The organism is Enterobacter soli, assembly GCF_964208575.1.
GTDB lineage: Bacteria > Pseudomonadota > Gammaproteobacteria > Enterobacterales > Enterobacteriaceae > Enterobacter > Enterobacter soli_A.
In genome coordinates, this window is sequence record NZ_CAXOFU010000001.1 from 283,709 (window position 1) to 339,900 (window position 56,192).

Here is a 56,192-nt window from a genome sequence, read left to right on the forward strand (position 1 = left end):
CTCTTCCAGGCCGGCTCCAGCCAGCGCACGCCGGCGTCTTCCAGCTTGGTCGAGAACACCTCGCGCAGCATGTATTCCCACGGATAGAGCTTGAACAGGTTGCTGATCACCTGATCCTGCATATCGGTGAACTGGCCTTTTTCGCCCAGGCCAATGTCCTCGATGTAGAGGAACTCGGTGGCGACCTCGGCTTCCGCTGCGCAGTCCTGCAAATACTGCACGGTGCCACGGTCTTCTTCCGTGTCGCGGCAGCAGGCGAGGTGCAGCAGGTTAAAGCCGTGCTGTTCACGCAGTTCGCCGAAGCGCTCAATCAGCTTTTCCTGCAGGCTGTTGAACTGGTCGCTGCCTTCCGGCAGGTTTCCGGCGTTGGCCTGATCTTCCAGCCAGATCCACTGAAAGAATGCCGCTTCGTACAGAGAGGTTGGCGTATCGGCGTTGTTTTCGAGAAGCTTAGGTTCACCCACGCCGTCCCACGCCAGATCGAGGCGCGAATAAAGCGAAGGCTGGCTGGTCTTCCAGGACTGGCGAACAAAGCTCCAGGTGTGCTTAGGAATGCGGAATTTCGCCATCAGCTCGTCGCTGTCGATGACCTTTTCCACCACCTTCAGGCACATCTGGTGCAGCTCAGCGGTGACCTCTTCCAGCTTTTCAACCTGGGCGAGAGTGAGCTTGTAATAGGCGTCTTCACACCAGTACGGCTCGCCGTACATGGTGTGGAAGTTAAAGCCGTATTCGGTCGCTTTTTCGCGCCAGTCCGGGCGCTCGATAATACTGACTCGTTCCATGATCAGCCGCCCATTGAGCGAGTGGAGGAACCGGTCGCGCTGCGCTGCATAGAGGTTTGTTTAGCAACGGAATCGCCAAAGCCACCGCGGGTGATGGTGCTGGTGGTGGCAGGCTTCGGCGCCATCGCCGTTTTCGGCACGGTCATGGTACGGCCCGGCGTAGCTGCGCCGTAGCCTTTGCCGCTGGCATCGGTGTATTTACCGTAAGCCGGGCTGTTCGGATTTTTAGAGCTGAACAGCGGCTGCTGCTGATAGCCCGCACCGCCGCCCATCATCCGGCCCATCATGTAACCGGCCATCAGAGGCATCCAGAAGCTGCCGCTGGACTGCGCCTGCGCCTGGTTTTCCGGCGCCATACCCGCCTGGGCAGGCGCCTGCTGGCACTGGCCTTCGCCGAACTCAGCGATACAGTCTTCGCGGGAAGCGTACTTCGGCGCGGTGCGCTCTGCTTCTTTCAGCGCGGTGTTGTACGCGGTGGTACATTCCGCGGTTTTACCGGTGGCAGCAGAACAGTCGTCCGCGTTTTGATACAGAGATACCGTTTCATCGCTCTGTTCGCAGCCCGCAAGCATAAAGACCGCGGTGATCGCGAAGGCGACGGGAGTGAGGTGACGCGCGTTCCAGCTTTTGCGGAACGAAGCGTGATTAATCGTTTTTGTCCGTTTCATTTTTGTCTTCCAGGACCCAGTGGTAGAACGTGATAAATAAGGCTCAGAATAGAGGATGAGTGGTCGAAAATGAAGCTAAGAGGGGATGAAACAGGGGGATCTTTACGTTGGCTTACGTTCGGATGTGATTTCACGCCGGGTGGCGCTGCGCTTACCGGGCCTACGGTGAAGTAGGCCCGATAAGCAAAGCGCCATCGGGCAAGACTTAATTACGGAACGGGTTGCTGCCGCTGCTGGCTGGCGTAGCGGTACGTGCAGTCGCTGGCTGTGCCGCCGGGGCGCTGCTGTCGCCGCTGAAGTTATCGACCGCCGCATCCTGCTGAGGATTTTCTGGCGCGACGCTTTCAGGCGACGTAGAAACCGGTTTGCCGAGCGTATTGTTCAGCGCTTGCAGATCCTGCTCGTTCAACGTACCCAGCGCTGATTTGATGTTCAGCTGGTTAATCAGGTAGGTGTAACGTGCGCTGGAGAGCTGTTGCTTCGCGTTGTACAGCGTGGTGGTCGCATCCAGCACGTCAACGATGGTACGCGTACCCACGGAGTAACCCGCTTCCATCGCGTCCAGAGAGCTTTGTGCAGAGACAACGGCTTGTTTATACGCGTTGATGCTGCTGACGGACGCGTTGACGTTGTTGAAGGAGGAACGCACGGTCTGCACCACGTTGCGGTGCGCGCTTTCCAGCTGCTCGCTCGCGCCAACAAAGTTGTACTGCGCCTGTTTAACCTGGGAGTTCACCATTCCGCCTTGGTACAGCGGCAGGGAGAAGCTCAGGCCAACCTGGTTCTGACCGACATTTTTGTCGTCATACGCCGCGGTGTTGGTTTTAGAACCGCTGTAGCTGGTATCAGATACGCCGGTAGAGGCGCTGAGGCTCAGGGTTGGCAGGTGGCCGTCCTGCGCCTGACGAATCTGCTCGCGAGCCAGATCCTGGTTCAGACGGGCTTGTAAGAGCGTCAGGTTGCGGTTTTCAGCTTCTTTCAGCAGCGCGTTAACCGCCTGCGGTTTGTCAGTTTTGAAGCTGTCGACGTTCAGCGAGGCCAGTTCCGGGTAGTAGTTACCGGTGACCTGACGAAGAGATTCCAGCGCGTTATCAAGGTTGTTACGCGCGCTGACTTCGTTTGCCAGTACGCTGTCGTACTGTGAACGGGCGTTCTGCACGTCAGTAATCGCTACCAGACCCACGTTGAAACGCTGGGTGGTTTGATCCAACTGACGATAAATCGCTTGTTTCTGCGCTTCGGTGTAGGAGAGCGAATCAATCGCGCTCAGAACGTTGAAATACGCCGTTGCGGTGTCCAGAATCAGCTTCTGCTGATCGGTCTGGTAGGTGACGTCCTGAATACCTGCACTCTTTTCCTGCAGGCTCAACGCACGCCATTTAGACATATCAAACAGGGTTTGCGTTAACTGCAGCGACGCGCTGGTGGCGTTAGAGTTAATGCCATTGTTGTCGCGGAAACCGTTACCGTAGGTGTAGTCTGCACCTAATCCCAGCTGCGGCAGCAGGGGACTACGTGCTTCGTTAATCTTTTCAAACGCAGCATCACGGTCGGCCGCTGACTTACGGAGATCAGGGTTACCCAGACGTGCCTGCTGATAGACCTGTAACAGGTTCTCTGCCTGGCTTATTGCGCTGAAGCCCGTCAGGCTCAGGCCGATAAGGATGGGGAGCAATTTCTTCATTTGCATTCCTTGTTGTGAAGCAGTATTAGCGCTGATCTAATTTAAAAAAATAATTGGCGATTCTAACAGAATCTTCCACACCAAAAGGTTGGCGTTACGTGCCATCCGGCTGTATTTTGCACCAATCTATCATATAGCCTTACAAACAGCCTTGAAATTCATGATTTCTTCACTATTTAAGAGCAGGACATGACTCATGCAAAAACCAGAGAAGTTGCCAGTGACTTTCGCCAAAAACGATGTAGAAATTATTGCACGAGAAACGCTATATAGCGGTTTTTTTTCAATGGATCTTTACCGTTTCAGGCATCGTCTGTTTAACGGCGAAATGAGCGGTGAAATCCGTCGCGAAATTTTTGAGCGCGGTCATGCTGCAGTCTTGCTACCCTTTGACCCAGTGCGTGACGAAGTTGTGCTGGTCGAACAGATTCGAATTGCCGCTTACGACACCAGCGAAAGCCCGTGGCTGCTGGAGATGGTGGCCGGCATGATCGAAGAGGGCGAGTCGGTAGAAGACGTCGCGCGTCGCGAAGCGCTGGAAGAGGCCGGACTGGTTGTGGGTCGTACGAAACCCGTGCTGAGCTACCTGGCAAGCCCGGGCGGCACCAGCGAGCGCTTATCTATTATGGTTGGTGAAGTGGACGCCACGACGGCTGAAGGAATTCACGGTCTGGCAGATGAAAACGAAGACATTCGGGTTCATGTGGTAAGTCGGGAGCAGGCTTACCAGTGGGTAGAAGAGGGGAAAATCGACAACGCAGCGTCTGTCATCGCCCTGCAATGGCTGCAGCTGCACTATGAGAGATTACGAAACGAGTGGAAAAAATGAAGCGTTATACACCTGACTTCCCAGAAATGATGCGCCTGTGCGAAACCAACTTCGCACAATTGCGCCGCCTGCTGCCGCGAAACGACGCGCCCGGCGAAACGGTAAGCTATCAGGTGAGCAACGCGCAGTATCGGTTAACGATTACAGAATCAACGCGCTACACTACGTTGGTGGAAATTGAGCAAACGGCTCCCAGCATCAGCTACTGGAGCCTGCCGTCAATGACGGTGCGCCTGTACCACGACGCGATGGTCGCTGAAGTGTGTTCAAGTCAGCAGATCTTTCGCTTCAAGGCGCGGTATGATTATCCTAATAAAAAGTTGCATCAACGCGACGAAAAGCATCAAATTAACCAGTTTTTAGCCGACTGGCTAAGATATTGTTTAGCACATGGAGCAATGGCGATTCCGGTTTGTTAGCGTCATAAACCTACCTAAGGACACCATTTGGAAAGCCTGTTGAACCTGACTGTTGCTGGTGGGGCGCCAGTCAGGATATTACAAATCACCGATACTCACCTGTTTGCCGAAAAGCATGAAACCCTGCTGGGGGTGAATACCTGGGAGAGCTATCAGGCCGTACTGGGCGCAATTCATGCTGAAAACCGTCCGTGCGATTTGATCGTCGCGACGGGCGATCTGGCGCAGGATCAATCCTCCGCGGCCTACCAGCATTTTGCTGAAGGGATCGCGAGCTTCGACGTACCTTGCGTCTGGTTGCCGGGAAATCACGACTTCCAGCCTGCGATGTACGGCGCGCTGCAAGAGGCGGGCATTTCCCCTGCAAAAACAGTCATCTGCGGCGACCAGTGGCAAATCCTGCTGCTCGACAGCCAGGTCTTTGGCGTGCCGCACGGCGAACTGAGCGATTTTCAGCTGGAATGGCTGGAGACCAAACTCGCTGCCGAGCCGCACCGCCACACGCTGCTTTTACTCCACCATCATCCGCTGCCCGCGGGATGTAGCTGGCTCGATCAGCACAGCCTGCGCAACTCTGCGGCGCTGGACAGCGTTCTGGTTAAATTCCCGCGCGTAAAAAATCTGCTCTGTGGGCATATCCATCAGGAACAGGATCTCGACTGGAATGGCCGCCGCCTGCTGGCGACGCCCTCCACCTGCGTGCAGTTCAAACCCCATTGCGCCAACTTTACCCTGGATACCATTGCGCCGGGCTGGCGCTGGCTGGAACTTCACGCCGATGGCACGCTGACCACCGAAGTGTGCCGTTTGCCGGGGGCGCAATTTCGCCCGGACACCGCTTCAGAAGGCTATTGATGTCGACGCTTCTTTATTTACACGGGTTCAACAGCTCGCCGCGATCCGCGAAAGCCACCCAGTTTCGCGCGTGGCTGAGCGAGCATCATCCGCACATCGAGATGATTATCCCGCAGCTGCCGCCTTACCCGGCTGATGCCGCACAGATGCTGGAGTCCATCGTTCTGGAACACGGCGGGGAATCCTTTGGCGTTGTCGGGTCCTCTCTGGGCGGCTATTACGCCACCTGGCTGTCGCAATGCTTCATGCTGCCTGCGGTCGTGGTCAACCCGGCGGTGCGGCCATTTGAGCTGTTACGGGACTTTCTCGGGCAAAACGAGAACCCCTACACCGGACAGCAATATGTGCTAGAGTCACGCCATATTTACGATCTCAAAGTTATGCAGGTCGACCCGCTTGAAGCGCCGGATCTTATCTGGCTGCTGCAGCAAACGGGAGATGAAGTGCTGGATTACCGCCAGGCAGTGGCGTATTACGCATCCTGCCGCCAGACTATAGAAGAGGGCGGAAACCATGCTTTCACGGGCTTTGAGGATCATTTCACCCAGATTGTCGATTTTCTTGGACTGCACAGCCTCTGACAATCAATGCGAATTGCTAGCTTAAATCATGACGCAAACCTATAACGCTGATGCCATTGAGGTACTCACCGGGCTTGAGCCGGTTCGCCGCCGCCCGGGGATGTACACCGATACCACGCGCCCAAACCACCTGGGCCAGGAAGTTATTGATAACAGTGTGGACGAAGCGCTGGCAGGCCATGCCAAACGCGTTGACGTGATCCTGCACGCCGATCAGTCGCTGGAAGTCATCGACGACGGGCGCGGGATGCCGGTGGATATCCACCCGGAAGAGGGCGTCCCTGCTGTTGAGCTGATCCTGTGCCGTCTGCACGCGGGCGGTAAATTTTCCAACAAGAACTACCAGTTCTCCGGCGGCCTGCACGGCGTGGGGATCTCCGTGGTTAACGCCCTGTCTAAGCGGGTGGAAGTCAACGTTCGCCGCGACGGCCAGGTCTATAACATCGCGTTTGAGAACGGCGAAAAAGTGCAGGATTTGCAGGTTGTCGGCACGTGCGGCAAGCGCAATACCGGCACCAGCGTCCACTTCTGGCCGGACGAAAGCTTCTTCGATAGCCCACGCTTTTCCGTTTCTCGCCTGTCGCACCTGCTGAAAGCTAAAGCGGTGCTGTGCCCGGGCGTGGAAATTCATTTTAAAGATCACGTTAACAATACCGAACAAACCTGGTGCTATGCCGACGGTCTGAACGACTACCTGTGCGAAGCGGTGAACGGCCTGCCGACCCTGCCGGAAAAACCCTTTGTCGGCAATTTTAACGGCGACACCGAAGCGGTGGACTGGGCGCTGCTGTGGCTGCCGGAAGGCGGCGAGCTGCTGACCGAAAGCTACGTTAACCTGATCCCGACCATGCTCGGCGGGACGCACGTTAACGGCCTGCGTCAGGGCCTGCTCGACGCGATGCGCGAGTTTTGCGAATACCGCAACATTCTGCCGCGCGGCGTGAAGCTGTCGGCGGAAGATATCTGGGATCGCTGCGCCTACGTGCTCTCGGTGAAGATGCAGGATCCGCAGTTTGCCGGTCAGACGAAAGAGCGTCTGTCTTCCCGCCAGTGCGCGGCGTTCGTCTCCGGCGTGGTGAAAGACGCCTTCAGCCTGTGGCTGAACCAGAACGTCCAGTCAGCGGAAATGCTGGCAGAGATGGCGATTTCCAGCGCGCAGCGTCGTCTGCGTGCGGCGAAGAAGGTGGTGCGTAAAAAGCTGACCAGCGGCCCTGCGCTGCCGGGCAAGCTGGCGGACTGCACCGCGCAGGATCTCAACCGCACCGAGCTGTTCCTCGTGGAAGGTGACTCGGCGGGCGGTTCGGCCAAACAGGCGCGCGACCGTGAATATCAGGCGATCATGCCGCTCAAGGGCAAGATCCTCAACACCTGGGAAGTCTCCTCCGATGAGGTGCTGGCGTCCCAGGAAGTGCACGATATTTCGGTGGCGATCGGCATCGATCCCGACAGTGAGGATCTGAGCCAGCTGCGCTACGGCAAGATCTGTATCCTCGCGGATGCGGACTCCGACGGTCTGCACATCGCCACGCTGCTGTGCGCGCTGTTCGTGAAGCACTTCCGCACGCTGGTGAAAAACGGCCACGTCCACGTGGCGCTGCCGCCGCTGTACCGTATCGACCTCGGCAAAGAGGTGTATTACGCGCTGACGGAAGAAGAGAAAGCGGGCGTGCTCGAGCAGCTCAAGCGCAAGAAGGGTAAGCCGAACGTGCAGCGCTTTAAAGGGCTGGGCGAGATGAACCCGATGCAACTGCGTGAAACCACGCTGGATCCGAACACGCGCCGCCTGGTGCAGCTGACGATCAGCGACGAAGACGAACAGCAAACCAACGCCATGATGGATATGCTGCTGGCCAAGAAGCGTTCGGAAGACCGACGTAACTGGCTGCAGGAGAAGGGCGATATGGCGGATATTGAGGCCTGATGCCCCCTCACCCCGGCCCTCTCCCCAAAGGGGAGAGGGTGTTCAATTTCCCTCTCCCCTTTGGGGAGAGGGTTAGGGTGAGGGGAACACCCCGCACTGACATCAAAACTCCATCTTCACCGTAAACTGCACTTCGCGCGGATCGCCAATCTGGTTGCCCAGGTTGTTGGTCGCAATAGAAGAGGTGTAGTAGGTCTTATCAAACAGGTTTTTCACGTTCAGCTGCAGCGTCACCGGATAACGCAGTTTCATCTTGTACGCCGCAAACGCATCCGCAACCACATAGCCCGGCAGATAATAATCCGCACCGTTGGTGGCCGAGCGACGGCTCACGCCGTGCCCGCCGCCGCCGAGCGTCAGGGTATTTCCGGCAAACGCATTCTGAATATCGTAGGTCAGGAACAGCGAGCCGGTGTGGCGCGGCACGTTTGGCAGCGGCTTGCCCGCGTAATCCGGATCTTCCAGCACCTTCGCGTCGGTATAGCCGTAGCTGGCAATGATGTTGGTGTTCTCGGTCAGCGACCCGGCGAGATCCACCTCCACCCCCTGCGAACGCACGCGCCCCGCGGTTTTGGCGATGGTTTCATCCCCGATGCTCTCGGTGTAAAGCACGTTGCGCTTGTGAATATCAAACAGCGCGATATTGGCGGTAATCCCGTTGAACAGGTCAAACTTCGCGCCGATTTCGTAGGCATTGGACGTTTCCGGCGGCAGGTCGCCAATGTAGCTGGCGATTGAGGACTGCGGCATAAACGTCTGGGAGTAGTTGGCGAACAGCGACACGTTCGGCGTCAGCTTGTAAACCAGACCGAGCTTCGGCGTCCACTGGTCGTCGCGGCTGTCGGTGTTGACGTTAAACGGACGGCCTTTGCCCGCGTACTGGGTGTAGTACTGATAGCGCAGCCCGGCCACGGCGATCCACTTGTCCGTCAGGTATAAAGCGTCCTGGGCATAGGCGGAGTAGCTCTCCTGCTTGATGGTCTGATCGCTGTCCGACGCCGACACGGTGGTGCATTTGCCCAGGCTGCCGTAGCTCGGGCTGTAGATATTGAAATCCTTGACGTTCTTACAGCGGATCATGTCGGTGCGCAGCAGATCGTAATTCTCATACGACACGCCGGTGAGGATCTCGTTGTAGAAGCCCGCGATATCCACGTTCCCCTGCAAATCCGCGCGGGTGGAGTGCATCCGCTGGGCCGAGCCCTGGGTGGCATCCACGCGGCGGGTCAGGTTCCCGGTTTTCGCGTCGTAGGCCATCACGCGCGCCTGGTTATCGCTGTATTTATCCTGGCTGAAGCTGTAGTCAAATTTTGCCGTCCACTGGCTGCTTAGGCGGTATTCCGCGTTCAGCTGGGCCAGATCGGACTGCCCGTCGGTAACGTTAAACGGCTCGTCAAAGCGGGTTTTCGGATCGACCTTTACCGGCTGTTTGGTGTTGAGATCGAAGATCGTCCCGCGATCGAACGGCGTTTTGTAATCGCGGTGGGAATAGAGCACGGTCACGGTGGCGTCGTCGCCAAACCATGTCAGCGACGGGGCGATAAAGGTGCTGCGCTCGGTGCCGAAATTGCGCCAGTAATCTTCATCCTGATACTCGCCCGTCAGGCGGTACGCCAGACGCGTGCCCTCAATCGGCCCGGTAACGTCAAGCTGCCCGGTGCCGCCGCCAAAGCTTGAGGAGGTGGCAGAGATGGAGCCGCCGAAGGTGGTTTCCGGGCGCTTCGTTACCACGTTAATCAGGCCGCCCGGATCGAGAATGCCGTACAGCGTCGAGGCTGGGCCTTTCAGCACTTCCACCCGCTCGGTGGCGGCGTTAAAGCTGCGCGGCAGCACGGTGCGCAGACCGTTGGTCATGATCGAGCCGTCACGGTTGGCGCCAAATCCGCGGCGCACGAACGCATCCTGGGTGCCGCCGAGGGTGTTGGTTTGCACCACGTTGCTGACGTTATAGAGCGCTTCGTCCAGCGTGGTGGCGTGCTGATCTTCCAGCACTTTATCGCTGACGGTATTCACCACCTGGGGAATGTCCAGCATCGGCATGTTGGTCAGCGTGGCGGTGGAGGTATTGAGCGGCTGATAGCCGTTTGTGGCATCGCCCGACGCGTTTGGATCGGCGGTGACGGTCAGGGTTTCGCCGTCTTTCGTCGCGGCGGGGTCGGCGGCCTGCACCGCAGGCACCATAAACAGCAGTGAAAAGAGCGCGCGCCCTTTTACCCCAGAAAGAGAAGGTGTGAACTTAGCCATTACATCTGTTTTCCCGAAATATTCTGCGCCTGAGCGGCCGCAGAAAAATGTGTGAGTCATTGCCCTTAATGCTCTGCCCGTTAGCCATTTCAGGCATCGGGCATGTAATTGAGAATCATTCAAACATGCGGAAATGTAGTAGTAAATGGAAAAAGTAAAAAATCGACTACAGCGAGAAAAGGTTTCTGTGAAATGCACGAGTAAACATTTAACTAATTGATATTTATCTATTTAAATTTAATGTTTGTTTAGTAGTACAGCCGGTTTATCCCTGGGTTTTGCAGGGTGTTTATCCGCTTGACTACTACATGGCGGGGCGGCAAACTTTCAAAAGAGAATGAGTTTTATTTTTATTTGTCCGTTTTTTTTATTAAGTTGGCATTCACGTGGCTCATAACACGACAAAGCCGGGGTTGGTTCTGCAAAACCTCTCCGCTGGCTATCAGAAAAAAATCATCGTTGATGATATTTCCCTTGCGATCCCCCAGCAGAAAATGACCGTCCTGGTGGGCGCGAACGGCTGCGGAAAATCCACGCTGCTCAGTACCCTGGCGCGACTGCTTCGGCCGCTTGGCGGCAGCGCGCTGCTGGACGGAAAAGCGATCCACGATCAGCCCACCAAAGCGATTGCGCGCAGCCTCGGCATTCTGCCGCAGTCCCCGCTGCTGCCGGAAGGGCTCACCGTTTTTGAGCTGGTCTCCCGCGGGCGGTTTCCCTGGCAAAACGTCATGCGCCAGTGGACGGACGAAGACGAACGCGCCGTGGACGAGGCGCTGCGCTTAACGGGCACGGCGGAATTTGCCCATCTGCCCGTCGAAAGCCTCTCCGGCGGGCAGCGCCAGCGCTGCTGGATAGCCATGGCGCTGGCGCAGCAAACCCCGTACATCCTGCTGGACGAACCCACAACCTATCTCGATCTCCGTTATCAGGTGGAGATCCTCGAGCTGCTCCACGCGCTCACCCGCGAGCACGGGCGCACGGTGGTGGTGGTGCTGCACGATCTGAACTTCGCGGTGAACTATGGCGATTCGCTGGTCTTTTTACGTCAGGGAAAAGTGCAGGGCGTGCTGCACGAAGGGGACGCCTGCACGCCGGAGCTGATCAAAGCGGTGTTCGACGTTGACGTGCATATGTCGATTAACCCGCTGACGGGCAAGCCGTTCTTTATGCCGTTTCGCCAGGCGGCAAAACCGTGATGCGCACCTCTCTGGCGTTTACGCTCTTTGCGCTGCTGCTGCTTGCCGGCGCGATTGTGCATCTCGGCACCGGCGCGCGCGTTATCGCCCCGCAAACCGTGGTGCAGGCACTTATTCATTTCGATCCGCGCAATTTCGACCATACCGTCATCATTCGACTGCGGCTGCTGCGTCTGGAGGCGGCGCTCGTCACCGGGGCGGCGCTTGGCGTGGCGGGCGCGCTGCTGCAGTCCGTTATCCGCAATCCGCTGGGCGAGCCGCACATTCTCGGGCTGAACGCGGGGGCGGCGCTGGCGGTGGTGCTCACCAGCGCGCTGGGGCTCTCGCTGCCGTTTGGTCGTCCGCTGATTGCCGCCAGCGGCGCCGCCGCGCTGTTCCTGCTGGTGCTACTGTTCTCCTCCGCCGGGCGCAGCGGGCTTACGCCGATGAAGGTGACGCTGTGCGGCGTGGCGCTGTCGTCGTTTGCCTCTTCCATTACCGCTGCGGTGCTGATCCTCGACGAGCAGACGCTGCTCGCCATGCGCACCTGGCTGGCGGGGGATCTGGCCGGGCTTAGCGGCGAGACAATCCGCGCCGCCGCGTGGATTGCCGGGATCGGCTTCGCGCTGGCGCTGTGGCTCTCGCCCTCGCTCAACATGCTGGCCCTGGGGGATCGCATGGCGCAGGGGCTGGGCGTTTCCCTGCTGAGAACCCGCCTGTTCGCGCTGCTGGCGATTGCGCTGCTGTGCGGCGCGGCGGTGTCGATTGCCGGGCCAATCGGGTTTATTGGTCTGGTGGTGCCGCAGCTGATCCGTCGTCTGGTGTCGGTGGATTTACGCGTGATGGTGCCGCTCTGCGCCCTGTGCGGCGCGCTGCTTCTGCTGCTGGCGGATATCGCCGCCCGCACGCTGTTTATGCCCTACGAGCTGGCGACCGGGGTGATGACCGCGCTGGTGGGGGCGCCCGTCTTTATCCTCATGGCGTCGAGGTTCTTCAAATGAGCCGGGCAGGGCTGCACGCGCTACGCGCCGGGCCTTTCTCCCTGCTGGTGCGCCCGCGCGCGCTGGCGATGGTGGCGCTGTTCCTGCTGGCGGCGCTGCTGGCCCTGGGCGTAGGCCTGAGCCACGGCTCGCTGCCCATTCCCGCTTCCGCCGTTGGCCGGGCGCTGTTTGCCCCGGAAAGCCTGCCTGCGGATCTGCGCTACATCGTGCTGGATATTCGCCTGCCGCGCCTGCTGATGGCGCTGCTGTGCGGCGCGATGCTCGGCATGGCGGGGGCGGCGATGCAGTCCATTACCCGCAACGGCCTTGCCGATCCGGGGCTAATCGGCGTGAAGGAGGGGTGTAGCGCGGCGGTGCTGCTGCTGATATTCCAGTTTCCGGCGCTGAGCCTGTTCTGGCGTCCGGCGGTGGGGATGGCGGGCGGCCTGCTGACCGCGCTCGCGGTGGTCGCGCTGGCGCGGGATATCTCCCGCCCGCGGTTTATTTTGACGGGCATCGGGGTGTCGTGGGCGTTTGCGGCGGCGATGGGCGTGTTCATGACCACCGCCGACGTGCGCGATGTACAGACCGCGATGCTGTGGCTGGCGGGAAGCCTGCACGCGGCGAACTGGACGCTGGTGGGCGTGGCGGCGGCCTGGGCCGTTCCCGCCTGCGCGCTGCTGCTGTTTACCGCCCGGGCGGCGGATGTGGCGCTGCTCGGCAACCAGACGGCCGCGGGACTGGGCGTGCGCGCGTCCCGGCTGGCGCTGCTGCGCGTGCTGGCCCCCGTGGTGCTGACCGCCGCCTGCGTGTCCTGCGTGGGCAGCATCGGCTTCGTCGGGCTGATTGCCCCGCACATTGCGCGCGCCCTGCTGCGCGGCGGGCAGACGGCGCTTCTTTCGGGCAGCGCGGCGCTGGGCGGGCTGCTGGTGCTGGTGGCGGATAACGTCGGTCGGCTGGCGTTTTTACCGCTTCAGCTGCCTGCGGGCATTGTGATTTCGCTCATTGGCGGGCCGTTTTTCCTGCTGCTGCTCTGGCAGCGCCGGGACAGATTTTAATAAGGGGATAGTGATGCGTTTACTGATTTCGATGCTGCTGCTGGTGGGCTTTTCGCTGAGTGCCGCCGAGCCCACGCGGACCTTTACCGACGATCTGGGGCGCAAGGTCGTCGTCCCGGCTCACCCGCAGCGGATTGTCTCCCTGCACGATCTGGATATCACCATTCCGCTGATCGAGCTTGGCGTGCCGCCGGTGGCCAGCCACGGCCGCACCCGACCGGACGGCAGCCACTTTATCCGCTCCAGCGGCATGTTGACCGGCGTCGATTTCGATAATTCCGCCATCAAATTTATCGGCACGGCGGATATCGATATCGAAGCCATCGTCGCCGCAAAGCCGGATCTGATTATCACCGAGCCGACCCGCAATACGCCGATCGAACAGCTGGAGAAGATCGCCCCGACGGTAAGCATCGATCATCTGGACGGCGGCGCGCCGGAGATTTACCGCAAGCTGGCGCAGCTGACGGGCACCCAGGCGCGGCTGGCGATCCTGGAACGTCGCTATCAGGAGCAGATTAAGGCGCTGAAGGCGACCATTGATACGCGCAAAATCAGCGTGTCGGTGATACAGGCCAATCAGGGCAAAATTACCGCGATGCACAGCTATCACTCGCTGGGGCGCGTGCTGCGCGATGCCGGGTTCACCTTCCCGCCGCTGATCGAAAGCATCCCGGACGGCGGGCGCATTGACGTGAGCGCCGAGCGCCTGCCGGAGCTGGACGCTGATTTCGTGTTTGCCACCTGGCGCGGCGATACGGGCGGCAAACCCCAGGACGAGCTGGCGGCGATGGATGCGGTCATGCCCGGCTGGTGCCAGTTCCTCAACGCCTGCCGCAGCGGGCGCTACGTCTTAATTTCGCGGGAAGAGGCGATCTCCAACTCCTTCGCCTCTTTAGGGCTGATGGCGGCGCAGGTGCAGTCGCAAATTGCCGGGCGTCCGCTGCCGGAGGCGTCCCGATGATCCGCAAAGACAAGACCCGGGTGGATGTCTACGGCGACCGGTTCCGCTCGCGTGTAAACCAGCTTTCGCCGCGCCTGCTGCAGGTGGCGCGCTACATCAATGAAAACCGCGAAGCGGTGATGGAGCAGACGGCGATGGAGATTGCCGGGCAGCTTAAAACCTCGGACGCCACCGTGGTGCGGGCCATTCAGGCGCTCGGCTTCGCCGGGCTGCGGGATCTGAAGCAGACGCTGGAGCAGTGGTTTGGCCCGGTAGTCACCTCCAGCGAGAAGATGTCCACCACGGTAAACACGCTGACCAGCGACGTGAATGCGAGCATTGATTTTGTGCTGGAGGGGCATCAGCACACCTGTGAAGTGCTGTCCGAGCCGGGCAACCGGTATGCGATGGCGCAGGCGGTTTCGCTGCTGGCCCAGGCGCGGCAGGTGGGGATTTTTGGCATTGGCGCATCGGGCATTCTCGCGGAATACACCGCGCGGCTGTTCAGCCGCATCGGCCTGCCCGCCATCGCGCTTAACCGCACCGGGATAGGCCTTGCGGAGCAGCTGATTGCGCTCCAGCGCGGCGATGTGCTGGTGATGATGGCGCAGAAATCCGCCCATCGGGAGGGGCAGACCACCCTGCGCGAAGCGAAGCGTCTGGGCATTCCTACAATTTTGCTGACCAACGCCACGGATTCGCGCTTTAGCAAAGAGGCGAGCGTGGTGATCCACGTCCCGCGCGGCGGCGAGAAGGGCAAGATCCCGCTGCACGGCACGGTGCTGCTGTGCCTGGAGATGATTATTCTGTCGGTGGCCTCCACCGAGCCGCAGCGCACCATTAAGTCGATGAAGCGGATTAACGAGCTGCACCGCGGGCTAAAGCCGGGGAAGAAGAGCGGTTGAACCCCTGCCGCTTAATTCTGTAGGCCGGGTAAGGCACACCCTTAGCCCGCCCCATGATTTTTTCGGTACTGCAAGGGCGTCTCTCCGATGCCCTTTTTAAATGCGCTGATAAACCACGTCACGTCTGAAAACCCCACCCGGGCGGCGATGTCGCGCACGCTGGCGTCGGTGTGCAGCAGGCACTCGCACGCCTTGCGCAGCCTGATGGTGTTCAGGTAGTCGTGAATTTTCTCGCCCGTTTCGGCGTGGAACTTTCGCGACACGTAGCTGCGCGATTTCCCCAGCTCTTCTGCCAGGGCGTCGAGGCGAAACTTCTCCTGATAATGCTCGTCCAGCCAGAACATCACCTGGCTGGCGATGCCGTGGCTGCTGCCGCGCGTGCCGTCGTCGTGGTCGGGAAGCATGGCAAACAGGCTGATCAGCAGGCTGGCGATAAGCTCGCTGTTCAGCGGCTGCGCGCTGGCGCGCTTTGCGTAGCAGCCGAGCAGATGGTCGATATGCGCGTGGCTTTCCGCGACGTCCACCACCCAGGCCTCGCCGCCCCGGCGGGAAAGCGTCTGCAGCCGATGCAGGCTTTGCGGGAAGTCGCGCAGTATTTTCAGCACCGCGTGGGGATCGAGATGGATAATGGTGCGCCGGTAAATCGCCTCGGCCTGCTCGTCCACCATCACCTTGTGCAGGGTAAACGGCGGGAAGAAAAACAGCCGCCCGGGGCGCATGGTGTAGTGGCGGTTATCGACAATCGCCACGCCGAACCCCTCTTCGACGTAAAGGATCTCCAGACACTGGTGCCAGTGGTGATAGCGCACGGTGTTGGCAAACAGGCGGCTGAACGACGCAATGGCGTTGTTTAAGGTAATCAGCTCCAGATAATCGGATTTTGGCGTATCGCGCATAGTGCAATAAAACTCAACTTTTCCCCGTCCGTTCGTATTTATAAACCACCTTTTTAAATTTTCTCAACTGCGGGTTTATTGAACGTTGTTAGCTGTGACGCGGCTAACATTTCTCCACCGCCCGGATTCACTATTCTTTGCCGCAGTTGATGACGAGGACAAACCTATGTCGGCGGTAAATAAAGAAAAATCAAATCCATTGTCTTCCCGCCAGGATCTGGTGGCGGCGCTAAACGCGATGCTGGGGGCGCTGGACAAGCAGTTTCCCGAAGGCCAGTCGCGCTTTTCCCTGGGCGATACCTGCGCCCACTACGCGACGGATATCGCCCAGATGGAGGGGCTTTCCCGGGCGCTGTGGGGGCTGTTCCCGCTGATGGCGTCCGGCGACGCTATGCCGTTTAGCGAGAAATACATTGCGGCCATTAAGCAGGGCACCGATCCGCAAAGCGCAGGCTACTGGGGAGAAACCGCGCCCTACGATCAGCGACTGGTGGAGATGGCGGCCTACGGGCTGGGGCTGGCGCTGTTGCAGGATAAGCTCACGGCGCACTTCACCGAGCGCGAACTTTCCAACCTGCACGCCTGGCTGAACCAGATTACCGGCGCGCAGATGCCGGACAGCAACTGGAACTACTTTGCGATTATGGTTCAGCTCGGTTTTAAGCGCGCCGGGCTGCCCTATGACCAGAGCGCCATCGACCGCCGCTTTGGGATGATGGAGGCCTACTACCTTGGCGACGGCTGGTATTCCGACGGGCCGGGGCGTCCGAAGGACTATTACATCTCGATGGCGTTTCACTTCTACGGCCTGATTTACGCCACCCTGAGCGGGGACGAGGCGAGGGCTAACGTCCTGCGCGAGCGCGCCCGCCTGTTCGCCGACGATTTTATCTATATGTCCGCCGCGGACGGCGCGTCGGTGCCGTTTGGCCGCAGCCTGACCTACCGCTTTGCGATGGTCGCCTTCTGGAGCGCGGTGGCGTTCTCCGGGCTGGAGGTGTTCACGCCGGGGATCGTGAAGGGCATTGTCCTGCGCCATCTGCGCTGGTGGCAACAGCAGCCGATCGCCGATCGCGACGGCATTCTGACCCTCGGGTTTGCCTATCCCAACTTGGCGATGTGCGAAGACTACAACTCCCCCGGCTCGCCGTACTGGGCGCTGAAAACCTATCTGATTCTGGCCCTGCCGGAGTCGCACCCGTTCTGGCAGGAAGACGAGCAGCCGCTGCCCGCGCTGGCGGAGAAACGGGCAATCCCGCACGCCCAGCAGATCCTGATGCACGCCGAGGACTCCGGGCACGTCACCCTGCTCACCGCCGGGCAGCTTGAGCTGAACAACTACGTCAACACCGAGGCCAAATACACCAAATTTGCCTACTCCAGCCGCTTTGGCTTCACCATCGAGCGCGGGCGCTTTGGCCTGAAGCACGCCGCCTGCGATTCAACGCTGCTGCTGGCGGACCGGGATGACTATTACCGCGGTCGCCGCGCGTGCGAGGCGGTGCGGGTGGATGAAAACTACATTTTCTCGCGCTGGTCGCCGTGGCGCGACGTGCATATCGAGACCTGGCAAATTCCCTTCGGCGAGTGGCATCTGCGCCTGCACCGCATCAGCAGCGACCGCGCCCTGCAAACCGTGGAAGGCGGGTTTGCGGTGCTGAAGGCCGACCACCGGCTTCAGGAGGGCGGCTGTTATCTGGCGGCGGCCAACGGCTACAGCGCGATTGTCGACCTCTCGCCGCACCTGTCGCGCGAGCCGGACAGCATCGTCACCCCGCCGAACAGCAGCATTATGTTCCCGGAGTGCGCCTCCATTCCGCTGCTGAAAACCGATATCCCACCGGGGGAAAGCTGGCTGTGCTGCGCCGTCACGGCGGGTGAAAAACAACAGCGAACGGTAGCGCCGCAGGTAAACATTACCCAACACCAGGTCGTTATTCGCGACCCTGAAAACGAACGCCAGCTGTCGTTCACATTATAAAAACTCTGACCCCTACACGTCGGCGAGGATGATATGAAAAGTACATCTCCAGCAAACAGAACTGAATATTACAAAATCAGCAGTTTTATTTTTCTCTACTTCTTTACCTGGTCGGCCAGTATTGGCCTGCTGGCTATCTGGCTCGGGCAAAAAGCCAACCTCAGCGGCTCGGTGATCGGGACGGTATTTGCGGTTAACGGCGTCTTCTCCGTTATTCTCAAACCGATCTACGGCTATATTCTCGATAAAATCGGCATGAGCAAATATTTGCTCTATTTTGTGGTGGCGATGTCGGCCCTGATGGCGCCGTTCTTTATTTACGTTTACCAGCCGCTGCTGCTCTCTAATACCCTGCTCGGGATTATTATCGGCGCGCTCTATTTAAGCTTCGCCTGGTATGCGGGCGTGGCGGCGTGCGAATCCTATTCCGACCGCTTTAGCCGCCTGAACGGCATGGAGTTTGGCCAAATCCGCATGTGGGGTTCCCTCGGCTGGGCGGTGGCGTCGTCCTTCTCCGGCCTGCTGTTTAACCTCTCGCCCGCGTATAACTTCATTATGGGCAGCGTGACGTCGGTGATCATGCTGATTGTCCTGATCAGCCTGAAAGTGAACACTAACTCCGTTCACGCGGGGGAGGTATTAACCAAAGAGAAAATCGCCCCGTCGGACGTCTACGCGCTGCTGCGCAACCGCAAGTTCTGGGCGTTCTGCCTGTACGTGGCGGGCGTGGCGTGGATGATGTTTATCGCCGAGCAGCAGTTCTCGCGCTATTTCGTCACCTTCTTCGACGATATTCATCAGGGCAACGCGGTGTTTGGCTATCTGGGCACCGTGCAGTCCGGGATGGAGTTCGTCATGTATATGGTGATCCCGCTGTTTGTGAATTATATCGGCGCCAAGCGCGGGCTATTAATTGTCGGTCTGATCGTCGGCGCGCGTCTGATTATTTCCGGCCTGTGCGATTCGCATTTATTAATTTCGGTGCTGAAACCGCTCTACGGTCTGGAAATCTGCCTGCTGCTGGTGTCGGTCTTTAAATATATCGCCGAGCATTTCGATAAGCGCGTGAACGCCACCATGTATTTACTCGGCTATCAGGCGATGCTGTACGTCGGCAACGTGGTGGTCTCCTCGCCGGCGGGATATATGTACGACCGCATCGGCTTTGAGCAGACCTATATCATCATGGGCGCTACGGCGCTGACCTTTACCCTTATTTCTGCCTTTACGCTATCCGCCTGTCAGAGCAAATGGCGCGGCGCTCGCGCGCTGAACGTCGCAGAACAGAATTTATCCCGCTAATTACGCCGTCAAAGAAGGAACCGAAATATGTTAAGTCGTATCACTGAGGAGCGCCTGCCCGCTATTCCTGCCCCCGTTGATCCTCGCGCGTTCAGCGATGAGCTCAGCTCGGCGCGCAGCCACGTTCTCGACCTGATTAGCCGTCATTTAACCGAGTTCGGCGAGCAGTTCCCGGCGGAAACCTGCAAAGAGGGGTTTTATCCGCTGACGGACAACGTGGAGTGGACCACCAGCTTCTGGACCGGGCAGCTGTGGCTGGCGTGGGAGATGAGCGGCGAGGAGAAATTCCGCGCGATGGCGGAGAAGCACGTCCGCTCGTTTGGCCTGCGCATTGCCGGACGTAGCGACACCAATACGCACGATCTGGGCTTTCTCTATACGCTCTCCTGCGTGGCGGCCTGGCGTCTGACCGGCAACCGCGAGGCGCGCGGCTTTTCCCTGCTGGCGGCAGAAGCCCTGCTGGAGCGCTTCCACGAGAAGGCGAAGATCATCCAGGCGTGGGGCGATCTGGCCGATCCCGAGCAGGCCGGGCGCATGATCATCGACTGCAACATGAACCTGCCGCTGCTCTACTGGGCGACGGAGCAGACGGGGGATCCGCGCTTCGCCGATGCCGCAAAAGCGCACGTGATGCAGGCGGCGACGTACCTCATTCGTGAAGATGCCTCGACGTTCCACACCTACTACATGGACGTGGTGACCGGCGCGCCGCGCTACGGCAATACCCAGCAGGGCTATGCGGACGACTCCTGCTGGTCGCGCGGGCAGGCGTGGGGGATTTACGGTTTCCTGCTGAGCTATATCTACACCGGTGACGAGACCATGATTGCCCTGTCGAAACGGCTGGCGAACTACTTCCTGAACCGTCTGCCGGAGGATTACGTCTGCCACTGGGATCTGGCGCTGGTGGGGACGGACGCGCTGCGCGACTCCTCTTCCGCGGCGATTGCGGTCTGCGGCCTGCTGGAGCTGGTGAAGCACCTGCCGGTGACCGACCCGGATCGGGCGCGCTATCTGGAATGGGCGAAGGGGATCATGTCGTCGCTGACCCGGCACTACCTGATGGGCAAAGACGAGAAGGGCAGCGGGCTGCTGAAGCACTCGGTGTACCATCTGGCGAGCAATAAAGGGGTGGACGAGTGCGCAAGCTGGGGGGATTACTTCTACGTGGAGGCGCTGGTGCGGTTCACCCAGAGCTGGAAGCTGTACTGGTAAAACAGTCGGGGGGCGACCCCCGACTCATGCGTTATGCCTTAGGAATACGCAGCGTCTGGCCGGGATAAATTTTATCCGGGCTGGAGAGCATCGGGCGGTTCGCCTCAAAGATTTTGTTGTACTGGTTGGCGTCGCCGTACACCGTTTTAGAGATGGCGCTCAGGGTATCGCCAGATTTCACCGTGTAGTAGGTGGCTTCATCTTTGGCGTCGGTGGCGGTGATGTTGTTCTCCACCTCGCTTACGCCCGCGATGTTCCCCACGGCTACCTGGATTTTTTCCTTCTGCTCCTGCGTCAGGCCGTCGCCCGTGACGCTGGCCTTACCGTCTGTTACGTCCACCTGAACTTTGTCTGAACCGGGAATGTTGAGTTTCTTGAGGTGCTCGGTGATTTTGTCGCTCTGACCTTTATGATCGGTCAGGTTATCCCACAGCTTTTCGCCTGCTTCTTTTACGAAGTTAAAAAGACCCATTCCATCCTCCTGTTAATCATGAAGTCAGAATAAGCATAGCAGTTGAGATCAAAGCCATAAAAAAAGCCCGGTAGCGCTGGCGCTTACCGGGCCTACGGGTCAGGTTTTGTAGGCCGGGTAAACGTAGTGCCACCCGGCAAATTCTACGAACCTTAAACCCCTTGCTCCAGAATACGGATATGGGTTTCCAGAACATCCCCTTTCACCGCCTCGCCCCACGCTTTCATGTGCGCGGTTTGCAGGTGCGCTTCAAGGTGCGCCACGGTTTCCCACTGCTCCACCATAATGATGGAGTCCGGCGCGGTGGCCTGGAAGCTCGCGTCGGTGGCGGCGTCCACCATCGGCGCGTAGCCGTGGCAGCCTTCTTCTTTCAGCACGGTCGGGATAATTTTTGCGAACTGATCCAGAACCGCCTGGCGGTGATGTTGACCTGGACGCGTACGGATTTCAGCAATAACGGTAAGCATGATCATTTCTCCTGATAACAGGCTAACAGTTAAGCAAAAATCTGCCCGAGATGCTTGCGATATTCTGCGATATAGCGCGGGACATCCGGCATTTTAATCACGTCGTTGACGATAAAGGTCGGCAGCGGCTCCATGCCCAGGAACTGATTGGCCTTGTGGAACGGCAGGTAAGCCCCGTCAACGCCCACGCCTTCGAAGAACTGGTCTTTCTCGGTGAACGCTTCGATCGGCGCGTTCCAGGTCAGGGAGAGCATATATTTTTTGCCCTGAATCAGGCCGCCGGAGCCGTATTTTTTAGAGGCATCGGAGCGGGTACGACCGTCGCTGGCATACAGCGAGCCGTGGCCTTCGGTGAACACATCGTCCATGTACTTTTTCACGGTCCACGGCGCGCCCATCCACCAGCCCGGCATCTGCCAGATAACCACGTCGGCCCACAGGAAGTTCTGCACTTCGGCCTTCACGTCGTAGTCGCCGTCTGCGCGCACGACCTTAACATCATGCCCGGCGTCGCGCAGGAAACCGTCCGCGACCTCGGTCAGGGTGTCATTCAGCTGGCCTTTAGAGTGGGCGAATTCTTTCGCGCCGTTGATAATCAGAATGTTGCTCATTATTTGTCCTCGGAGATGAGAGTCTGGAGGCAATTCTACGCGCGAAAGCGGTGCGATAAAATGAGCAAAATGTGCAAAGTCTTTTGCTCATGAAGCAATAATCCCGCTACCAGCTGACCTTCGCCTCGAACCCGCCTTCCGGCGCATTTCCGAGCGTCACCCGCATACCGTGCAGCGCGGCGATGCGTTTGACGATAGACAGCCCGAGGCCGCTGCCGGTCTCGTTCTGCCCGGGCGGACGATAAAAACGCTCGCCAATCCGCGCCAGCGCCTCGGGCGCGATGCCCGGCCCGTTATCGCGCACCGTAAAGCCGCGGGCGTCGAGCGTCACCTGCACCACGCTGCCGCGCGGGCTGTAGCGCACGGCGTTATCCAGCAGGTTTCGTACCAGCAGGCTCAGCAGCAGCGGCTGCCCGGTGCGCGTCACCTGCGGGGCGTTGACCTCAAGACGCACGTCGATGCCCGCCTGCTGCGCGGGGTGGTAGCAGTCCATCACCGCCGACTGCAGCACGTCGGCCATCGGCAGGGGCTCAACGTCGTCGAGATTGTCCAGCGAGTCCAGCCGCGAGAGGGTCAGGAGCTGATCCACCAGCCGCGAGGCGCGGTCGATACCCGCGTGAAGCTGCGACAGCGCCTTTTCCTGCGCCTCGGGATCGTCCTGGGAAAGCTGCGCTACCTCGGTTTGCACCTTAAGGGCGGTGAGCGGGCTGCGCAGCTCGTGGGCGGCGTCGGAGGTAAAGCGGCGCTCGCGGGCCATCATCGTTTGGGTGCGGGTGAACAGGTGGTTAAGGGCGTCGAGCAGCGGCCGCACTTCGGCGGGCACCCCGCCGGTGGGCAGAGCGTCGGTGGCGTCCGGCGAGCGTGAGCGCAGGGTCTGGGCCAGCTTTTTCAGCGGCCTGAGCTCGCGGCTCAGCAGCACAATCAGCAACAGCAGCATTATCGGCAGCGCCACCAGCCACGGCGTAAGCTGCGAGCTGACCACGTCCAACGCCATCTCCTGACGGTATTCCCACTCCTGGCCTACCACCACCCGGTATTTCCCGTCCGGCGAGGTGAGCCACAAAAACCGCCATTCGTCGTTATCGTCGCGCAATCGCCCGTTATCAAACCCCTCACGGCGATAGTGGTAGGGAATGTCGCGGCCATTTTCGCCGTCGTTCAGCACCATTTTCCCGTCGGTGGAGTAGATCGCGAACGCCAGCGCGTCGTCGTCCAGGCGACCGTGCTTCACCTTTTTCGGGATCTCGCGCATTCGTTCCGGGGCGCTTATCTCGTTGAGATCCATCGTCAGCAGCCGTTTGGCGAACAGCATCTGCTGGGTGTCGAACAGCTTGTCGAGCTTGTGGGTGGTCTGCTGCCAGGCCACCACGCTCGCGGCGAACCACGCGGTCAGCGACAGGAGTAAAAACAGCAGCGTCAGGCGCAGCTTCAGGCTCAGGCGTTGCGTCAGCTTCATGCGTCACCCAGGGTGTAGCCGATACCGTGGACGGTGCGGATAAATTCGCTGCCGAGCTTGCGGCGCAGATGGTGAACGTGGACTTCCACGGCGTTGCTGGAGACATCGTCGTCCCAGCTGTAGAGCTTCTCTTCGATAAGCTTGCGCGGCAGCACGCGTCCGGCGTTGCGCATTAACAGCTCCAGCAGGGCGAACTCTTTCGGCTTGAGCACCAGCGTTTCTCCGTTGAGGGTGGCAATCAGGCTGGCGGGATCGAGCGTCACCTTGCCATGGCGAAGCTCGCTGCGCGCCTGGCCGTGGCTGCGGCGCACCAGCGCTTCCAGGCGGGCGGCCACTTCAATCAGCGCAAAGGGTTTGCAGAGGTAGTCGTCGGCGCCCAGGCGCAGGCCTTCGACGCGCTGGTTCAGCGCATCCCGGGCGGTAAGGATCAGTACCGGCTCGCTGCGGCCCTTTTCGCGCCACTCGCGCAGGATCGCCAGCCCGTCGATCTCGGGCAGCGTCAGGTCAAGCACCACGGCGTCGTAGGGGGCGGAATAGAGCGCCGCCAGCCCGGTTTCCCCGTCGGTAAACCAGTCGAGGCTAAAGCCCATTTTCGTTAGCCCGGCTTTGATGCCGTCGCCAATCAGCCTGTCGTCTTCTACCAGTAAAATGCGCATATTCCCTCCTTGATGCCGTCAGTAAACCCTCTGAATCAACATGCTGTACAGTAAAAATAAATAAATTTTCCCCTTAAGAAGTTGTTAAGGATTACCCTGTTTAATGGATTGCGAAACCACATTAAAGGGAGAGATTAATATGAAAAAATTCGCTGCACTTGCTGCCATCATGATGATGACCACTGCCCCTGTTTTTGCTGCGCAGGGCGGATTTAACGGCCCGTCTGCAACGGCGCCCCAGACGCAAACTCAGCAGGGCGGTTTTGTTGATAACAACGCCAACCTGACGACGGCGGCAAAAGTGAAAGACCTGAAGGACGATGCCTGGGTGAAGCTGCGCGGTAACATCACCGAGCGCCTGTCCGATGACCGCTACACCTTCCGCGATGAAACCGGCACGGTGGTGGTTGAGATCGACCACAAGCGCTGGAACGGCGTGACCGTCACCCCGCAGGATAAGGTCGAAATCCAGGGCAAGGTGGACAAAGACTGGAACGAGTTTGAGATAGACGTGAAGCAGATTATCAAGCTGAACAAATAACCCTAAAAGGGCCGCGCGGGTGGCCCTTTTTCTTTGTGACTCAACGCGACAGATAAGGTAGTATCTGCGGCAATATTGCCTGAAACCAGCAGGTTTCTGAGTTGAGGAATCCCATTTAATGAGCGATATGGCAGAGCGCCTCGCGCTACATGAATTCACGGAAAACGCCTACCTGAACTACTCCATGTACGTCATCATGGACAGGGCGTTGCCGTTTATCGGTGATGGCCTGAAACCCGTTCAGCGCCGCATCGTCTATGCGATGTCTGAGCTGGGGCTGAACGCCAGCGCCAAGTTCAAAAAATCCGCCCGTACCGTCGGTGACGTGCTCGGTAAATACCATCCGCACGGCGACAGCGCCTGCTACGAAGCGATGGTGCTGATGGCGCAGCCGTTCTCTTACCGCTACCCGCTGGTAGACGGCCAGGGGAACTGGGGTGCGCCGGACGATCCGAAGTCCTTCGCGGCGATGCGTTATACCGAATCCCGCCTGTCCAAATATGCCGAAGTGCTGCTGGGCGAGCTGGGGCAGGGCACCGTCGACTGGGTGCCAAACTTCGACGGCACGCTGCAGGAGCCGAAAATGCTGCCTGCGCGTCTGCCAAACATCCTGCTGAACGGCACCACCGGGATCGCCGTGGGCATGGCGACGGACATTCCGCCGCACAACCTGCGCGAAGTGGCGAAAGCCGCCATCACCCTGATTGAACAGCCGAAAACCTCGCTGGACGAGGTGCTGGATATCGTGCAGGGGCCGGACTACCCGACCGAAGCCGAGATCATCACCTCCCGCGCGGAAATCCGCAAAATCTACCAGAACGGTCGCGGCTCCGTGCGTATGCGCGCGGTGTGGACCAAAGAAGATGGCGCCGTGGTGATCACCGCGCTGCCGCACCAGGTCTCGGGCGCGAAAGTGCTGGAGCAGATTGCGGCCCAGATGCGCAACAAAAAGCTGCCGATGGTGGACGACCTGCGCGACGAGTCCGACCACGAAAACCCGACCCGTCTGGTGATCGTGCCGCGCTCCAACCGCGTGGACATGGAGCAGGTGATGAACCACCTGTTCGCGACCACCGATCTGGAAAAAAGCTACCGCATTAACCTGAACATGATTGGTCTGGACGGGCGTCCGGCGGTGAAAAACCTGCTGGAGATCCTCACCGAATGGCTGGCCTTCCGCCGCGATACGGTGCGTCGTCGTCTGAATCACCGCCTGGAAAAAGTGCTCAAGCGCCTGCATATTCTTGAAGGTTTGCTGGTGGCGTTCCTCAATATCGACGAAGTCATTGAGATCATTCGTACAGAGGACGAACCGAAGCCCGCGCTGATGTCGCGCTTTGGCATTAGCGAAACCCAGGCTGAAGCCATTCTCGAGCTGAAACTGCGCCATCTCGCCAAGCTGGAAGAGATGAAAATTCGCGGCGAGCAGAACGAGCTGGAAAAAGAGCGCGATCAGCTGCAGGCGATCCTGGCGTCCGAACGCAAGATGAACACCCTGCTGAAGAAAGAGCTGCAGGCCGACGCCGACGCCTTTGGCGACGACCGTCGTTCTCCGCTGCACGAGCGCGAAGAAGCGAAGGCGATGAACGAGCACGACATGCTGCCGTCTGAGCCTGTAACCATCGTGCTGTCCCAGAGCGGCTGGGTGCGCAGCGCCAAAGGCCACGATATCGACGCGCCGGGCCTGAGCTACAAAGCGGGCGACAGCTTCAAAGCCGCGGTGAAGGGCAAGAGCAACCAGCCGGTGGCGTTTATCGACTCCACGGGCCGTAGCTACGCCATCGACCCGATCACGCTGCCGTCCGCGCGCGGGCAGGGCGAGCCGCTGACCGGTAAACTGACGCTGCCGCCGGGCGCGACGGTTGACCATATGCTGATGGAAGCCGACGATCAGAAGCTGCTGATGGCCTCTGACGCGGGCTACGGCTTCATCTGTACCTTTAACGACCTTGTGGCGCGTAACCGTGCCGGTAAGGCGCTGATCACGCTGCCGGATAACGCGCACGTGATGCCGCCGCTGGTGATTGAAAACGACAGCGATATGCTGCTGGCGATCACCACCGCCGGGCGAATGCTGATGTTCCCGGTGAGCGATCTGCCGGAGCTGTCGAAAGGCAAGGGCAACAAGATTATAAACATTCCGTCGGCGGAAGCGGCAAAAGGCGAAGATGGCCTGGCGCACCTGTTTATTCTGCCGCCGCAGAGCACGCTGACCATCCACGTGGGCAAACGCAAAATCAAGCTGCGCCCGGAAGAGCTGCAAAAAGTGGTGGGTGAGCGCGGTCGCCGCGGCTCGCTGATGCGCGGCCTGCAGCGAATCGATCGCATAGAGATCGATTCCCCTGCTCGCGCCAGCGCAGGCGACAGCGAAGAGTAAGTCATTACCCCCCTCTGTTCCGGAGGGGGGATCTCCGAAAATTTCCGGTAAAAACGTTGTTAATTCGTGCGTTGCGATTAACAATACGCGCTCGTAATAAAGTCCTTACCTGGCCACAGGTGAAGTATAATTGTCAGCTGTTGGGGCTTCAGAGGTCGCTATGCTATACATTGTTCGTCTCATTCTTACCGTTATCTACTGCATTCTGGTCTGTATTTTCGGCTCTATTTATTGCCTGTTCAGCCCGCGTAACCCGAAGCATGTTGCGACCTTTGGTCACATGTTTGGCCGTCTTGCGCCGCTGTTCGGCCTGAAGGTTGAAAAACGTCTGCCGGAAGGCGCCGAGCACTTCGGTAACGCCATCTATATCGCTAATCATCAGAACAACTACGATATGGTGACCGCCTCGAACATCGTGCTGCCGCCGACGGTGACCGTGGGGAAAAAGAGCCTGCTGTGGATCCCGTTTTTCGGCCAGCTTTACTGGCTCACCGGTAACCTGCTGATTGACCGTAATAACCGCGCCAAAGCGCACAGCACCATTGCCGAAGTGGTGAACCACTTTAAAAAGCGCAGAATTTCTATCTGGATGTTCCCGGAAGGGACGCGCAGCCGCGGCCGCGGCCTGCTGCCGTTTAAAACGGGCGCCTTCCATGCCGCTATTGCGGCGGGTGTTCCAATTATTCCCGTGTGCGTTTCCAATACTTCGAATAAGATTAATCTTAACCGCCTGAATAACGGGCTGGTGATTGTGGAAATGCTGCCGCCGGTGGATACCAGCAAATATGGCAAAGACCAGGTTCGCGAGCTGGCGGCACACTGCCGTGAGCTGATGGCGAACCATATCGCGCTGCTCGACAAAGAAGTCGCAGAACGAGAAGCCGCCGGGAAAAAGTAATCCGGCGTTAAAGGGAAAACGAATTCCCGCGTTGTTAGTCGTTTCAGATGGAGCTTATATGTCACTCAGTCGGCGTCAGTTTATTCAGGCTTCGGGGATCGCCCTCTGTGCGGGTGCGATGCCGTTGAGAGCCAACGCCGCCGGGCAGCAACAGCCGCTGCCCATTCCGCCATTGATTGAATCCCGTCGCGGGCAGCCGCTGTTCCTCACCCTCCAGCGCAGCCACTGGTCGTTCACCCAGGGCACCCGCGCCCCGGTATGGGGCATTAACGGGCGCTACCTTGGGCCAACCATCCGCGTGTGGAACGGCGATGACGTTAAGCTGATTTACAGTAACCGCACCGCTGAAAATGTCGCCATGACCATCAGCGGTTTGCAGGTGCCAGGCCCGCTGATTGGCGGCCCGGCACGCATGATGTCGCCGAACGCCGACTGGGCGCCGGTGCTGCCGATCCGCCAGAGCGCAGCGACCCTGTGGTATCACTCCAACACGCCTAACCGCACCGCGCAGCAGGTCTATAACGGCCTGGCGGGGATGTGGCTGATTGAAGACGAGGTCAGCAAATCGCTGCCGATCCCGAACCACTACGGCGTGGATGATTTCCCGGTCATTATCCAGGACAAACGTCTGGATAACTTCGGCACGCCGGAGTACAGCGAGCCGGGCAGCGGCGGGTTTGTGGGCGATACGCTGCTGGTGAACGGCGCGCAAAGCCCGTTCGTCGAAGTTTCTCGCGGCTGGGTGCGCCTGCGCCTGCTGAACGCCTCGAACTCACGCCGCTACCAGCTGCAAATGAGCGACGGCCGTCCGCTGCACGTGATTTCAGGGGATCAGGGCTTCTTGCCTGCGCCGGTCTCGGTGAAACAGCTTGCGCTGTCGCCGGGCGAACGCCGCGAGATCCTCGTGGATATGACCAACGGCGATGAAGTGTCGGTGACCTGCGGCGAAGCGGCGAGCATCGTTGACCGCATTCGCGGCTTCTTTGAGCCGTCGAGCATTCTGGTTTCCACGCTGGTGTTAACCCTGCGCCCAACCGGCCTGCTGCCGCTGGTGACCGACAGCCTGCCCATGCGTTTGCTGCCGCAGGAAATCCTGAGCGGTTCGCCGGTGCGCAGCCGTGATATCAGCCTCGGGGACGATCCGGGCATTAACCGCACCCTGTGGGACGTTAACCGTATCGATATTACCGCCCAGCAGGGCACCTGGGAGCGCTGGACGGTACGTTCCGAGATGCCGCAGTCGTTCCACATTGAAGGGGTTTCATTCCTGATCCGCAACGTGAACGGCGCGATGCCGTTCCCGGAAGACAGGGGCTGGAAAGATACCGTCTGGGTGGACGGGCAGGTTGAGCTGCTTGTCTACTACGGCCAACCTTCGTGGCCGCACTTCCCGTTCCTGTTCCACAGCCAGACGCTGGAGATGATGGATCGCGGGTCGGTGGGGCAGATGCTGGTGAACCCGGCGCCGTAAAACGTGTCGGGTGGCGCTGCGCTTACCCGACCTACAGCTCCGTAGGCCCGGTAAGCGCAGCGCCACCGGGCAAGAAATACCCCTTCATTTCACATAAAGATCCAGCGTATAATCCCGCTCCTTTTGTCTATTTTTTCTTCGGAAGCATTATGAGCGCAATCTCCCTGATCCAGCCGGATCGTGACCTCTTCTCCTGGCCGCAGTACTGGGCGGCCTGCTTTGGGCCGGCGCCGTTCCTGCCGATGTCCCGGGAAGAGATGGACCAACTTGGCTGGGACAGCTGCGACATTATTCTGGTCACGGGCGATGCCTACGTCGACCACCCGAGCTTCGGGATGGCGATTTGTGGCCGTATGCTCGAAGCGCAGGGCTTCCGCGTGGGGATCATCTCCCAGCCTGACTGGAACAGCAAAGATGCGTTCATGACGCTCGGTAAACCGAACCTGTTCTTCGGCGTCACCGCCGGCAACATGGACTCGATGATTAACCGCTACACCGCCGACCGTAAGCTGCGCCACGACGATGCCTACACGGCGGATAACGTCGCGGGCAAACGTCCGGATCGCGCAACGCTGGTTTATACCCAACGCTGCAAAGAGGCCTGGAAAGACGTCCCGGTTATTCTCGGCGGCATCGAGGCGAGTCTGCGCCGTACCGCGCACTACGACTACTGGTCTGATACCGTGCGCCGTTCTGTGCTGGTGGACTCCAAAGCCGACATGCTGATCTTCGGCAACGGCGAGCGTCCGCTGGTGGAAGTGGCGCACCGTCTGGCCCAGGGTGAGCCGGTAAGCGAAATCCGCGACGTGCGCAACACCGCGATCATGGTGAAAGAGGCGCTGCCGGGTTGGAGCGGGGTGGATTCCCGCATCATCGATATGCCGGGTAAAATCGACCCAATCCCGCACCCGTATGGCGAAGATCTGCCGTGCGCGGACAACAAACCCGTCGCGCCGAAGAAGGCCGAAGCCAAAGCCGTCGTCGTTCAGCCGCCGCGTCCAAAGCCGTGGGAGAAGACCTACGTTCTGCTGCCGTCCTTTGAGAAAGTCAAAAGCGACAAAGTGCTTTACGCCCACGCCTCGCGCATTCTGCACCATGAAACCAACCCGGGCTGCGCGCGTGCGCTGATGCAAAAGCACGGCGAGCGCTACATCTGGGTTAACCCACCGGCGATCCCGCTCTCGACCGAAGAGATGGACAGCGTCTTTGCCCTGCCGTACAAGCGCGTACCGCACCCGTCATACGGTAAGAGCCGCATTCCGGCGTATGAGATGATCCGCTTCTCGATCAACATCATGCGCGGCTGCTTTGGCGGCTGCTCCTTCTGCTCCATCACCGAGCACGAAGGGCGTATTATTCAGAGCCGTTCCGAAGACTCGATCGTTAACGAGATCGAAGCCATTCGCGACACCGTGCCCGGCTTTACCGGCATTATCTCGGATCTGGGTGGCCCAACCGCCAACATGTACATGCTGCGCTGTAAATCGCCGCGCGCGGAGCAAACCTGCCGCCGCCTGTCGTGCGTCTATCCGAGCATCTGCGAACACATGGACACCAACCACGAGCCGACGATCAACCTTTACCGCCGCGCGCGCGATCTGAAAGGCATCAAGAAGATCCTGATCGCCTCCGGCGTGCGTTACGACATCGCCGTGGAAGATCCGCGCTATATCAAAGAGCTGGCGACGCACCACGTGGGCGGCTATCTGAAGATTGCCCCGGAGCACACCGAAGAAGGCCCGCTGTCGAAAATGATGAAGCCGGGCATGGGCAGCTACGATCGCTTTAAAGAGCTGTTCGACACCTACTCGAAGCAGGCGGGCAAAGAGCAGTATCTGATCCCGTACTTCATCTCCGCGCACCCCGGCACGCGCGATGAGGACATGGTGAACCTCGCCCTGTGGCTGAAGCAGCGCCGCTTCCGTCTGGACCAGGTGCAGAACTTCTACCCGTCGCCGCTCGCGAACTCGACGACCATGTATTACACCGGAAAAAACCCGCTGAGTAAGATTGGCTACAAGAGTGAAGACGTGGTGGTGCCGAAGGGTGACAAGCAGCGCCGTCTGCATAAGGCGCTGCTGCGCTACCACGATCCGGCTAACTGGCCGCTGATCCGCCAGGCGCTGGAAGAGATGGGTAAAAAGCACCTGATTGGCTCACGCCGCGACTGCCTGGTGCCTGCGCCAACGCTGGAAGAGATGCGCGAAGCGCGTCGTCAGAACCGCCACACGCGCCCGGCGCTGACCAAGCACACGCCGATTGTGCACCAGCGTTCAAACGGTGGGGCAGGCGCGAAAAAGAACGTAAAACGTAAGAACGGTTAAGCCTGTAACACGGCCCGGTGGCGCTACGCTTACCGGGCCTACAGGCCAGAAAGTAGGCCGGGTAAGGCGAAGCCGCCACCCGGCTTTTTTACGCGATTAGCCCCCAAACTGATCCGGGTCCGGCCCCAGCCGTTTGCCCTTGTCCAGCTTCGCAATCTCGCCCAGCTCGTCTTTGTCCAGGCGGAAGTCCCAGACGTTAAAGTTCTCGGCGATACGCGCCGGGGTGACCGATTTCGGGATCACCACCAGCCCGCTGTCCAGGTGCCAGCGGATCACAATCTGCGCCGGGGTTTTTCCGTACTTGTCGGCCAGATCGCGGATGATTTTCTGATCGAACACCCCTTCGCCGCCCTGAGCCAGCGGACTCCAGGACTCGGTCTGGATCTTGTGGGTGGCGTTCCAGGCGTGAAGCTGACGCTGCTGCATCAGCGGGTGCAGCTCAATCTGGTTAATCACCGGCACCACCCCGGTTTCGTCAATCAGACGCTGCAGATGGTGAACCTGGAAGTTACAGACGCCGATGCTTTTGACCAGCCCACTTTTTTGCAGCTCAATCATCCCTTTCCAGGCATCGACGTAATGATCGATAGCCGGAACGGGCCAGTGCATCAGATACAGATCGACGAAATCCAGCTGAAGCTTGTCCAGGCTCTCCTGTAAGGCCTCGTGCGGGCGTTTCTGATCGTCGTTCCACAGCTTGGTGGTAATGAAAAGTTCGTCGCGGGGCACGCCAGCGCTGGCGAGCGCTTTGCCCACGCCCTCTTCATTTTTGTATGCGGCAGCGGTATCGATGGAGCGATAGCCGACTTCCAGTGCTTTATGAATGGCGGATACGACCTCGTCGTTACCGGCTTTCCATACGCCGAGCCCCAACTGGGGCATTACGTTGCCATCCTGAAGCTTGATTACGGTTTGGTTTGCCATTTTTCCTCCTTCATTTGCCATCCATCAGGGGCGAACCCCCGATGGCGTGTGTGCATTAAGTCTGGACGAAATGTCAAAAAACGAAAGGCGGGATAACAAAAACGCTTAGCGCGCCGCTTCGTAAATACGACGGCTCACGTCCAGCGTGATGTCGCCGTGCTCGCCCAGCTGGGTCATGCCGTGCTCTTCCAGTTTTGCCAGCAGGGCAGGGATTGAGCTGCCGTCCAGGCCATAGCCGGAGAGGCGCGTTGGCACGCCCAGGCCTTCAAAGAAATTGCGGGTCGCTTCGATGGCTGCATCGATACGTTCGTCTTCGGAGCCTTCGGTGATATTCCACACGCGCTCGGCGTACTGCAGCAGCTTGGCGCGTTTGGTATCGCGTTTTTCATTCCACAGCGCAGGCAGAACCACCGCCAGCGTCTGGGCGTGATCCAGGCCGTGCATCGCCGTCAGCTCGTGGCCGAGCATATGGGTCGCCCAGTCCTGCGGAACGCCAGCGCCGATCAGGCCGTTCAGCGCCTGCGTCGCCGCCCACATGACGTTGGCGCGCACGTCGTAGTTTTCCGGATCTTTCAGCGCTTTCGGGCCATCTTCCACCAGGGTCAGCAGAATGCCTTCCGCGAAACGATCCTGGATTTTGCCGTCAACCGGGTACGTCACGTACTGCTCAACGGTATGAACAAACGCGTCCACCACGCCGTTTGCCACCTGACGCGGCGGCAGGGTGTAGGTGTAAACCGGATCCAGAATCGCGAAGACCGGCTGAACGTGTTCGCTCATAAAGGCCTGCTTGTCGCCGGTGGTTTTACGGGAAATCACCGCGCCCTTGTTGGATTCAGAGCCGGTTGCCGGCAGGGTCAGCACGGAGCCCATCGGGATCGCGCTTTTCACGTCGCTGCCGCGGGTTTCGAGGATATGCCACGGGTCAACGCCGTCAGCGTAATGTGCCGCCGCCGCGATGAACTTGGTGCCGTCGAGGACGGAACCGCCGCCAACCGCCAGCAGGAAGGTGATCTTCTCGTCACGGGCGATCTTGACCGCGTTCATCAGGGTTTCGTAAGACGGGTTTGGCTCGATGCCGCCAAACTCGCGCACGTTCAGACCTTCCAGAGCGCTGTAAACCTGATCCAGCACGCCGGTTTTTTTCACGCTGCCGCCACCGTAGGTGATGAGCACGCGAGCGTCAGCCGGGATCTGCGCGCGCAGGTCGGCGATAGCGCCTTTGCCAAACAGAATGCGGGTTGGGGTGTGGAGATTAAAGTTGTTCATTGCTCGTTCCCTTATGTGGGTGAAAAACCGTGGCGGCGCTGATGGCTACCTGATGCTGCACATTGTGGCCATCTGGCGCTATCCTCTCAATGCACATTCCTGCCGATGTCTTGCCCATTTCTACAGAGCGCTGGAGAAACCGCGGGAAACTGCGCACACTGTTAGCGTCGGAAACCGTACCCGGAGTAAGTGAAAATGAACCGTGAAGAGATTTGCCTTCAGCTCACCTCGCAAATTAACAGACTGAAAGATAAGCAAAATAGTCTCAGCGAGATGCTGCCTGATATCCGTCTGCTGTACGGCACGCAGCCGGGGACGCGCACCCCGGTGATGTACCAGCCGGGCATCGTTTTTCTCTTCTCCGGCCATAAAATTGGCTATATCAACGAGCGCGTGTTTCGCTACGACACCAATGAATATCTGCTCCTGACGGTACCTTTACCCTTCGAATGTGAAACCTTCGCGACAGAGGCGGTGCCGCTGGCGGGGATTCGCCTGAACGTGGACATTCTCCAGCTCCAGGAGCTGCTGATGGATATTGGCGAAGACGCGCTTTTCCGTCCATCGATGGCGGCAAGCGGGATCAACTCGGCGACCCTGTCCGATGAGATCCTCTGCGCCATTGAGCGCCTGCTGGACGTGATGGAAAGGCCGCTGGATGCGCGCATTCTGGGCAAACAGATCATCCGCGAAATCCTCTACCACGTGCTGCTGGGGCCGGGGGGCGGGGCGCTGCTGGCGCTGGTGAGCCGTCAGACCCACTTCAGCCTGATTAGCCGGGTGCTGAAGCGCATTGAAAGCCAGTACACGGAAAACCTCAGCGTTGACCAGCTGGCGGCAGAGGCGAACATGAGCGTGTCGGCGTTTCACCATAATTTTAAATCGGTGACCAGCACCTCGCCGCTGCAGTACCTGAAAACCTATCGCCTGCACAAGGCGCGGATGCTGATGATCCACGACGGCATGAAGGCCAGCGCGGCGGCCATGCGGGTGGGGTACGAAAGTCCGTCGCAGTTCAGTCGGGAGTTTAAGCGCTACTTTGGCGTCACGCCGGGGGAAGATGCGTCACGTATCAGAACCATGCAGGGAGCGTAGGTTTTTCCCCTCTCCCCTGTGGGGAGAGGGTCAGGGTGAGGGGCTCAGGCGCTGCAGTACTTCTTCTTAATCACCACCGCGATGGTTCCCACCAGGCCCGCAACCAGCAGGAACATCGGCAGGATCATCAGGAAGGTCATGACCTGATCTTCATGGTGCTTCACAAACGGGATCATGTTCAGCGCATAGCCGAGTGAGGTCACCACGCCCACCCACAGCAGGGCGCTCAGCCAGTTAAAGAACTGGAAACGGCGGTTCGACAGGCCGGAAATGCCCGCCATGGTGGGCAGCAGGGTGCGAACAAACGCCAGAAAACGCCCGGCCAGCAGCGCCAGCAGGCCGTGTCGGTCAAACATGCAGGTCGCGCGCTGGTGGTATTTATGCGGGAGCTGCGCCAGCCAGCCCTTCACCACGCGCGTATTGCCGAGCCAGCGGCCCTGCAAATAGCTTAACCAGCAGCCGAGGCTGGCGGCGGAGGTGAGAATGACCATCGTCGGGGTAAAGTCCATAACGCCCTTGCCGATTAACGCGCCGGCCAGCAGAAGTAGGCTGTCGCCGGGAAGGAAAGAGGCTGGCAGTAGTCCATTTTCCAGAAAAAGGGTTGCGAACATCACGAAGTAAACAATGCCCACAACGTGGGGATCCGCCAGCGCGGCAAAATCGTGATGCCAGAGTGCCGCGATAATATCTTGAATAACAGCCATGGACTTTCCTGTGGAACAGCAGATATAGCGCTATTGTACACCCTGATTGGCCCGCCGGGGTTGATCGCGGGCGCAACTAATGCAGACTTTTCTGGTGGTGATGTTCACAAAAGCGTCCGGGTGTACATTTCAGCCAGCACTCTACACGATACGTTCGAACCCTGCCGCTAAATCCGCAATCAAATCGTCAACATCTTCTAAACCGATGTGCAGACGAATTAAGGTGCCGCTAAAGTCCACCTGCCCGCCCGGGCGCAGCGCGGCGATCTGTTCCGGCTGGTTAGGCAAAATCAGCGATTCAAAACCGCCCCACGAGTAGGCCATGCTGAAGAGGGTAAAATTATCCAGATAGGCTGCCAGCTCGTCGTTGCTCAGGCGTTTTTTAAGAACAAACGAGAACAGGCCGCTGCTGCCCGTAAAGTCACGTTGCCAAAATTCATGCCCCGGGCTCCCCGGCAGCGCAGGGTGGTTCACGCGTTCAACCTGCGGGTGCTGCGCCAGCCATTCGGCAATTTTCAGGCTGCTTTCGTGATGCTGACGCAAGCGCACGCCGAGCGTGCGGATGCCGCGGCTGGTCATGTAGGCGGTATCGGCATCCACCATTTGCCCCATCAGATAGGCGTTCTCGCGCAGCTGATCCCAACATCGGGCATTTGACACCGCGGTGCCAATCATGCCGTCGGAGTGGCCGATCAGGTATTTGGTCGCCGCCTGGATGGAGATATCAATATCGAACTCCAGCGCCTTAAACAGCACGCCCGCCGCCCAGGTATTGTCGATCATGATAATCGCGTCCGGCGCTTTGCCGCGCACGGCCTTCACGATGGCGGGGACATCGTGGACTTCCATGGTGATGGAACCCGGCGATTCCAGGAACACGATGCGGGTGTTCGGCTGAATAAGATCGGCAATGCCTTCGCCGATCATTGGGTCGAACCAGCCGGTCGTTACGCCGAGCTTGCTGAGGATTTTGGTGCAGAAGTCCTGGCTCGGCTCGTAGGCGGTGTTGGTCATCAGGATATGATCGCCCTGTTCCACAAACGCCAGAATGGTGTTGGCGACCGCCGCCGCGCCGCACGGAAACAGCGCGCAGCCCGCGCCGCCTTCCAGCTCGCACATGGCTTCCTGCAATGAGAAATGGGTTAGCGTGCCGCGGCGGCCGTAAAACAGCCCGCCCTTGGCGCGATTACGGGTGGCAATTTTCTTCTCCTCAACGGTGTCAAACACCAGTGAGGAGGCCCGTTGAATTACGCTGTTGACCGAACCCTGCGTGTACTTTTTGCTGCGCCCGGCCTGGACAAGCGTGGTATCAAGCTGCTTCTTCGTCATCTTCGCTAACCCTGTTTTTATACGTCTGGACGTCCAGACTACCATGAAAATAAAAATGTTCTCCTCTCTGCTGTTCGAATAAGTGGAAAATTTTTTAAAATCCCCGCTCAAAAATTTTTTCCTGTTTAAGCGCAAGGAAAATGAAACGATTTTGCGGCACTATGTAAATACTAATGAGAACTACTATCAATTCGACGATGTTTTGATATTATTAGGTTCAGATTTTGTAATTTGCGTCCTGGAGATACAGAGTGGGTAATAATTTGATGCAGACGGATCTCTCCGTCTGGGGCATGTATCATCATGCGGACATCGTGGTTAAAATTGTGATGATCGGCCTGATTCTGGCGTCCGTTGTCACCTGGGCTATTTTCTTCAGCAAGAGCGCAGAGCTTATTTCACAGAAGCGCCGCCTCAAGCGCGAACAGCAGCAGCTGGCTGAAGCCCGCTCTCTGGATCAGGCCGCGGACATGACCTCATCCTTCCACGCGAAAAGCCTGACTACCCTTTTAGTGAACGAAGCTCAGAACGAGCTGGAACTCTCCGCCGGCAGTGAAGACAACGAAGGCATCAAAGAACGTACCGGCTTCCGCCTGGAGCGTCGCGTTGCCGCCGTGGGGCGTCACATGGGCCGCGGTAACGGTTATCTGGCGACTATCGGCGCCATTTCCCCGTTCGTGGGTCTGTTTGGTACCGTCTGGGGCATCATGAACAGCTTCATCGGTATTGCCCAGACGCAAACCACTAACCTGGCGGTGGTTGCGCCGGGTATCGCAGAAGCGCTGCTGGCAACGGCTATCGGTCTGGTGGCGGCAATTCCTGCGGTGGTTATCTACAACATCTTCGCGCGTATGATTGGCAGCTACAAAGCCACCCTCGGCGACGTTGCCGCGCAGGTTCTGCTGCTGCAAAGCCGCGATCTGGACCTGAACGCCAGCGCCGCTAAGCCGGTACATGCGGCGTCTAAACTGCGCGTAGGTTGATTGTATGGCGATGCGTCTTAACGAAAATCTGGACGATAACGGCGAAATGCACGAAATCAACGTGACGCCGTTTATCGACGTCATGCTGGTTCTGCTGATTATCTTCATGGTGGCCGCGCCGCTGGCAACGGTTGACGTGAAGGTGAATCTGCCAGCCTCTTCCAGCCAGCCGCAGCCGCGCCCGGAAAAGCCGATTTACCTGTCGGTGAAGGCGGATAAATCCATGTTCCTGGGCAACGATCCGGTGACCGATGCGTCCGTCATTCCGGCGCTCGATACGCTGACCGGCGGCAAGAAAGACACCACCGTTTTCTTCCGTGCGGATAAAACCGTCGACTATGAAACCATGATGAAGGTAATGGACACGCTGCATCAGGCGGGCTACCTGAAGATTGGGCTTGTCGGCGAAGAGAAAGCCGGAAAGTAAAAGAAAAAGGCAACGTCAGTTGCCTTTTTTTATGGTTATACCCTGACACGTTCACAAGCGTTGTGATAACACAGAAGCAGAGAACGTGAGGTGAACGGAACAACCACCAGAGCCGCATGTTCCCCTCACCCTAACCCTCTCCCCAAAGGGGCGAGGGAATGGCTCCCTGCGAACTTTATTTTCAGGAGATCCCTCTCCCCGTGGGAGAGGGCCAGAGCCTTAGCCCAGATGTTCCCCACCGCACACGCCGTGCACCTCGGCGGTCACGTAGCTTGATTCCTGACTCGCCAGATAGACATACACCGGCGCCAGCTCCGCCGGCTGACCCGCGCGCTTCATCGGCGTCTGCTGACCGAACTGCGGGATCTTCTCCTGCGTCTGACCGCCGGAAATTTGCAGCGCCGTCCAGATAGGGCCCGGTGCCACCACGTTCACGCGGATCCCTTTTTCGGCTACCTGTTTCGCCAGCCCGCGGCTGTAGTTAAGGATCGCGGCTTTGGTGGACGCGTAGTCCAGCAGGTGCGGGCTTGGCTGATAGGCCTGAATCGACGAGGTGGTAACGATGCTGGAGCCGGCCGGCAGCAGCGGGATCGCTTCCTGGGTGATGTAAAACAGCGCCAGCACGTTTACCGCGTAGGTTTGCTTGAACTGCTCGGTGGTGAGATCGGCAATGTTCTCCACCGCAGTTTGCTTACCGGCCACCAGCGCCAGCACGTCCAGCCCGCCGAGGGCCTCGTGCGCCTTATGCACCAGCGAGCGGGCAAAGGACTCATCGCTCAGATCGCCCGGCAGCAGAACCGCCTTGCGTCCCGCCTCTTCGATCAGCTGCTTAACCTGCTGCGCGTCTTCCTCTTCGGCGGGCAGGTAGTTAATAGCTACGTCAGCACCTTCACGCGCGTAAGCAATGGCGGCAGCGCGTCCGATACCGGAATCGCCCCCTGTCACCAGCGCCTTACGATCCTGGAGTCGTCCACTGCCTTTGTAGCTCTTCTCTCCGCAGTCCGGCACCGGCGTCATTTTGGCCTGTACGCCAGGGGCAGGCTGCTTCTGCTGAGGGAAATCGCCCGTGTGGTACTGGGTGGTCGGATCCTGAATTTTCGTCTGGTCATGTGCCATTGAAAGACTCCTTGTTGTTGGGTTCAACATTAAGGCTAGTGGCATTTGCTGCATCAGGGGGAAATTCAGGATATTCCTGAATTTATTAAGTCGTGATAAAGCGCGATTTAATAGCGACTGAATAATAAAGAATTTATTTCGTTGCAGCGTAGATAAAGAAAAATAGCGGCTACGCTTAATAAAAAAATAATAAACACCTTCCCACAGGGAAGGCACTCTTTCACCTGCACAGCAAGAGACTCCCTATGGCTATGATGACATGGCTGCACCCGCACGCGCCTCAACCCGACCTCATCTCATTATCTGCAATTCGACAGCGAGCCGACCGCCTGATGCTGGTGCTTATCTGGGCCCTGTGGTGCGTTTCGCTGGGCGTGGGATATATGAACGACAGCCTGACGCAGGGGGCGATTGTCGGCACCGTGCTGGCGGCGCTCTCCACGCTTATCGCGATTCTGCTCCCCGGATCCTTACTGCTGCGCCTCAGCTTTGCATTTGTGCTGATGGCCTATTCCGCATTGCTCATTCATCTGGGGGAAGGGGAAACCGAATATCACTTCTCGGTCTTTGTGCTGCTCTCGGCGCTGCTGGCCTGGCGAGACTGGCGTCCGCTGGTGATGGGGGCGGCGGTTATCGCGCTGCATCATCTAATTTTTAACTATTTGCAGGAAAACGATCTCTACGGCGTGATGGTCTTCATGCACACCGGTTTTCACATGGTGGTCTTCCACGGGCTGTTTGTGGTGGTACAGACCGCCATCCTGGTGCTGCTGGCGGTGCGTATGGAGCAGGACGCCCGTTCGGCAAGCGAGGTGGCAAGGCTTGCCGGCGTGATTAACCGCGAGCCGGGGTATCTGACGCTGGCCGTGGACAGCGAGCCTGCCGACTCCTCTTTCGCCCGCACCTTCAGCCTGACGCTCGGCACCATGCGCGCCACCCTTGAGCAGGTCAGCGCCAGCGTCGGGCAGCTTCTGGAGGCGTCCCGCGCGCTGCGCCAGCGTAACAGCGCGCTTTCCCAGCGCACCGAGAACCAGGCTTCTTCGCTCGCGACCGCAGCCAGCGCGATGGAGCGGCTCAGCGCCGTCGCCACCCAGACCACCCAAAAGGCCACTCAGGTCAGGGAGATGGCGCTCAACGCCAGCGAGGTGGCGGAGCAGGGCGGCGAGAACGTGCGCCAGGCGATAGCGGCGATGGAGCAAATCCGCGAGGAGTCCCAGCGCATTTACACCATTCTGGAGCTGATCGACGGGATTGCCTTCCAGACGAATATCCTGTCGCTAAACGCGTCCGTCGAGGCGGCCAGGGCGGGCGAGCACGGGAAGGGGTTTGCGGTAGTGGCCTCCGAGGTGCGTATTCTGGCCCAGCGGAGCGAAGGGGCGGCGAAGGACATTCGTCAGCTTCTGACAACGTCCCAGGCGACCACGCAGCACGGGGTCGAACAGGTCGAGCACGCCGGGCAGACGATGAAATCGATCATTGAATGTATCGACGGGCTGCGCTCGCTGCTGGAGGAGCTTTCACAGATGAGCGAGCAGCAGCGGGCGAGTATCGCGCAGATGAACGGAAGCATTGCCAGCATTGATGCCAGCGTGCAGGAGAATGTGCAGCACGTCGCGCAAACGTTGCAGGTGGCAGAGCAGCAGCAACAGCACACGGGTCAGCTGAAAGAGGCGATTGCGGTATTCAGGTTTGATTAATTTTGCGGTTCGGAAGGAGCGTTGGTGGCCGGGGCCAGCGCGTCTTCGTCCAGCGCGACGCAGGTGACGTTCGACGTGCGGTAATTCCCGTCGGAGAGTTTGCGGGTCAGGCGCAGGGTGGCCGTTTCCCTTGCCAGCAGGTACTGGTAGTTGGCTTCGAGGCGGCCGAGGATTTTATCCTTCAGCTCAGGGCGTTGTTCAATAATCGCGTTAATCACCGCGCCGTAGATCTCCTCTTTTACCTGCAACGAATAAATCTCACGGCGGTTCTGCCATTTCAGGCGCACCAGCGTGGCGGGGATAGAAATCAGATCCTGGGTAATTCGCGTCATTTCCACATTCTTTGTGTTTTTCAACGCGTCGAGATTTTGCTTTAAGATAAACTCGTCACTTTTTTTGTTATCTAAAGTCAAATAAACGTTATTATTGTCAACTTCCTTCACGCTAATCGTCCCCCAGCTGATAAAAAATAGGGTTGTTTTTCTCACGCGTAATTAAATTAAGCCAAATTTCATTGCCCGCTTCGTTTATTTCTTTGGTTTTTTCGGTCATTATTTGGCTGAGTTTTTGAGCGTCTATTTCGCCTTCGGCCTGCAGGTCATTGAGAAGATGAACAAAGGCTTCAATTTTAACAGCGCGGAATAACCGGTCTTTTATATGACGGTCGTGCTCCTCCAGCACCATATTACGCGACTTCCCGGTTCGGGAAACACCAATTAATATGTCGGCTTCAAAATCGGAGAGTTTTCTTTTTCCCTGAGTGAAATTAGCCTCTTTTTCTGCTTCCGTCGAAGGCTGTTCCACAGGCGTAATGTGGTACTTTGCCGGGACAAGATTGTCAGGCAGCATTTTTTAATTTCCTTTAAATTCAACAGGGTGGGGTTATTAAAGGCGTGAGATTCGTTGACAATAACATGAGGCAATTTTAAAATCAAAAAAAATGGAGCCTACCCATGAACAGCATTTTCTTTACGGTCATTACATTACTATTACTGACCGCCGGCGTGCTTTTATTGATGCAAGAGTTCAATAAAACAAAACAGACAAAAGACGTCAGCGAATCGCCGCAGCCGGTACCCATGACAAAAGAGGAAGGGGAAGATCATTTTTCCGTTCTGATGAACTCCGTCACGCCGGTATGGTACTGGCGCGTTAACCATGAATATATCGACTTTCTTCACGCGACAATAAAACGAATGAAGATGTCGCAAATTAACGATACGCCCGGACTGTTTGAAGCGCAGCGTCGCTGCAGCGATCTCAATTCCGCGGTGTATAAATATTATGACAATATCAAGAAGCGCTGTCTGAACGGCGAGAAAGTGTCGTACTCCGATTTAGACGTGTTAAACCTGCGCCAGTGCTTTCGTGAATTCAGCCTGGAGGCGTACCCGGAGCTGGTAGTGCTGGTGTGGCCGGAATATGCTCGCCCGGAGGTAAATCCGGACGAAGTGTAAGTGTTCTGTTGTTTAGCTGTTGCAAACAGTCTGCGCCGTTGCGATATACTGCGCGCTGGTTTCGTTTGCAGACAGGACACTATGGAACGCTTCTTTGAAAACGCAATGTACGCCTCTCGCTGGATACTGGCGCCCGTCTATTTCGGTCTTTCCCTGGCCCTGGTCGCGCTGACCATTAAATTCTTCCAGGAAATCCTGCACGTTCTGCCCAACATCTTCTCCATTGCCGAAGCAGACCTGATTCTGGTGCTGCTCTCGCTGGTGGACATGACGCTGGTCGGCGGCCTGCTGGTGATGGTGATGTTCTCGGGCTACGAGAACTTTGTTTCGCAGCTTGATATCTCTGAACACAAAGAGAAGCTGAACTGGCTGGGCAAAATGGATGCCTCGTCCCTGAAGAACAAGGTGGCGGCCTCGATCGTGGCGATCTCGTCTATCCACCTGCTGCGGGTGTTTATGGACGCCAAGAACGTCCCGGATAATAAGCTGATGTGGTACGTGATTATCCACCTGACGTTTGTGCTGTCAGCGTTTGTGATGGGGTATCTGGATAAGATCAGTAAGAAATAAAACGTTGGCCTTCGCCCGCGATGCGGGCTGAGGGATCAATGTTCGCACACAGCAATCCCCTCGCCCCTTTGGGGAGAGGGTTAGGGTGAGGGGGACATGCGGCTTCAGAGGTTGTTCCGTTCACTTCACGTTCTCTGCTTCTCTGTGACCACAACACTTGTGAACGTGTCAGGGCGGCTCAGTCGCCGCCGCCCTGACCACCCGGGCTCCCGGCAAGAAAATCGCCGCTTCGCGGTGCCCTCAGCTTATTCCTTTCGGCTTTCGGGTCGGGCGCGATGCAGCGTCCCTGCAAGTCGCGCCCTCTCGGCGCATCCCTGCGCCTCGCCCCGGCCTACAGGAAACGCTTCGGCGATTTTCAGCCGGACCAGGGAGCCGCTGTAAGCCATTTATTTTAATGACGCCTTTAGTCGCTTCATAAGAATAAAACGCACTAAAGAATCCTCAGACCACTCTACTTATCCGACGACGCCTGCCACAAATTCAGCTCACCGTCCGCAACGTGCTGGTCAATTTGCTTCAGCTCGTCCTCCGTAAAGCGAAGGTTTTCCAGCGCCTGTACGTTCTCTTCCAGCTGCTCCGGACGGCTCGCGCCAATCAGCACCGAGGTCACGCGCTCATCCTTCAGCAGCCAGCTTAGCGCCATCTGCGCCATTGTCTGCCCGCGCGCGTGCGCCATTTTGTTCAGCAGGTTCAGGCTGTTCAGGTTGGCGTCGGTCAGCATTTTCTCCGTCAGCCCGCGCACCTTTTTGCCCTCGCGCTGCATGCGTGAACCCTCTGGAATGCCGTTCAGGTATTTTCCGGTCAGCAAACCCTGCGCCAGCGGGGTGAAGGCGATGCAGCCCGTGCCGTTAGCGGCTAGCGTGTCCAGCAGCCCGGTTTTATCGACCCAGCGGTTGAGCAGGTTGTAAGACGGCTGGTGGATAAGAAGCGGGATTTTCCACTCCCGCAGCAGCTCGGCCATTTTCTGCGTGCGCTCGGTGGAGTAGGACGAAATCCCGACGTACAGCGCTTTGCCGCTCTGGACGGCGTGGGCCAGGGCAGCGGCAGTCTCTTCCATCGGCGTGTTCTCGTCCACGCGGTGGGAGTAAAAAATATCCACGTAGTCCACGCCCATGCGCTTGAGGCTCTGGTCGAGGCTCGCGAGCAGGTATTTGCGCGAACCGCCCGAGCCGTAGGGGCCCGGCCACATGTCGTAGCCCGCTTTGGTGGAAATGATCAGCTCATCGCGATACGCGGCGAACTCTTCCCGCAGCAGGCGGCCAAAATTCTCCTCGGCGCTGCCCGGCGGCGGGCCGTAGTTGTTGGCGAGATCGAAATGGGTAATGCCTAAGTCGAAGGCTTTTCGCAGCAGCGCGCGCTGGGAATCGAGCGCCTGAACGTGACCAAAACTGTGCCACAGGCCCAGGGAGAGCGCGGGCAGGCGCAGGCCGCTTTTTCCGCAGTAGCGGTACTGCATGTTCTCGTAGCGGCCAGGGTAGGGTTGCCAGGACATGATGTCTCCTTTCTTGTCGATGAATTTTCGAAACAGCGTTTTCATTCTATGCTTATCAAATCACAATTCCTGGAGATATGCGATGACGCGCCTGACCGCCAAAGATTTCCCGCAAGAATTGCTCGATTATTACGACTACTACGCGCACGGCAAAATCAGCAAGCGCGAGTTCCTCAACCTGGCGGCGCGCTATGCCGTGGGCGGCGTGACGGCGCTGGCCCTGTTCAACATGCTCAAGCCCAACTACGCCCTGGCGGAGCAGGTGAAGTTCACCGATCCCGATATCCTGCCGGAATACATTCACTACCCGTCGCCGGAGGGTCACGGCGAGGTACGGGGCTATCTGGTGAAGCCGGCTAAGGCCAGCGGCAAGGTGCCCGCCGTGGTGGTGGTACACGAAAACCGCGGCCTGAATCCCTATATCGAAGACGTCGCGCGGCGCGTGGCCAAAGCCGGTTACATCGCGCTGGCGCCGGACGGGTTAAGCTCGGTGGGCGGCTATCCGGGCAACGACGAAGAGGGCAAGGTGCTCCAGCAGAAGGTCGATCCGACAAAGCTGATGAACGACTTCTTTGCCGCCGTGGAATTTATGAGAAAACATCCCGACGCCAGCGGAAAAGTGGGCATCACCGGGTTTTGCTACGGCGGAGGGGTATCCAACGCCGCGGCGGTGGCCTACCCGGAGCTGGATTGCGCCGTGCCGTTTTACGGCCGTCAGCCGCCGGCGGCAGATGTTCCGAAGATAAAAGCACCGCTTCTGCTGCATTATGCGGAACTCGATAAAAATATTAACGAGGGCTGGCCTACCTATGAAGCAGCGCTTAAATTGAATAATAAGGTCTACGAAGCTTATATCTATCCTGGCGTAAACCACGGATTTCACAACGATTCCACCCCCAGATACGATGAACCCGCCGCAGAGCTTGCCTGGAAGCGAACGTTAAGCTGGTTTGAAAAGTATCTGAAATGATTAGATTTCGTCAGTAAAAAACACTCATAAAAGGTTAGATTTTCCCCAGCCTCTGCCGATAACGAGGGTAAGGCTCGCCTCTGGGCGAATTCACCCTCACGGCAAGGAAAAACCTTATGCAGATGCTTCGTAATTTCACGATCCGCTTCGTCATGCTGACGATTCTGGGGATCTTTTGTTTGATGTGGGCTGGCGTTGGCTTATACAGCACCTGGTCACTTTCTAAAGTCACGGACGGTAACGAGGTCGACAGGCAGCTCGTGCAGCAGATGACGGTGCTGAGCCAGGGCAACGATCAGTATTTCCGTTTCGTCACCCGCCTGAGCCGCGCGATGGAGGTCAAAGCCGCAGGCGGTACGCCGGATCTGGCTCCTGCCCAGCAGGCGCTGGATAACATGAGCAAAAAGCTGGCGCAGATGAAAACCCTCTCTCCCGGCCCGATGGACGAGCAGGTTTCCGCCCAGGTGATAAGCACCTGGCAGGCGCTGCTCGACCAGGGCGTGACGCCGCAAATGCAGCAGGCTAAACAGGACTCCCTCGACGGCTACCGCCAGCAGGCGAATAACGTTACGCCACCCCTCAGCCGCGCGTTCGGCGCTGCCGCGGAAAGCTTCAACAACGCCGCCGCGAAATCCCTCGACAGCACCCGCGTGGTGGTCGACGGCCTGACCAGCACCACCCGCACGGTGATTATTACCGCCACCCTCATTGGCCTGCTGATCCTGCTCTTTACCGACCGCTACCTGGTGGCGATGCTGGTCAAACCGCTGGAGAGGATCCGCCATCAGTTCCGTCAGATTGCGCAGGGCGACCTCAGCCAGCCGATTGCGCCGTTTGGCCGCAACTGCGTCGGGCAGCTGGTTCCACTGCTGAGCGCGATGCAGGACAGCCTGCGGGAAGCGGTAAGCACCATTCGTTCCGGCAGTGAAAACATCTGGCGCGGCGCCACCGAGATTTCCAGCGGCAACAACGATCTCTCTTCGCGAACCGAAGAGCAGGCGGCGGCGCTGGAAGAGACTGCCGCCAGCATGGAGCAGCTCACCGCCACGGTGAAACTGAACGCGGAAAGCGCGCGTCAGGCAAGCCAGCTGGCAGACGTCGCCTCCACCACCGCCAGCCGCGGCGGCTCGCTGGTGGACGACGTGGTGACCACCATGAGCGGGATTTCCGACAGCTCGAAGAAAATCGCGGAGATCACCACCGTGATCAACAGCATTGCCTTCCAGACCAACATTCTGGCGCTGAACGCGGCGGTGGAAGCGGCGCGCGCGGGCGAGCAGGGGCGCGGTTTCGCCGTGGTCGCGGGGGAAGTGCGTAACCTCGCAAGCCGCAGCGCGAATGCCGCAAAAGAGATCGAAGGGCTGATCGCCGATTCCGTATCCCGCGTGGAGCAGGGGGCGCAGCTGGTGAACGAAACGGGCACCACGATGGAGGCCATCCTGCGCGCCGTCACCGAAGTGACCACCATCATGAAGCAGATTGCGGCCGCCTCGGAAGAGCAGAGCAAAGGCATTTCCCAGGTGGGCGTGGCGATTGGCCAGATGGACGGCGTAACCCAGCAGAACGCCTCGCTGGTGGAGCAGGTCTCTGCCGCCGCTTCGGCGCTGGAGCGTCAGACTGAAGAGCTGCAGCGTTCGGTGCAGAAATTCCGCCTGTCGGCGCAGGAGCCGCAAAGCCCGGTTGCCGCCGCGCCGCTTAAAACCCCGGTACGGGCGAAACCTGCGGGTACGTCGGACGACTGGGTTTCCTTCTGAGTTCTTCCTCTGTCAAGGCCGCTCCGCGCGGCCTTTGCTGTCGCTCTGAATAACGTGCGTCACCTGAGAAAGCAGGCCAATCTTCACCTCGCTGGAGCGCTGGAATTTGCTTTTGTCGATCAGCAGCAGCGACTGGTCCGCCCGGCCCAGCAGCTGCGCTTTGTAGGCAGCGTTATGGGCCACCGGATCCCACATCACCCCCCGTTCGTCCACGCCCTCGCAGGAAAAGATAAACAGATCGATCTCCAGCCCTTTGAGCTGCGTGACCAGCGCCGGGTTGACGTAGCAGCGGTATTTGCGCGCAAGCGTGCCGCCGGAGCAGATCAGCGTGATGTTCTCGCGCTTCGACATCTCGTGGCAAATCGGCAGGCTGTTGGTGAACACGGTAAGCGGCAGGTCGGGCAGCTGGCGGGCGAGGTGAAAGCAGGTTGAGCTGGCATCGAGCGCGAGCGTCATCCCTTCGCTGATGTACGCCAGCGCGTGGCGGGCGATATCGACTTTATCCGCGTAGTGGCTTTTCAGGCGCGACCCGAACGGCTCGCCGCTGTCGCGACTGTCCGGGTGGATCAGCCGCGCCCGTCCGTGCTGGCGCAAAATTTTTCCCTGCTGCTGGAGGTCGCTCAGATCCCGGCGGATGGTCTCTTTGCTCACGCCGAGCTGCCCGGCCAGCGCGTCGGTGGTCAGCCAGTCGCTGTCGCTAAGCAGCGTTACGATGTTCTGCTGTCGGCGGCTTTTCATGCGTCCGTTCCGGTGCGGGTGATTGAGATAAGCGTCGAGCCAATCGCCACGCCGTTTTTCCCGGTGTGCTTAATCTGGTACATCGACTGGTCCGCGCGGCGCAGGGCATTCACAAAATCATCCGGGGGCTGTGCTTCGTCGATACCGATCGAGGCGCCCACCCGCGCCTCGCCGTTGTCCAGCTCGAAGGGCGTCAGCGCCGCCCGCAGGCAGGCGTGCGCCGCGCTGTTCACCAGCAGGCTGGAGAGCGGGAAGGGCAGCAGGAGCACAAACTCATCGCCGCCCAGCCGCCCCACGACGGTGCCCTGGGGGCAGCTGTCGCGCAGGCGTCGGCTCAGCTGGATCAGCAGCTCGTCGCCGCTGCGATGGCCGAAGGTATCGTTAACCGTTTTAAAATCGTCGAGATCGATAAACGCCACGCACAGCGGGCCGCGCGCGTTTAGTTCGCTAAAGTGCTTGATAAGCGCATGGCGGTTGGCAAGGCCGGTGAGCGGATCGTGGTTTGCCAGCAGCGCGAGCTGTTCCTCATACTGCTTCTCTTTGGTCATATCAATATGCGTGCCGGTGACCTTGAGCGGGTTACCCTGCGCGTCCCGCTCGCTGACCCGCCCCCTGTCCAGCACCCAGGTGATGGTGCCGTTTTTATGCTGCATCCGGTGCAGCGCTTCATAGAAGGGGGTTTTGCCGTGCAGATGGTCGTAAAAGGCGTCCAGCACCTGCTGCCTGTCATCCGGATGGAGATGCTCGCGCCAGACCTCGAACTGCGCGTTCAGCTCCTTCGGCTGATAGCCCAGCATCGATCCCCAGCGGCGGTTATAGATGATCAGCTTTCCCGTCGGCACGTCGAGCTGCCACAGGCACAGGCCCGTGCCGTCGAGGGCGGCGCTGAGCTTGCTGCGGGCGTCACGCGCCAGCCTGGCAAGCCGGGCGTTATGCTTTTTCAGATTCTGGATCTGCTGTTTCAGCGCCTGTTCTGACATGCGACGATTCTTAAGGAAATAAGAATGATTCTTGCCAGTTTATCTGAGCTTGTAAATATGCTGTTGAAAAAAGAGGGAGATTTGCGTTAGGGCGTAAAATGCCCCTGACTTTTGTGTCCAATAAAGGATGTCGTTTGCGTTGAATAAAACCCCGCGATAATTATCCTGTCATGACATTAACAATAAAGGATTTATCGCAATGGATGGCAAAGCTACCTTGCCGCGAGTCATACTTTTTGAGATGCGCGCGCTCATTCGGGGCGGTATTTGCGCGTCGTTGAAGGACCGCAATTTTAACGTTGTGCAGTGCTATTCTCTGGAACATTTAACGGAAGAGCTTTGCGTTCAGTCGGGCGAGGAGAACGTGCTGCTGATTGGCGCGGGTGGGCTGGGAAGCCTGGTGTCCAGCGTGCTGCGCACCCTGCGATTCACCCAAACGATGCCGCTGACGTCGATCGTCTATTTCCCCTGTCAGGACGAGCTGCTGGCAAAGCTGTTTATCGCGGCGGGCGCCCATCACGCCTTAACGGAGGATGCGCTGGAAGACGCGCTTGAGGCACTGATTTGCGCCCCCGCTCTCCCCAGGAAAGAGCGAGTGAAACTCTCCCCGGCAGAACTGAACGTGCTGCTTGATTATGCTTCTGGAATGGATACCCGCGAGGTCGCCAGCCGCCGAAACTGTAATTACAAGACGGTGTTTACGTTTAAGCGTAACGCCTGCGTTCGCCTGGATATTGAAACGAAGTCGGGATGGACGACATTAATGTCGAGCCTCGGTCAGCTCACATCAATCTATGATTAGGGAATGTCATGTATATTTGCCAAATTCGCTATGTCTCGCAGTGCAATATTATTATTTCCGGGATTCGACAGAGTCTCGAAAGCCTGGTGAGCAATAATCCTGACTGGCAGTTTACGCTTTCCCCGCTCTCTGCGTCTGAATATGAGCCTTATCAACTGCTGATTATTGACGGTACGAAGTACCTATCGGAAACAGATTTCCCTGCTCACGCCTTACGGCGTAAAAATACGCTGATAATGCTTAAGATAACGCAGCGAGCGCTAATGGAGAGGCTGGTAACATCCCACCGGTGCTCTATTTTGTGCGTGGATGAATTCACTTTTCGCATGCGCGATATTCTGGATGAGGTGTTGCGTAAAAAGCGTTATCTGAGCCCGCTTGCCGCGCGGTTTCTGGATATTCCGCGCGCCTGCGAGGAGATCGTTCTGACGCCGGCCGAGCATAATATTGTGAAGTATCTGCGCCAGGGCTACTGCGGCGTGGAAATATCAAAGCTGCTGTTTCGTAGCGAAAAAACGGTCAGCACGCATAAGCGAAAAATTATGGGCAAGCTGGGGGTTAAAAACGATGTCGAACTCACCCGAAGGATAAGCCAGCTATTACCCGAGCAGTTGTCATCTTAAAATGTGTAACGATAAATTTGGCATTTTCTGCACATTCAAAACGGCGGAAATTAATCTGGCCTTAAGATTTCTTTGTCATGCTAATACCTCTTCTCTGTACTGGAATTAGCATTTATATGAAAAAAAGTCTTCTTTCTTTGGCCGCTCTGATTGGGCTGGCGATGGCGAACGTTGCCCTGGCGCAAAGCGTCACCGTTGACGTACCAAGCGGTTATAAAGTGGTGATCGTGCCGTCATCTACCACCGTGCCGGAGGCGATAAGCGTAGCGCCCGCGCCCGCGCAAACGACCTACGTCGCGCCAGCGCCTGCGCCGGTTTATCATCAGCGCGCGCGCCATGTGGCAAGCGTGGCTGAAGGGATGGTGATTGAGCATCAGTATGACGATCATCATTGATCCTGCCGGAAGGGAATGACCATCAGGCCTGGCAACGCCCTGTTGCCCGGCAGCGCGCTTAGTGCGTAGCTTCACCAATCAGCGCGCCGGAACCGGCGCCGACGGCTGCCCCTTTCAGCACGCTTTTGCCGGGCAACGCCACGGCGCCCGCGATCCTGCCAGCTTTATTGACCCATCCATTAGGCTAATGATGCCGCTACCCCCAAAGCACACCACGACTCGCTTGGCAGATCGCTGTATAATTCATTGCATAACGAAATGTGAGGAACTTATGAAACAGCGCTTTTGGCAGGCAGTCGCGTTTAGCGTACTGATTTTACTCCCGTTATCTTCTCAGGCATCCCGCCAGATAACCGATCAGATTGGCCGTATCGTTACCATTCCGGATAACGTCGACCGCATCGTCGTGCTCCAGCACCAGACCCTGAACCTGCTGGTGCAGATGAATGCCACCGATAAAATCGTGGGGGTGATGGCGAACTGGAAGCAGCAGTTGGGCGACGGCTACGCGCGTCTGGCGCCAGAGCTGAACCAGAAGGCGACGCTTGGCGATCTCACCCACGTCGACCCGGAAAAGCTGGTGGCGCTGAAGCCGCAGGTGGTGTTCGTCACCAACTACGCGCCGCAGGAGATGATCGACACGATAAGCAGCCTCGGCATTCCCGTTGTGGCGATTTCTCTGCGCCACGATGCCGCAGGTGAAAAAGCCAAATTGAACCCGACGATGGCGGACGAGGAGCAGGCCTACGATCGCGGGCTGCGCGAGGGGATCGCGCTGATTGGCGAGATCGTCAATAAACAGCCCGAGGCAAAGGCGCTGATCGAGGCAACCGACCGGGGGCGCAGGATGGTCAGCGATCGCCTGAAAGATGTCCCGGCGGAAAAACGCGTTCGCGCCTATATGGCTAACCCGGAACTCACCACCTACGGTTCCGGAAAATACACCGGCCTGATGATGGCGCACGCGGGGGCGGTTAACGTGGCGGCGGCGACCATACAGGGGTTCAAAACCGTGGCGATGGAGCAGGTGATCGCCTGGAACCCGCAGGTGATCTTCGTTCAGGACAGGTATCCGTCCGTGGTGAAAGAGATCGAAACCGGGCGGCAGTGGCAGACTATCGATGCGGTGAAACATCATCGCGTTTACCTGATGCCTGACTACGCCAAGGCCTGGGGCTATCCGATGCCCGAGGCGATGGGTATCGGCGAGCTGTGGATGGCGAAAAAGCTCTACCCGGAGAAGTTTAAAGACGTGGATATGCGCAAGGTGGCGAACGACTGGTATCAGCGTTTCTATCGCACCACGTATCAGGGGATCGACTGATGCGCGCGCTGGCGGCGGGCAGCCTGCGGGTGGTGTGGCAGGAGCTTATGGCGCACTTTCCGGAACCTGTTGAAACGCAGTTCGGGCCCGCCGGGCTGCTGCGCGAGCGTATTGAAGCCGGCGAGGCGTGCGACCTGTTTGCCTCGGCCAACCTTGCCCATCCGCAGGCGCTGCTGGCATCCGGGCGGGCGCTGGCAGTGGTGCCGTTTGCCAGCAATCGCCTGTGCCTGACGGTGCGCAGCGACCTGCTCCAGAGCGGGGACGACTGGCACTCCGCGCTGACGCGCGAGGGTTTACGCGTGGCGACCTCTACGGCGGGGGCCGATCCCTCCGGGGATTACACCCAGGCGCTGTTTACCCGCATGGGGACTGCGGGCGAGGCGGTGCGCGAGCGCGCAAAAGCGCTGGTGGGCGGCCGCGATTCCGCGCCTGTACCGACGGGCAGGCTGGCGGCCGAGTGGATTATCCACGGCGGACAGGCGGACGCGTTTATTGGCTACGCCAGCTATGCGGCAAGGCTGCGGGAGATTCCCGGACTGACGGTGATGGAGATTCCCGCGCCGTTTAACCCGCGTGCGGAATATGCTTGTGGGGTGATGAGTGGGGAGGGGCAGCGGTTAGCCGTTTATTTACGGTCGGTTAAGGCGCAGGAAATACTACAGCGGGCAGGATTTTCACCTTCTTCCGAGTGCTGAGGAATTCTCAGTCATGTTTATCTTCGAAGCGATGAGAATGCGTCAGAAAACTAAGCAGGTTACAGCCACACCCTGTTCCGGCTGAAAATCGCCGAAGCGTTTACGGAAGGCCGGGGCGACGCGCATGGATGCGCGTCGAGGGCGGCTTTACAGGGACGTTTCATCCGCCCGTCCCCGATTAGCCTGGAGCAAACGCTGAGGGCATCGCGAAGCGACGATTTTCTTGCCGGGAGCCCGGGTTGTCAGGGAGGCGGCGGTGAGCCTCCCTGACACGTTCACAAGCGTTGTGATAACAGAGAAGCAGAGAACGTAAGGTGAACGGAACAACCACCAGAGCCGTATATTCCCCTCACCCTAACCCTCTCCCCAAAGGGGCGAGGGAATTCCCGCTGCCACTACCCTTGACGCTTATCTTCCGTATTCGTATCAAAATCGCTCGCGGCGTGACGCTCGTGCAGCTGCTCGTTCAGCTCACCGTTGGTACGGTTCACGATACGTCCGCGCTTCACCGCCGGGCGGTTCGCCACGTCTTTCGCCCAGCGCTGTACGTTGGTGTACTTCTCCGCATCCAGGAACTCAGCGGCGTTATACACGTTGCCGAGCGCCACGCTGCCAAACCACGGCCAGATGGCGATGTCGGCGATGGTGTACTCTTCACCCGCCACGTAACGTCCGCGGGCCAGCTGCTTGTCCAGCACGTCGAACAGGCGCTTGGCTTCCATCGTGAAGCGGTCAATCGCGTACTCAATCTTCACCGGCGCGTAGTTATAGAAGTGCCCAAAGCCGCCGCCGAGGAACGGGGCGGAGCCCTGCAGCCAGAACAGCCAGTTCAGGGTTTCCGTGCGTCCGGCCGGATCTTTTGGCAGGAAATGGCCAAACTTCTCTGCGAGGTACAGCAGGATGTTGCCGGATTCAAATACGCGCGTCGGCGGGTTCGTGGAGTGGTCGCGAAGCGCCGGTATTTTCGAGTTCGGGTTCACGTCAACAAAACCGCTGGAGAACTGATCGCCCTCGCCGATGCGAATCAGCCACGCGTCGTACTCCGCGCCCGTCACGCCCAGCGCCAGCAGCTCTTCGAGCATGATGGTCACCTTCTGGCCGTTTGGCGTACCCAGGGAGTAGAGCTGCAGCGGATGGGAACCCACGGGCAGAGTTTTCTCGTGGGTTGCGCCCGATACCGGACGGTTGATATTGGCGAACGCGCCGCCGTTGTTCTGTTTCCATTCCCACACTTTCGGTGGCTGATAATTATTGTCTGACATGTTGGTCTGCCTTTTTAGTGATGTGTTGAGGCAGTGTAGCAGGAGATTTGTGAACCGTTTAACGTTGCGAGCGCAACGAATTCGTCGCTATTCCTTCTGGCGCTTATATATATCAATTTCGGCATAAGCTTAATCGAAAATCGCATTTTCATTGTTAATGCGTAAATAGAGAAAGCTGAATATGATGCTTCAACATAAATAAAAGACGCAGTAGTAAATACTTTATCAGGCAAGGAGTTAGTGAGATGCGTAAGCTTCTGTTATCCGCAGTTGTAATATCGCTCGCGTTAGGTCTGGCAGGCTGTGACGATGCGAAAAATAAAGAGACAGCAAACACGCCAGCGGCAAAAAGTGATACCCCGAAAGAGGGCGGCTCACTGATTATTGGCATCACCTCCGGCGACCCGCTCGCCGTGAATCCACTCTACGCCAGCGACCGTACCACGTTAACCATTATGCAGGCGCTTTATGCGCCGCTTTACAGCTTCAATAACGGCAAAATTGAATGGGGCCTGGCGGAAAGCCTGACGCCTTCCGCCGATAACCTCAGCTATACCATGACCTTAAAACCGAACCTGAAATGGCAGGACGGCCAGCCGCTGACCGCGGACGACGTGGTCTTCACCTTCAATAAATTGCTGGATGCCAAACAGCACAGCTTCTTCCGCAGCATGTTCACCTACGGCGATAAGCCAGTACAGGTGAGTAAAGTGGATGAACGCACCGTGAAGTTCACCTTACCGCAGGTCAGCGCCGCCTTTACCGGCACCCTGGTGCAGATCTACCCGATCCCGCAGCACGTTTTTGCTAACGAGGGCGATCTGGAAAAGAGCACTAAAAACGATGCGCCGGTTGGCTCCGGGCCGTTCAAGTTCAAAGAGTACCGCGCCGGGCAGTATTACGCCCTGACCCGGTTCGACGATTACTGGAACGGCAAAGCGAAGCTGGATTCCGTGACGTACCGTTTTGCCAAGGACAGCAACTCCGCGAACCTGGCGCTGCAAAACGGCGAGATTAACCTCAAAATGGTTGACCCGCAGGACGTCTCGCGCCTGAAAAATACCGGTAAATTCGATTTCGTGGTTTACCCGGAAGGGCGTCTGGCCTACATGACCTTCAACCAGAACGTGCCGGTCATGAAAAGCAAGGAACTGCGTCAGGCCATCGCCTACGCCATCAACAAAGACGAGCTGACCCAGACCGCCTTTACCTCGCTGGATTACGCGAAGCCGGCCACCTCCTTCCTGACGCCGGATACTCTGTATAAAACCGACGACGTCGAGCAGTACAAATTCGACCAGCAGAAAGCCAAAGCGCTGCTGAAGGAATCCGGCGCGCCGGACAACCTGAAGCTGCGTCTGGCCTACGTGAACACCAACAAAACCCAGGAGAGCATGGCGCTGTACATTCAGCAGGCGCTGAAGGGGATTGGGGTGAACGTTGAGCTGATGCCGCTGGACACCAACGCCATGTCTCAGCGCAGCCTGGACATGAACAACACCGCGTGGGAGCTGAACCTGGGCGGCTACATCATGGGTTCAGAGCCGGACGGCTATAAGTCGCTGTTTATGAGCAACGAAGCTTACAACTACGCCCACTACAAAAATCCGCAGTTCGACGCCCTGTGGGATAAAGGCGCGGTGGAAACCGATGCCGCGAAGCGCGCTGATATCTACAAGCAAATTCAGCAGACCGTGGCAAACGACATGACCTACTACCCTATCGCCTACACCAATGCGACCGTCGCCGTGGATAAACGCTTCGGCGGCACTCAGGAAGCCGAGCCGAAACCGGTCTATCTGTTCCAGGATCTGTCAAAAATCTACCAAAAATAAGCTGTCGCCCCGGTCGTCTGGCCGGGGCTTTTTTTGG

General features: G+C 58.5%; 53 protein-coding genes and 1 pseudogene (1 of these 54 cut by a window edge). 32 read left to right on the forward strand and 22 right to left on the reverse strand.

All coding sequences use genetic code 11. The features are described 5' to 3' along the window. From AB6V08_RS01385 to tolC, 3 genes are all read right to left on the reverse strand, one after another. Window positions 1-785 carry the 5' portion of a glutathionylspermidine synthase family protein gene (locus AB6V08_RS01385; protein WP_368540889.1) on the reverse strand. 376 nt of this gene lie to the left of the window's left edge, so the window shows 785 of its 1,161 coding nt (coding positions 1-785); the start codon lies at window positions 783-785; its stop codon lies beyond the left edge, outside the window. Window positions 786-787: 2 nt separating this feature from the next. Next, window positions 788-1,453, reverse strand: coding sequence for a DUF1190 family protein (locus tag AB6V08_RS01390; protein ID WP_368540890.1), 666 nt, complete (start codon window positions 1,451-1,453; stop codon window positions 788-790). A gap of 205 nt (window positions 1,454-1,658) precedes the next feature. Next, entirely contained in the window at window positions 1,659-3,137 is a 1,479-nt protein-coding gene (tolC, locus tag AB6V08_RS01395; protein WP_368540891.1) for an outer membrane channel protein TolC, read from the reverse strand. Window positions 3,138-3,333: 196 nt separating this feature from the next. On the opposite strand from tolC, the gene nudF reads away from it, so the two are divergent. Genes nudF through parE form a run of 5 tightly spaced genes read left to right on the forward strand, consistent with a single transcriptional unit; the run spans window position 3,334 to window position 7,742 of the window. Further along, window positions 3,334-3,966 (forward strand): ADP-ribose diphosphatase, encoded by a 633-nt coding sequence (nudF, locus tag AB6V08_RS01400; RefSeq protein WP_368540892.1) that lies wholly within the window; start codon window positions 3,334-3,336, stop codon window positions 3,964-3,966. After that, window positions 3,963-4,385 carry a DUF1249 family protein gene (locus tag AB6V08_RS01405; RefSeq protein WP_003862516.1) on the forward strand — a complete coding sequence of 141 codons (423 nt, stop codon included), beginning with the start codon at window positions 3,963-3,965 and terminating at the stop codon, window positions 4,383-4,385. Before nudF ends, AB6V08_RS01405 begins: the two co-directional genes overlap by 4 nt. 27 nt (window positions 4,386-4,412) lie before the next feature. Beyond that, entirely contained in the window at window positions 4,413-5,240 is an 828-nt protein-coding gene (gene cpdA, locus AB6V08_RS01410) for a 3',5'-cyclic-AMP phosphodiesterase (RefSeq protein ID WP_368540893.1), read from the forward strand. Then, window positions 5,240-5,821 (forward strand): esterase YqiA, encoded by a 582-nt coding sequence (yqiA, locus tag AB6V08_RS01415; protein WP_368540895.1) that lies wholly within the window; start codon window positions 5,240-5,242, stop codon window positions 5,819-5,821. Before cpdA ends, yqiA begins: the two co-directional genes overlap by 1 nt. 28 nt (window positions 5,822-5,849) lie before the next feature. Beyond that, the gene (gene parE, locus AB6V08_RS01420; RefSeq protein ID WP_368540896.1) at window positions 5,850-7,742 is read left to right on the forward strand and encodes a DNA topoisomerase IV subunit B; all 1,893 of its coding nucleotides are present in this window, start codon (window positions 5,850-5,852) and stop codon (window positions 7,740-7,742) included. A gap of 102 nt (window positions 7,743-7,844) precedes the next feature. Here parE and AB6V08_RS01425 read toward each other — a convergent pair whose 3' ends face one another. Further along, window positions 7,845-9,986, reverse strand: coding sequence for a TonB-dependent siderophore receptor (locus tag AB6V08_RS01425; protein WP_368540897.1), 2,142 nt, complete (start codon window positions 9,984-9,986; stop codon window positions 7,845-7,847). Between the two features lie 386 nt (window positions 9,987-10,372). Between AB6V08_RS01425 and AB6V08_RS01430 the strand changes: the two genes are divergently transcribed. The 5 genes from AB6V08_RS01430 to AB6V08_RS01450 are packed head-to-tail and all read left to right on the forward strand — an operon-like array spanning window position 10,373 to window position 15,047. After that, window positions 10,373-11,182: an ABC transporter ATP-binding protein gene (locus AB6V08_RS01430; protein ID WP_368540898.1), complete on the forward strand. Its 810-nt coding sequence runs from the start codon at window positions 10,373-10,375 to the stop codon at window positions 11,180-11,182. Then, the gene (locus AB6V08_RS01435; RefSeq protein WP_368540899.1) at window positions 11,179-12,162 is read left to right on the forward strand and encodes a FecCD family ABC transporter permease; all 984 of its coding nucleotides are present in this window, start codon (window positions 11,179-11,181) and stop codon (window positions 12,160-12,162) included. Before AB6V08_RS01430 ends, AB6V08_RS01435 begins: the two co-directional genes overlap by 4 nt. Next, window positions 12,159-13,199, forward strand: coding sequence for a FecCD family ABC transporter permease (locus tag AB6V08_RS01440; RefSeq protein ID WP_368540900.1), 1,041 nt, complete (start codon window positions 12,159-12,161; stop codon window positions 13,197-13,199). The genes AB6V08_RS01435 and AB6V08_RS01440 overlap by 4 nt, the downstream gene beginning before the upstream one ends. 13 nt (window positions 13,200-13,212) lie before the next feature. Further along, the gene (locus AB6V08_RS01445; protein WP_368540901.1) at window positions 13,213-14,163 is read left to right on the forward strand and encodes an iron-siderophore ABC transporter substrate-binding protein; all 951 of its coding nucleotides are present in this window, start codon (window positions 13,213-13,215) and stop codon (window positions 14,161-14,163) included. Continuing rightward, window positions 14,160-15,047, forward strand: a complete 888-nt coding sequence (locus tag AB6V08_RS01450; protein ID WP_368540902.1) for a MurR/RpiR family transcriptional regulator — start codon at window positions 14,160-14,162, stop codon at window positions 15,045-15,047. Before AB6V08_RS01445 ends, AB6V08_RS01450 begins: the two co-directional genes overlap by 4 nt. A gap of 41 nt (window positions 15,048-15,088) precedes the next feature. Here the strand turns inward: AB6V08_RS01450 and AB6V08_RS01455 are convergent, their stop codons facing one another. After that, window positions 15,089-15,943: an AraC family transcriptional regulator gene (locus AB6V08_RS01455; RefSeq protein WP_368540903.1), complete on the reverse strand. Its 855-nt coding sequence runs from the start codon at window positions 15,941-15,943 to the stop codon at window positions 15,089-15,091. A 166-nt stretch (window positions 15,944-16,109) separates the two neighbouring features. Here AB6V08_RS01455 and AB6V08_RS01460 point away from each other — a divergent pair, with 166 nt between their 5' ends. The 3 genes from AB6V08_RS01460 to AB6V08_RS01470 are packed head-to-tail and all read left to right on the forward strand — an operon-like array spanning window position 16,110 to window position 20,441. Continuing rightward, window positions 16,110-17,924 carry a DUF2264 domain-containing protein gene (locus AB6V08_RS01460; RefSeq protein WP_368540904.1) on the forward strand — a complete coding sequence of 605 codons (1,815 nt, stop codon included), beginning with the start codon at window positions 16,110-16,112 and terminating at the stop codon, window positions 17,922-17,924. Between the two features lie 33 nt (window positions 17,925-17,957). Then, a complete protein-coding gene (locus AB6V08_RS01465; protein ID WP_368540905.1) occupies window positions 17,958-19,226 on the forward strand; it encodes an oligosaccharide MFS transporter in 1,269 nt (422 codons plus the stop codon). 27 nt (window positions 19,227-19,253) lie between these two features. Next, complete coding sequence (locus AB6V08_RS01470) at window positions 19,254-20,441, forward strand: glycoside hydrolase family 88 protein (protein WP_368540906.1); 1,188 nt, start codon at window positions 19,254-19,256, stop codon at window positions 20,439-20,441. A 31-nt stretch (window positions 20,442-20,472) separates the two neighbouring features. Here AB6V08_RS01470 and lysM read toward each other — a convergent pair whose 3' ends face one another. The 5 genes from lysM to qseB form a co-directional block, all read right to left on the reverse strand. Then, window positions 20,473-20,913, reverse strand: a complete 441-nt coding sequence (lysM, locus tag AB6V08_RS01475; protein WP_022649412.1) for a peptidoglycan-binding protein LysM — start codon at window positions 20,911-20,913, stop codon at window positions 20,473-20,475. A gap of 152 nt (window positions 20,914-21,065) precedes the next feature. Next, entirely contained in the window at window positions 21,066-21,380 is a 315-nt protein-coding gene (locus AB6V08_RS01480; RefSeq protein ID WP_368540907.1) for a putative quinol monooxygenase, read from the reverse strand. Between the two features lie 29 nt (window positions 21,381-21,409). Beyond that, window positions 21,410-21,991, reverse strand: coding sequence for an NAD(P)H-dependent oxidoreductase (locus AB6V08_RS01485; RefSeq protein WP_368540909.1), 582 nt, complete (start codon window positions 21,989-21,991; stop codon window positions 21,410-21,412). A 106-nt stretch (window positions 21,992-22,097) separates the two neighbouring features. Further along, the gene (gene qseC / locus AB6V08_RS01490) at window positions 22,098-23,447 is read right to left on the reverse strand and encodes a quorum sensing histidine kinase QseC (protein WP_368540910.1); all 1,350 of its coding nucleotides are present in this window, start codon (window positions 23,445-23,447) and stop codon (window positions 22,098-22,100) included. After that, window positions 23,444-24,103: a quorum sensing response regulator transcription factor QseB gene (gene qseB / locus AB6V08_RS01495; RefSeq protein ID WP_368540911.1), complete on the reverse strand. Its 660-nt coding sequence runs from the start codon at window positions 24,101-24,103 to the stop codon at window positions 23,444-23,446. Before qseB ends, qseC begins: the two co-directional genes overlap by 4 nt. A gap of 139 nt (window positions 24,104-24,242) precedes the next feature. On the opposite strand from qseB, the gene AB6V08_RS01500 reads away from it, so the two are divergent. The 5 genes from AB6V08_RS01500 (at window position 24,243) to AB6V08_RS01520 (ending at window position 31,714) form a co-directional block, all read left to right on the forward strand. Beyond that, entirely contained in the window at window positions 24,243-24,644 is a 402-nt protein-coding gene (locus tag AB6V08_RS01500; RefSeq protein ID WP_368540912.1) for a YgiW/YdeI family stress tolerance OB fold protein, read from the forward strand. Between the two features lie 118 nt (window positions 24,645-24,762). After that, entirely contained in the window at window positions 24,763-27,021 is a 2,259-nt protein-coding gene (gene parC / locus AB6V08_RS01505; RefSeq protein ID WP_368540913.1) for a DNA topoisomerase IV subunit A, read from the forward strand. Between the two features lie 160 nt (window positions 27,022-27,181). Further along, window positions 27,182-27,919, forward strand: a complete 738-nt coding sequence (gene plsC, locus AB6V08_RS01510) for a 1-acylglycerol-3-phosphate O-acyltransferase (RefSeq protein WP_368540915.1) — start codon at window positions 27,182-27,184, stop codon at window positions 27,917-27,919. 58 nt (window positions 27,920-27,977) lie between these two features. Further along, window positions 27,978-29,390, forward strand: coding sequence for a cell division protein FtsP (ftsP, locus tag AB6V08_RS01515; protein WP_368540916.1), 1,413 nt, complete (start codon window positions 27,978-27,980; stop codon window positions 29,388-29,390). Window positions 29,391-29,539: 149 nt separating this feature from the next. Next, window positions 29,540-31,714 carry a YgiQ family radical SAM protein gene (locus tag AB6V08_RS01520; RefSeq protein ID WP_368540917.1) on the forward strand — a complete coding sequence of 725 codons (2,175 nt, stop codon included), beginning with the start codon at window positions 29,540-29,542 and terminating at the stop codon, window positions 31,712-31,714. Window positions 31,715-31,810: 96 nt separating this feature from the next. Here AB6V08_RS01520 and dkgA read toward each other — a convergent pair whose 3' ends face one another. Together dkgA and yqhD are read right to left on the reverse strand one after the other, a co-directional pair. Next, window positions 31,811-32,638 (reverse strand): 2,5-didehydrogluconate reductase DkgA, encoded by an 828-nt coding sequence (dkgA, locus tag AB6V08_RS01525; protein WP_368540918.1) that lies wholly within the window; start codon window positions 32,636-32,638, stop codon window positions 31,811-31,813. 105 nt (window positions 32,639-32,743) lie between these two features. After that, window positions 32,744-33,907, reverse strand: a complete 1,164-nt coding sequence (gene yqhD, locus AB6V08_RS01530; protein WP_368540919.1) for an alcohol dehydrogenase — start codon at window positions 33,905-33,907, stop codon at window positions 32,744-32,746. Window positions 33,908-34,102: 195 nt separating this feature from the next. Here yqhD and AB6V08_RS01535 point away from each other — a divergent pair, with 195 nt between their 5' ends. Next, entirely contained in the window at window positions 34,103-35,002 is a 900-nt protein-coding gene (locus tag AB6V08_RS01535) for an AraC family transcriptional regulator (protein ID WP_368540974.1), read from the forward strand. Between the two features lie 44 nt (window positions 35,003-35,046). Here AB6V08_RS01535 and yghB read toward each other — a convergent pair whose 3' ends face one another. Then, the gene (yghB, locus tag AB6V08_RS01540; protein ID WP_368540920.1) at window positions 35,047-35,706 is read right to left on the reverse strand and encodes a DedA family general envelope maintenance protein YghB; all 660 of its coding nucleotides are present in this window, start codon (window positions 35,704-35,706) and stop codon (window positions 35,047-35,049) included. 141 nt (window positions 35,707-35,847) lie between these two features. Continuing rightward, window positions 35,848-37,035: a cystathionine beta-lyase gene (gene metC, locus AB6V08_RS01545; RefSeq protein ID WP_368540921.1), complete on the reverse strand. Its 1,188-nt coding sequence runs from the start codon at window positions 37,033-37,035 to the stop codon at window positions 35,848-35,850. A gap of 251 nt (window positions 37,036-37,286) precedes the next feature. Between metC and exbB the strand changes: the two genes are divergently transcribed. Together exbB and exbD are read left to right on the forward strand one after the other, a co-directional pair. Then, window positions 37,287-38,018: a tol-pal system-associated acyl-CoA thioesterase gene (gene exbB, locus AB6V08_RS01550; protein ID WP_368540923.1), complete on the forward strand. Its 732-nt coding sequence runs from the start codon at window positions 37,287-37,289 to the stop codon at window positions 38,016-38,018. Window positions 38,019-38,022: 4 nt separating this feature from the next. After that, window positions 38,023-38,445 (forward strand): TonB system transport protein ExbD, encoded by a 423-nt coding sequence (gene exbD / locus AB6V08_RS01555; RefSeq protein WP_368540924.1) that lies wholly within the window; start codon window positions 38,023-38,025, stop codon window positions 38,443-38,445. A gap of 219 nt (window positions 38,446-38,664) precedes the next feature. Here the strand turns inward: exbD and AB6V08_RS01560 are convergent, their stop codons facing one another. Beyond that, window positions 38,665-39,561: an SDR family oxidoreductase gene (locus tag AB6V08_RS01560; RefSeq protein ID WP_368540925.1), complete on the reverse strand. Its 897-nt coding sequence runs from the start codon at window positions 39,559-39,561 to the stop codon at window positions 38,665-38,667. A 245-nt stretch (window positions 39,562-39,806) separates the two neighbouring features. Between AB6V08_RS01560 and AB6V08_RS01565 the strand changes: the two genes are divergently transcribed. Next, window positions 39,807-41,258 carry a methyl-accepting chemotaxis protein gene (locus AB6V08_RS01565; RefSeq protein WP_368540927.1) on the forward strand — a complete coding sequence of 484 codons (1,452 nt, stop codon included), beginning with the start codon at window positions 39,807-39,809 and terminating at the stop codon, window positions 41,256-41,258. On the opposite strand, the gene AB6V08_RS01570 is transcribed toward AB6V08_RS01565, so the two are convergent. Continuing rightward, window positions 41,255-41,701 carry a cytoplasmic protein gene (locus tag AB6V08_RS01570; RefSeq protein ID WP_368540928.1) on the reverse strand — a complete coding sequence of 149 codons (447 nt, stop codon included), beginning with the start codon at window positions 41,699-41,701 and terminating at the stop codon, window positions 41,255-41,257. The two genes, AB6V08_RS01565 and AB6V08_RS01570, sit on opposite strands and share 4 nt — an antisense overlap. A gap of 1 nt (window position 41,702) precedes the next feature. Next, window positions 41,703-42,107, reverse strand: a complete 405-nt coding sequence (locus AB6V08_RS01575; RefSeq protein ID WP_368540929.1) for a hypothetical protein — start codon at window positions 42,105-42,107, stop codon at window positions 41,703-41,705. Window positions 42,108-42,211: 104 nt separating this feature from the next. Here AB6V08_RS01575 and AB6V08_RS01580 point away from each other — a divergent pair, with 104 nt between their 5' ends. Continuing rightward, window positions 42,212-42,715, forward strand: a complete 504-nt coding sequence (locus AB6V08_RS01580; RefSeq protein ID WP_368540930.1) for an ESA_00282 family adhesion-associated protein — start codon at window positions 42,212-42,214, stop codon at window positions 42,713-42,715. Between the two features lie 81 nt (window positions 42,716-42,796). Continuing rightward, window positions 42,797-43,285, forward strand: coding sequence for a TIGR00645 family protein (locus AB6V08_RS01585; protein ID WP_368540931.1), 489 nt, complete (start codon window positions 42,797-42,799; stop codon window positions 43,283-43,285). A gap of 451 nt (window positions 43,286-43,736) precedes the next feature. Here AB6V08_RS01585 and AB6V08_RS01590 read toward each other — a convergent pair whose 3' ends face one another. Beyond that, window positions 43,737-44,777: an aldo/keto reductase gene (locus tag AB6V08_RS01590; protein ID WP_368540932.1), complete on the reverse strand. Its 1,041-nt coding sequence runs from the start codon at window positions 44,775-44,777 to the stop codon at window positions 43,737-43,739. A gap of 82 nt (window positions 44,778-44,859) precedes the next feature. On the opposite strand from AB6V08_RS01590, the gene yghX reads away from it, so the two are divergent. Both yghX and AB6V08_RS01600 read left to right on the forward strand, forming a co-directional pair. After that, window positions 44,860-45,747 carry a YghX family hydrolase gene (gene yghX / locus AB6V08_RS01595; RefSeq protein ID WP_368540933.1) on the forward strand — a complete coding sequence of 296 codons (888 nt, stop codon included), beginning with the start codon at window positions 44,860-44,862 and terminating at the stop codon, window positions 45,745-45,747. Window positions 45,748-45,863: 116 nt separating this feature from the next. After that, complete coding sequence (locus AB6V08_RS01600; protein ID WP_368540934.1) at window positions 45,864-47,501, forward strand: methyl-accepting chemotaxis protein; 1,638 nt, start codon at window positions 45,864-45,866, stop codon at window positions 47,499-47,501. A 12-nt stretch (window positions 47,502-47,513) separates the two neighbouring features. Here AB6V08_RS01600 and fucR read toward each other — a convergent pair whose 3' ends face one another. Next, entirely contained in the window at window positions 47,514-48,239 is a 726-nt protein-coding gene (fucR, locus tag AB6V08_RS01605) for an L-fucose operon activator (RefSeq protein ID WP_368540935.1), read from the reverse strand. After that, complete coding sequence (locus AB6V08_RS01610) at window positions 48,236-49,219, reverse strand: diguanylate cyclase domain-containing protein (protein WP_368540936.1); 984 nt, start codon at window positions 49,217-49,219, stop codon at window positions 48,236-48,238. The genes fucR and AB6V08_RS01610 overlap by 4 nt, the downstream gene beginning before the upstream one ends. 199 nt (window positions 49,220-49,418) lie before the next feature. Here AB6V08_RS01610 and AB6V08_RS01615 point away from each other — a divergent pair, with 199 nt between their 5' ends. The 3 genes from AB6V08_RS01615 to AB6V08_RS01625 all read left to right on the forward strand — a co-directional run bounded on the left by AB6V08_RS01615 (window position 49,419) and on the right by AB6V08_RS01625 (window position 51,039). Further along, window positions 49,419-50,021 (forward strand): helix-turn-helix transcriptional regulator, encoded by a 603-nt coding sequence (locus AB6V08_RS01615; RefSeq protein ID WP_368540937.1) that lies wholly within the window; start codon window positions 49,419-49,421, stop codon window positions 50,019-50,021. An 8-nt stretch (window positions 50,022-50,029) separates the two neighbouring features. Beyond that, a complete protein-coding gene (locus AB6V08_RS01620; RefSeq protein WP_368540938.1) occupies window positions 50,030-50,644 on the forward strand; it encodes a helix-turn-helix transcriptional regulator in 615 nt (204 codons plus the stop codon). Window positions 50,645-50,760: 116 nt separating this feature from the next. Beyond that, complete coding sequence (locus AB6V08_RS01625) at window positions 50,761-51,039, forward strand: hypothetical protein (RefSeq protein WP_368540939.1); 279 nt, start codon at window positions 50,761-50,763, stop codon at window positions 51,037-51,039. 58 nt (window positions 51,040-51,097) lie between these two features. Here AB6V08_RS01625 and AB6V08_RS01630 read toward each other — a convergent pair. Next, window positions 51,098-51,190: pseudogene (locus tag AB6V08_RS01630) on the reverse strand (glycine zipper family protein); the annotation flags it as partial. A gap of 120 nt (window positions 51,191-51,310) precedes the next feature. Between AB6V08_RS01630 and AB6V08_RS01635 the strand changes: the two are divergent. Both AB6V08_RS01635 and AB6V08_RS01640 read left to right on the forward strand, forming a co-directional pair. Further along, entirely contained in the window at window positions 51,311-52,363 is a 1,053-nt protein-coding gene (locus AB6V08_RS01635; protein ID WP_368540940.1) for an ABC transporter substrate-binding protein, read from the forward strand. Further along, window positions 52,363-53,058 carry a molybdate ABC transporter substrate-binding protein gene (locus AB6V08_RS01640; RefSeq protein ID WP_368540941.1) on the forward strand — a complete coding sequence of 232 codons (696 nt, stop codon included), beginning with the start codon at window positions 52,363-52,365 and terminating at the stop codon, window positions 53,056-53,058. Before AB6V08_RS01635 ends, AB6V08_RS01640 begins: the two co-directional genes overlap by 1 nt. Before the next feature lie 395 nt (window positions 53,059-53,453). On the opposite strand, the gene yghU is transcribed toward AB6V08_RS01640, so the two are convergent. Then, on the reverse strand, window positions 53,454-54,320 hold the full coding sequence (yghU, locus tag AB6V08_RS01645) for a glutathione-dependent disulfide-bond oxidoreductase (protein ID WP_368540942.1): 867 nt from the start codon (window positions 54,318-54,320) through the stop codon (window positions 53,454-53,456). 245 nt (window positions 54,321-54,565) lie between these two features. On the opposite strand from yghU, the gene AB6V08_RS01650 reads away from it, so the two are divergent. After that, on the forward strand, window positions 54,566-56,155 hold the full coding sequence (locus AB6V08_RS01650; protein WP_368540943.1) for an ABC transporter substrate-binding protein: 1,590 nt from the start codon (window positions 54,566-54,568) through the stop codon (window positions 56,153-56,155). Window positions 56,156-56,192: the final 37 nt, after the last annotated feature.

Bases quoted from the DNA above. Each gene is read 5' to 3' on its own strand.
- AB6V08_RS01610 (WP_368540936.1), bottom strand. From the start codon at position 49,219: ATGTCAGAACAGGCGCTGAAACAGCAGATCCAGAATCTGAAAAAGCAT.
- AB6V08_RS01500 (WP_368540912.1), top strand. From the start codon at position 24,243: ATGAAAAAATTCGCTGCACTTGCTGCCATCATGATGATGACCACTGCC.
- parE (WP_368540896.1), top strand. From the start codon at position 5,850: ATGACGCAAACCTATAACGCTGATGCCATTGAGGTACTCACCGGGCTT.
- plsC (WP_368540915.1), top strand. From the start codon at position 27,182: ATGCTATACATTGTTCGTCTCATTCTTACCGTTATCTACTGCATTCTG.
- qseC (WP_368540910.1), bottom strand. From the start codon at position 23,447: ATGAAGCTGACGCAACGCCTGAGCCTGAAGCTGCGCCTGACGCTGCTG.
- AB6V08_RS01625 (WP_368540939.1), top strand. From the start codon at position 50,761: ATGAAAAAAAGTCTTCTTTCTTTGGCCGCTCTGATTGGGCTGGCGATG.
- AB6V08_RS01580 (WP_368540930.1), top strand. From the start codon at position 42,212: ATGAACAGCATTTTCTTTACGGTCATTACATTACTATTACTGACCGCC.
- AB6V08_RS01485 (WP_368540909.1), bottom strand. From the start codon at position 21,991: ATGAGCAACATTCTGATTATCAACGGCGCGAAAGAATTCGCCCACTCT.
- AB6V08_RS01575 (WP_368540929.1), bottom strand. From the start codon at position 42,107: ATGCTGCCTGACAATCTTGTCCCGGCAAAGTACCACATTACGCCTGTG.
- AB6V08_RS01620 (WP_368540938.1), top strand. From the start codon at position 50,030: ATGTATATTTGCCAAATTCGCTATGTCTCGCAGTGCAATATTATTATT.
- yghB (WP_368540920.1), bottom strand. From the start codon at position 35,706: ATGGCTGTTATTCAAGATATTATCGCGGCACTCTGGCATCACGATTTT.
- AB6V08_RS01390 (WP_368540890.1), bottom strand. From the start codon at position 1,453: ATGAAACGGACAAAAACGATTAATCACGCTTCGTTCCGCAAAAGCTGG.
- AB6V08_RS01615 (WP_368540937.1), top strand. From the start codon at position 49,419: ATGGATGGCAAAGCTACCTTGCCGCGAGTCATACTTTTTGAGATGCGC.
- AB6V08_RS01590 (WP_368540932.1), bottom strand. From the start codon at position 44,777: ATGTCCTGGCAACCCTACCCTGGCCGCTACGAGAACATGCAGTACCGC.
- dkgA (WP_368540918.1), bottom strand. From the start codon at position 32,638: ATGGCAAACCAAACCGTAATCAAGCTTCAGGATGGCAACGTAATGCCC.
- lysM (WP_022649412.1), bottom strand. From the start codon at position 20,913: ATGGGTCTTTTTAACTTCGTAAAAGAAGCAGGCGAAAAGCTGTGGGAT.
- AB6V08_RS01520 (WP_368540917.1), top strand. From the start codon at position 29,540: ATGAGCGCAATCTCCCTGATCCAGCCGGATCGTGACCTCTTCTCCTGG.
- AB6V08_RS01465 (WP_368540905.1), top strand. From the start codon at position 17,958: ATGAAAAGTACATCTCCAGCAAACAGAACTGAATATTACAAAATCAGC.
- AB6V08_RS01635 (WP_368540940.1), top strand. From the start codon at position 51,311: ATGAAACAGCGCTTTTGGCAGGCAGTCGCGTTTAGCGTACTGATTTTA.
- AB6V08_RS01585 (WP_368540931.1), top strand. From the start codon at position 42,797: ATGGAACGCTTCTTTGAAAACGCAATGTACGCCTCTCGCTGGATACTG.
- AB6V08_RS01640 (WP_368540941.1), top strand. From the start codon at position 52,363: ATGCGCGCGCTGGCGGCGGGCAGCCTGCGGGTGGTGTGGCAGGAGCTT.
- AB6V08_RS01455 (WP_368540903.1), bottom strand. From the start codon at position 15,943: ATGCGCGATACGCCAAAATCCGATTATCTGGAGCTGATTACCTTAAAC.
- fucR (WP_368540935.1), bottom strand. From the start codon at position 48,239: ATGAAAAGCCGCCGACAGCAGAACATCGTAACGCTGCTTAGCGACAGC.
- yqhD (WP_368540919.1), bottom strand. From the start codon at position 33,907: ATGAACAACTTTAATCTCCACACCCCAACCCGCATTCTGTTTGGCAAA.
- AB6V08_RS01650 (WP_368540943.1), top strand. From the start codon at position 54,566: ATGCGTAAGCTTCTGTTATCCGCAGTTGTAATATCGCTCGCGTTAGGT.
- AB6V08_RS01480 (WP_368540907.1), bottom strand. From the start codon at position 21,380: ATGCTTACCGTTATTGCTGAAATCCGTACGCGTCCAGGTCAACATCAC.
- AB6V08_RS01460 (WP_368540904.1), top strand. From the start codon at position 16,110: ATGTCGGCGGTAAATAAAGAAAAATCAAATCCATTGTCTTCCCGCCAG.
- AB6V08_RS01565 (WP_368540927.1), top strand. From the start codon at position 39,807: ATGGCTATGATGACATGGCTGCACCCGCACGCGCCTCAACCCGACCTC.
- tolC (WP_368540891.1), bottom strand. From the start codon at position 3,137: ATGAAGAAATTGCTCCCCATCCTTATCGGCCTGAGCCTGACGGGCTTC.
- qseB (WP_368540911.1), bottom strand. From the start codon at position 24,103: ATGCGCATTTTACTGGTAGAAGACGACAGGCTGATTGGCGACGGCATC.
- exbD (WP_368540924.1), top strand. From the start codon at position 38,023: ATGGCGATGCGTCTTAACGAAAATCTGGACGATAACGGCGAAATGCAC.
- AB6V08_RS01445 (WP_368540901.1), top strand. From the start codon at position 13,213: ATGCGTTTACTGATTTCGATGCTGCTGCTGGTGGGCTTTTCGCTGAGT.
- nudF (WP_368540892.1), top strand. From the start codon at position 3,334: ATGCAAAAACCAGAGAAGTTGCCAGTGACTTTCGCCAAAAACGATGTA.
- yqiA (WP_368540895.1), top strand. From the start codon at position 5,240: ATGTCGACGCTTCTTTATTTACACGGGTTCAACAGCTCGCCGCGATCC.
- AB6V08_RS01470 (WP_368540906.1), top strand. From the start codon at position 19,254: ATGTTAAGTCGTATCACTGAGGAGCGCCTGCCCGCTATTCCTGCCCCC.
- yghU (WP_368540942.1), bottom strand. From the start codon at position 54,320: ATGTCAGACAATAATTATCAGCCACCGAAAGTGTGGGAATGGAAACAG.
- AB6V08_RS01600 (WP_368540934.1), top strand. From the start codon at position 45,864: ATGCAGATGCTTCGTAATTTCACGATCCGCTTCGTCATGCTGACGATT.
- AB6V08_RS01535 (WP_368540974.1), top strand. From the start codon at position 34,103: ATGAACCGTGAAGAGATTTGCCTTCAGCTCACCTCGCAAATTAACAGA.
- AB6V08_RS01425 (WP_368540897.1), bottom strand. From the start codon at position 9,986: ATGGCTAAGTTCACACCTTCTCTTTCTGGGGTAAAAGGGCGCGCGCTC.
- AB6V08_RS01405 (WP_003862516.1), top strand. From the start codon at position 3,963: ATGAAGCGTTATACACCTGACTTCCCAGAAATGATGCGCCTGTGCGAA.
- ftsP (WP_368540916.1), top strand. From the start codon at position 27,978: ATGTCACTCAGTCGGCGTCAGTTTATTCAGGCTTCGGGGATCGCCCTC.
- metC (WP_368540921.1), bottom strand. From the start codon at position 37,035: ATGACGAAGAAGCAGCTTGATACCACGCTTGTCCAGGCCGGGCGCAGC.
- yghX (WP_368540933.1), top strand. From the start codon at position 44,860: ATGACGCGCCTGACCGCCAAAGATTTCCCGCAAGAATTGCTCGATTAT.
- AB6V08_RS01560 (WP_368540925.1), bottom strand. From the start codon at position 39,561: ATGGCACATGACCAGACGAAAATTCAGGATCCGACCACCCAGTACCAC.
- AB6V08_RS01440 (WP_368540900.1), top strand. From the start codon at position 12,159: ATGAGCCGGGCAGGGCTGCACGCGCTACGCGCCGGGCCTTTCTCCCTG.
- parC (WP_368540913.1), top strand. From the start codon at position 24,763: ATGAGCGATATGGCAGAGCGCCTCGCGCTACATGAATTCACGGAAAAC.
- AB6V08_RS01450 (WP_368540902.1), top strand. From the start codon at position 14,160: ATGATCCGCAAAGACAAGACCCGGGTGGATGTCTACGGCGACCGGTTC.